The organism is Cupriavidus sp. HE11, from assembly GCF_056097175.1.
The window spans coordinates 2,556,284-2,612,109 of record NZ_CP184464.1 but is presented as its reverse complement, the minus strand read 5'-3'; the positions used below and the strand labels follow the sequence as shown (position 1 = coordinate 2,612,109).

At 66.3% G+C, this 55,826-nt stretch carries 52 protein-coding genes (2 of these 52 running past the window's edge); 26 read left to right on the top strand and 26 right to left on the bottom strand.

Annotated features, from left to right (window positions below):
• The 3 genes from modA to ACOABP_RS12100 form a co-directional block, all read left to right on the top strand.
• A protein-coding gene (gene modA, locus ACOABP_RS12110; RefSeq protein WP_474225252.1) for a molybdate ABC transporter substrate-binding protein crosses the window boundary here: on the top strand, positions 1-709 show its 3' portion. It extends 62 nt beyond the left edge of the window; the window shows 709 of its 771 coding nt (coding positions 63-771); the start codon falls outside the window, past its left edge; the stop codon is at positions 707-709.
• A 65-nt stretch (positions 710-774) separates the two neighbouring features.
• Positions 775-1,491: a molybdate ABC transporter permease subunit gene (modB, locus tag ACOABP_RS12105; protein WP_474225250.1), complete on the top strand. Its 717-nt coding sequence runs from the start codon at positions 775-777 to the stop codon at positions 1,489-1,491.
• 7 nt (positions 1,492-1,498) lie between these two features.
• Positions 1,499-2,221: a sulfate/molybdate ABC transporter ATP-binding protein gene (locus ACOABP_RS12100; protein ID WP_474225248.1), complete on the top strand. Its 723-nt coding sequence runs from the start codon at positions 1,499-1,501 to the stop codon at positions 2,219-2,221.
• 3 nt (positions 2,222-2,224) lie between these two features.
• Here the strand turns inward: ACOABP_RS12100 and ACOABP_RS12095 are convergent, their stop codons facing one another.
• From ACOABP_RS12095 to ACOABP_RS12075, 5 genes are all read right to left on the bottom strand, one after another.
• Positions 2,225-2,743, bottom strand: a complete 519-nt coding sequence (locus ACOABP_RS12095; RefSeq protein ID WP_474225246.1) for a class IV adenylate cyclase — start codon at positions 2,741-2,743, stop codon at positions 2,225-2,227.
• 3 nt (positions 2,744-2,746) lie between these two features.
• Positions 2,747-3,550 (bottom strand): TOBE domain-containing protein, encoded by an 804-nt coding sequence (locus tag ACOABP_RS12090; protein ID WP_474225244.1) that lies wholly within the window; start codon positions 3,548-3,550, stop codon positions 2,747-2,749.
• Positions 3,551-3,630: 80 nt separating this feature from the next.
• The gene (locus ACOABP_RS12085) at positions 3,631-3,873 is read right to left on the bottom strand and encodes an RNA recognition motif domain-containing protein (RefSeq protein ID WP_474225242.1); all 243 of its coding nucleotides are present in this window, start codon (positions 3,871-3,873) and stop codon (positions 3,631-3,633) included.
• Positions 3,874-3,964: 91 nt separating this feature from the next.
• Positions 3,965-4,744: an enoyl-ACP reductase FabI gene (gene fabI / locus ACOABP_RS12080; RefSeq protein WP_474225240.1), complete on the bottom strand. Its 780-nt coding sequence runs from the start codon at positions 4,742-4,744 to the stop codon at positions 3,965-3,967.
• Between the two features lie 86 nt (positions 4,745-4,830).
• The gene (locus tag ACOABP_RS12075) at positions 4,831-7,152 is read right to left on the bottom strand and encodes a DUF3141 domain-containing protein (RefSeq protein WP_474225238.1); all 2,322 of its coding nucleotides are present in this window, start codon (positions 7,150-7,152) and stop codon (positions 4,831-4,833) included.
• A 269-nt stretch (positions 7,153-7,421) separates the two neighbouring features.
• Here ACOABP_RS12075 and ACOABP_RS12070 point away from each other — a divergent pair, with 269 nt between their 5' ends.
• Positions 7,422-8,369 (top strand): bifunctional enoyl-CoA hydratase/phosphate acetyltransferase, encoded by a 948-nt coding sequence (locus ACOABP_RS12070; protein ID WP_474225236.1) that lies wholly within the window; start codon positions 7,422-7,424, stop codon positions 8,367-8,369.
• Positions 8,370-8,381: 12 nt separating this feature from the next.
• A complete protein-coding gene (locus tag ACOABP_RS12065; RefSeq protein WP_474225234.1) occupies positions 8,382-9,605 on the top strand; it encodes an acetate/propionate family kinase in 1,224 nt (407 codons plus the stop codon).
• A gap of 4 nt (positions 9,606-9,609) precedes the next feature.
• Here ACOABP_RS12065 and ACOABP_RS12060 read toward each other — a convergent pair whose 3' ends face one another.
• On the bottom strand, positions 9,610-10,386 hold the full coding sequence (locus tag ACOABP_RS12060) for a tyrosine-protein phosphatase (RefSeq protein ID WP_474225232.1): 777 nt from the start codon (positions 10,384-10,386) through the stop codon (positions 9,610-9,612).
• A gap of 326 nt (positions 10,387-10,712) precedes the next feature.
• On the opposite strand from ACOABP_RS12060, the gene ACOABP_RS12055 reads away from it, so the two are divergent.
• From ACOABP_RS12055 to ACOABP_RS12040, 4 genes are all read left to right on the top strand, one after another.
• Positions 10,713-12,245 (top strand): DASS family sodium-coupled anion symporter, encoded by a 1,533-nt coding sequence (locus ACOABP_RS12055; protein ID WP_474225230.1) that lies wholly within the window; start codon positions 10,713-10,715, stop codon positions 12,243-12,245.
• Positions 12,246-12,292: 47 nt separating this feature from the next.
• Positions 12,293-13,342, top strand: a complete 1,050-nt coding sequence (locus tag ACOABP_RS12050) for an Ldh family oxidoreductase (protein ID WP_474225228.1) — start codon at positions 12,293-12,295, stop codon at positions 13,340-13,342.
• Between the two features lie 85 nt (positions 13,343-13,427).
• On the top strand, positions 13,428-14,123 hold the full coding sequence (locus ACOABP_RS12045; protein WP_474225226.1) for a transglycosylase domain-containing protein: 696 nt from the start codon (positions 13,428-13,430) through the stop codon (positions 14,121-14,123).
• Between the two features lie 87 nt (positions 14,124-14,210).
• Entirely contained in the window at positions 14,211-14,681 is a 471-nt protein-coding gene (locus ACOABP_RS12040) for an MgtC/SapB family protein (protein WP_474225224.1), read from the top strand.
• Between the two features lie 30 nt (positions 14,682-14,711).
• Here the strand turns inward: ACOABP_RS12040 and ACOABP_RS12035 are convergent, their stop codons facing one another.
• The 5 genes from ACOABP_RS12035 to ACOABP_RS12015 form a co-directional block, all read right to left on the bottom strand.
• Positions 14,712-14,954: a formate dehydrogenase subunit delta gene (locus ACOABP_RS12035; protein WP_474225222.1), complete on the bottom strand. Its 243-nt coding sequence runs from the start codon at positions 14,952-14,954 to the stop codon at positions 14,712-14,714.
• Positions 14,955-14,963: 9 nt separating this feature from the next.
• Complete coding sequence (fdhD, locus tag ACOABP_RS12030) at positions 14,964-15,812, bottom strand: formate dehydrogenase accessory sulfurtransferase FdhD (RefSeq protein ID WP_474225220.1); 849 nt, start codon at positions 15,810-15,812, stop codon at positions 14,964-14,966.
• A gap of 13 nt (positions 15,813-15,825) precedes the next feature.
• Positions 15,826-18,645 (bottom strand): formate dehydrogenase subunit alpha, encoded by a 2,820-nt coding sequence (gene fdhF, locus ACOABP_RS12025; RefSeq protein ID WP_474227824.1) that lies wholly within the window; start codon positions 18,643-18,645, stop codon positions 15,826-15,828.
• Positions 18,646-18,770: 125 nt separating this feature from the next.
• Positions 18,771-20,327 carry a formate dehydrogenase beta subunit gene (locus ACOABP_RS12020; protein WP_474225218.1) on the bottom strand — a complete coding sequence of 519 codons (1,557 nt, stop codon included), beginning with the start codon at positions 20,325-20,327 and terminating at the stop codon, positions 18,771-18,773.
• On the bottom strand, positions 20,324-20,842 hold the full coding sequence (locus ACOABP_RS12015) for a formate dehydrogenase subunit gamma (protein WP_066739361.1): 519 nt from the start codon (positions 20,840-20,842) through the stop codon (positions 20,324-20,326). Before ACOABP_RS12015 ends, ACOABP_RS12020 begins: the two co-directional genes overlap by 4 nt.
• 136 nt (positions 20,843-20,978) lie before the next feature.
• On the opposite strand from ACOABP_RS12015, the gene ACOABP_RS12010 reads away from it, so the two are divergent.
• Positions 20,979-22,070, top strand: a complete 1,092-nt coding sequence (locus ACOABP_RS12010; protein ID WP_474225216.1) for a substrate-binding domain-containing protein — start codon at positions 20,979-20,981, stop codon at positions 22,068-22,070.
• An 86-nt stretch (positions 22,071-22,156) separates the two neighbouring features.
• Here the strand turns inward: ACOABP_RS12010 and ACOABP_RS12005 are convergent, their stop codons facing one another.
• The 3 genes from ACOABP_RS12005 to ACOABP_RS11995 all read right to left on the bottom strand — a co-directional run bounded on the left by ACOABP_RS12005 (position 22,157) and on the right by ACOABP_RS11995 (position 26,171).
• A complete protein-coding gene (locus ACOABP_RS12005; RefSeq protein ID WP_474225214.1) occupies positions 22,157-23,872 on the bottom strand; it encodes a M30 family zinc metallopeptidase in 1,716 nt (571 codons plus the stop codon).
• A gap of 193 nt (positions 23,873-24,065) precedes the next feature.
• Entirely contained in the window at positions 24,066-25,016 is a 951-nt protein-coding gene (gene ppk2 / locus ACOABP_RS12000) for a polyphosphate kinase 2 (protein ID WP_066739364.1), read from the bottom strand.
• A gap of 99 nt (positions 25,017-25,115) precedes the next feature.
• Positions 25,116-26,171 (bottom strand): transporter, encoded by a 1,056-nt coding sequence (locus ACOABP_RS11995; RefSeq protein ID WP_474225213.1) that lies wholly within the window; start codon positions 26,169-26,171, stop codon positions 25,116-25,118.
• A 260-nt stretch (positions 26,172-26,431) separates the two neighbouring features.
• Between ACOABP_RS11995 and adh the strand changes: the two genes are divergently transcribed.
• Positions 26,432-27,952, top strand: coding sequence for an aldehyde dehydrogenase (adh, locus tag ACOABP_RS11990; protein WP_474225212.1), 1,521 nt, complete (start codon positions 26,432-26,434; stop codon positions 27,950-27,952).
• A gap of 24 nt (positions 27,953-27,976) precedes the next feature.
• Here the strand turns inward: adh and ACOABP_RS11985 are convergent, their stop codons facing one another.
• Both ACOABP_RS11985 and ACOABP_RS11980 read right to left on the bottom strand, forming a co-directional pair.
• A complete protein-coding gene (locus tag ACOABP_RS11985) occupies positions 27,977-29,878 on the bottom strand; it encodes a sigma-54-dependent Fis family transcriptional regulator (RefSeq protein WP_474225211.1) in 1,902 nt (633 codons plus the stop codon).
• A gap of 71 nt (positions 29,879-29,949) precedes the next feature.
• Positions 29,950-31,461, bottom strand: a complete 1,512-nt coding sequence (locus ACOABP_RS11980; RefSeq protein WP_474225209.1) for a sigma-54 interaction domain-containing protein — start codon at positions 31,459-31,461, stop codon at positions 29,950-29,952.
• A 273-nt stretch (positions 31,462-31,734) separates the two neighbouring features.
• Between ACOABP_RS11980 and ACOABP_RS11975 the strand changes: the two genes are divergently transcribed.
• From ACOABP_RS11975 to ACOABP_RS11965, 3 genes are all read left to right on the top strand, one after another.
• Positions 31,735-33,126, top strand: a complete 1,392-nt coding sequence (locus ACOABP_RS11975; RefSeq protein WP_474225207.1) for a GntP family permease — start codon at positions 31,735-31,737, stop codon at positions 33,124-33,126.
• A gap of 19 nt (positions 33,127-33,145) precedes the next feature.
• Complete coding sequence (locus tag ACOABP_RS11970) at positions 33,146-33,922, top strand: 3-hydroxybutyrate dehydrogenase (protein WP_474225206.1); 777 nt, start codon at positions 33,146-33,148, stop codon at positions 33,920-33,922.
• 191 nt (positions 33,923-34,113) lie between these two features.
• On the top strand, positions 34,114-35,682 hold the full coding sequence (locus tag ACOABP_RS11965) for a sensor domain-containing diguanylate cyclase (protein ID WP_474225205.1): 1,569 nt from the start codon (positions 34,114-34,116) through the stop codon (positions 35,680-35,682).
• Between the two features lie 10 nt (positions 35,683-35,692).
• Here the strand turns inward: ACOABP_RS11965 and ACOABP_RS11960 are convergent, their stop codons facing one another.
• The 6 genes from ACOABP_RS11960 to ACOABP_RS11935 form a co-directional block, all read right to left on the bottom strand.
• Complete coding sequence (locus tag ACOABP_RS11960) at positions 35,693-36,436, bottom strand: response regulator transcription factor (protein ID WP_474227823.1); 744 nt, start codon at positions 36,434-36,436, stop codon at positions 35,693-35,695.
• Between the two features lie 399 nt (positions 36,437-36,835).
• On the bottom strand, positions 36,836-37,243 hold the full coding sequence (locus ACOABP_RS11955; protein ID WP_474225203.1) for a cupin domain-containing protein: 408 nt from the start codon (positions 37,241-37,243) through the stop codon (positions 36,836-36,838).
• A 4-nt stretch (positions 37,244-37,247) separates the two neighbouring features.
• On the bottom strand, positions 37,248-37,727 hold the full coding sequence (locus tag ACOABP_RS11950; protein ID WP_474225201.1) for a carboxymuconolactone decarboxylase family protein: 480 nt from the start codon (positions 37,725-37,727) through the stop codon (positions 37,248-37,250).
• A gap of 214 nt (positions 37,728-37,941) precedes the next feature.
• Entirely contained in the window at positions 37,942-38,442 is a 501-nt protein-coding gene (locus tag ACOABP_RS11945; protein WP_474225200.1) for an Ohr family peroxiredoxin, read from the bottom strand.
• A 13-nt stretch (positions 38,443-38,455) separates the two neighbouring features.
• Positions 38,456-39,208 carry an SDR family oxidoreductase gene (locus ACOABP_RS11940; protein WP_474225199.1) on the bottom strand — a complete coding sequence of 251 codons (753 nt, stop codon included), beginning with the start codon at positions 39,206-39,208 and terminating at the stop codon, positions 38,456-38,458.
• 154 nt (positions 39,209-39,362) lie between these two features.
• Positions 39,363-40,334 (bottom strand): GlxA family transcriptional regulator, encoded by a 972-nt coding sequence (locus tag ACOABP_RS11935; RefSeq protein WP_474225198.1) that lies wholly within the window; start codon positions 40,332-40,334, stop codon positions 39,363-39,365.
• Positions 40,335-40,917: 583 nt separating this feature from the next.
• Here ACOABP_RS11935 and ACOABP_RS11930 point away from each other — a divergent pair.
• Genes ACOABP_RS11930 through ACOABP_RS11920 form a run of 3 tightly spaced genes read left to right on the top strand, consistent with a single transcriptional unit; the run spans position 40,918 to position 43,665 of the window.
• Positions 40,918-41,676, top strand: coding sequence for a sensor histidine kinase (locus ACOABP_RS11930; RefSeq protein WP_474225197.1), 759 nt, complete (start codon positions 40,918-40,920; stop codon positions 41,674-41,676).
• Positions 41,677-41,698: 22 nt separating this feature from the next.
• Positions 41,699-42,745 carry a LysR family transcriptional regulator gene (locus ACOABP_RS11925; protein ID WP_474225196.1) on the top strand — a complete coding sequence of 349 codons (1,047 nt, stop codon included), beginning with the start codon at positions 41,699-41,701 and terminating at the stop codon, positions 42,743-42,745.
• Positions 42,742-43,665 carry a DMT family transporter gene (locus ACOABP_RS11920; protein WP_474225195.1) on the top strand — a complete coding sequence of 308 codons (924 nt, stop codon included), beginning with the start codon at positions 42,742-42,744 and terminating at the stop codon, positions 43,663-43,665. Before ACOABP_RS11925 ends, ACOABP_RS11920 begins: the two co-directional genes overlap by 4 nt.
• A 95-nt stretch (positions 43,666-43,760) precedes the next feature.
• On the opposite strand, the gene sodB is transcribed toward ACOABP_RS11920, so the two are convergent.
• Both sodB and xseA read right to left on the bottom strand, forming a co-directional pair.
• Positions 43,761-44,339 carry a superoxide dismutase [Fe] gene (gene sodB / locus ACOABP_RS11915; protein ID WP_474225194.1) on the bottom strand — a complete coding sequence of 193 codons (579 nt, stop codon included), beginning with the start codon at positions 44,337-44,339 and terminating at the stop codon, positions 43,761-43,763.
• A 182-nt stretch (positions 44,340-44,521) separates the two neighbouring features.
• Positions 44,522-45,907 carry an exodeoxyribonuclease VII large subunit gene (xseA, locus tag ACOABP_RS11910; protein ID WP_474225193.1) on the bottom strand — a complete coding sequence of 462 codons (1,386 nt, stop codon included), beginning with the start codon at positions 45,905-45,907 and terminating at the stop codon, positions 44,522-44,524.
• A gap of 1,020 nt (positions 45,908-46,927) precedes the next feature.
• Here xseA and ACOABP_RS11905 point away from each other — a divergent pair.
• The 7 genes from ACOABP_RS11905 to ACOABP_RS11875 all read left to right on the top strand — a co-directional run bounded on the left by ACOABP_RS11905 (position 46,928) and on the right by ACOABP_RS11875 (position 52,287).
• Positions 46,928-47,548, top strand: a complete 621-nt coding sequence (locus tag ACOABP_RS11905; RefSeq protein ID WP_474225192.1) for a MotA/TolQ/ExbB proton channel family protein — start codon at positions 46,928-46,930, stop codon at positions 47,546-47,548.
• Between the two features lie 18 nt (positions 47,549-47,566).
• Positions 47,567-47,998 carry an ExbD/TolR family protein gene (locus ACOABP_RS11900; protein WP_474225190.1) on the top strand — a complete coding sequence of 144 codons (432 nt, stop codon included), beginning with the start codon at positions 47,567-47,569 and terminating at the stop codon, positions 47,996-47,998.
• A gap of 128 nt (positions 47,999-48,126) precedes the next feature.
• The gene (lpxK, locus tag ACOABP_RS11895) at positions 48,127-49,248 is read left to right on the top strand and encodes a tetraacyldisaccharide 4'-kinase (protein ID WP_474225188.1); all 1,122 of its coding nucleotides are present in this window, start codon (positions 48,127-48,129) and stop codon (positions 49,246-49,248) included.
• Complete coding sequence (locus ACOABP_RS11890) at positions 49,229-49,429, top strand: Trm112 family protein (protein ID WP_092595154.1); 201 nt, start codon at positions 49,229-49,231, stop codon at positions 49,427-49,429. Before lpxK ends, ACOABP_RS11890 begins: the two co-directional genes overlap by 20 nt.
• Positions 49,430-49,473: 44 nt before the next feature.
• Positions 49,474-50,283 (top strand): 3-deoxy-manno-octulosonate cytidylyltransferase, encoded by an 810-nt coding sequence (kdsB, locus tag ACOABP_RS11885; protein WP_474225186.1) that lies wholly within the window; start codon positions 49,474-49,476, stop codon positions 50,281-50,283.
• Positions 50,284-50,682: 399 nt separating this feature from the next.
• On the top strand, positions 50,683-51,348 hold the full coding sequence (gene adk, locus ACOABP_RS11880) for an adenylate kinase (protein WP_474225184.1): 666 nt from the start codon (positions 50,683-50,685) through the stop codon (positions 51,346-51,348).
• A gap of 180 nt (positions 51,349-51,528) precedes the next feature.
• Positions 51,529-52,287 carry a 3-hydroxyacyl-CoA dehydrogenase gene (locus tag ACOABP_RS11875; RefSeq protein WP_474225183.1) on the top strand — a complete coding sequence of 253 codons (759 nt, stop codon included), beginning with the start codon at positions 51,529-51,531 and terminating at the stop codon, positions 52,285-52,287.
• A gap of 12 nt (positions 52,288-52,299) precedes the next feature.
• Here ACOABP_RS11875 and ACOABP_RS11870 read toward each other — a convergent pair whose 3' ends face one another.
• A complete protein-coding gene (locus ACOABP_RS11870; protein WP_474225182.1) occupies positions 52,300-53,094 on the bottom strand; it encodes a helix-turn-helix transcriptional regulator in 795 nt (264 codons plus the stop codon).
• A gap of 133 nt (positions 53,095-53,227) precedes the next feature.
• On the opposite strand from ACOABP_RS11870, the gene ACOABP_RS11865 reads away from it, so the two are divergent.
• Entirely contained in the window at positions 53,228-53,998 is a 771-nt protein-coding gene (locus tag ACOABP_RS11865; RefSeq protein WP_474225181.1) for a class I SAM-dependent methyltransferase, read from the top strand.
• Positions 53,999-54,026: 28 nt separating this feature from the next.
• Here the strand turns inward: ACOABP_RS11865 and ACOABP_RS11860 are convergent, their stop codons facing one another.
• Complete coding sequence (locus ACOABP_RS11860) at positions 54,027-54,932, bottom strand: LysR family transcriptional regulator (protein ID WP_474225179.1); 906 nt, start codon at positions 54,930-54,932, stop codon at positions 54,027-54,029.
• A 94-nt stretch (positions 54,933-55,026) separates the two neighbouring features.
• Between ACOABP_RS11860 and ACOABP_RS11855 the strand changes: the two genes are divergently transcribed.
• Positions 55,027-55,826, top strand: partial view of a bile acid:sodium symporter family protein gene (locus tag ACOABP_RS11855; RefSeq protein ID WP_474225178.1) — the 5' portion only. 226 nt of this gene lie beyond the right edge of the window; only the first 800 of its 1,026 coding nucleotides appear in the window; the start codon lies at positions 55,027-55,029; the stop codon falls past the right edge of the window.

Here is a 55,826-nt window from a genome sequence, read left to right as displayed (position 1 = left end):
GGCCGCGCCGTCGGCCTTTGCCGCCGACCTGGTGGTGTCCGCCGCCGCCAGCCTGACCAACGCGTTCAAGCAGCTGGGCGAGCAGTTCGAGCGCGCCCACCCCGATACCAAGGTGGTGCTGAACTTTGGCGCGTCGGACGTGCTGATGCAGCAGATCGTCAAGGGTGCCCCGGCCGACGTGTTCGCCTCGGCCGACCAGAGCGCCATGGACAAGGCCGAGAGCGAGAAGGTGGTGCAGGCCACCACCCGCAAGGATTTCGCGGCCAACGCGATCGTGCTGATCGTGCCGCATGACAGCAAGCTGAACATCGCGGCGGCCAAGGACCTGACGCGCGGCGACATCAAGCGCATCGCCTACGGCAATCCGTCGTCGGTACCTGTGGGCCGCTACACCAAGGGCGCGCTGGAATCGCAAGGCCTGTGGGGCGCGGTCGAGGCCAAGGGCGTGCCGGCCCAGAACGTGCGCCAGGCGCTGGACTACGTAGCACGTGGCGAAGTCGATGCCGGCTTCGTGTTCGCCACCGACGCCGCCGTGATGCCCGACAAGGTCAAGGTCGCCACGCGCGTGCCGACCACCACGCCGGTGACCTACCCCATCGCCGTCACCACGCAGAGCAAGCAGGCGCCCCAGGCCAACGCGTTCGTGCAGTACGTGCTGTCGCCCGAAGGCCAGGCCACACTGGCCAAGTACGGCTTCCAGAAGCCCTGACGCCGGGATCGCCCGGCCTGCTCTGGTAGCCTTGCACCTCCGAATCACTGTCTGAATTTATCGTCATGGATGCTGTCTGGATTCCGCTGCTGCTGTCGCTCAAGGTGGCGGGATGGGCCACGTTGCTCAATGCCGTGCTGGGCGTGGCCGCGGCCTATGCCATTGCGCGCTGGCGCTCGCGGGCGCGCGATGTGGTCGACGCGATCCTGACGCTGCCGCTGGTGCTGCCCCCTACCGTGCTGGGCTACTACCTGCTGGTGCTGGTGGGACGCCGTGGCGTGTTCGGTGCCTGGCTCGAAAACCTGGGCATCGAACTGGTTTTCACCTGGCAGGGCGCGGTGCTGGCCTCGACCGTGGTGGCCTTCCCGCTGGTGCTGAAGTCGGCACGCGCCGCGTTCGAAGGCGTCGATCACCAGCTCGAGAATGCGGCCCGTGTGCTGGGCATCTCCGAATCGGCCATCTTCTTCCGCGTGACGCTGCCCATGGCGCTGCCCGGCATCGTGGCCGGCGTGCTGCTGGCGTTTGCCCGTGCACTGGGCGAATTCGGCGCCACGCTGATGGTGGCCGGCAACCTGCCCGGCCGCACCCAGACGCTGTCGGTCGCCATCTACGAAGCCGTGCAGGCCGGCAACGACGACACCGCCAACCTGCTGGTGCTGGTGACCTCCGTGACCTGCATCGTGCTGCTTGTGGTGGCGGCCCGACTGGTGCCACCGGCGCAGCGCGGCACCGGCAACGTGTTCGAGCGGCGCAAGTTCCGGCGCGACGCCATCACCGGATGACATTGCCATGAGCATGCAGATCACCGTCCGCAAGCGCATGGCATCGCAAGATCGTCATTTCGCGCTCGATATTTCGTTCGAATCGGATAGCCGGCGCATTGCGCTATTCGGCCCGTCCGGCGCAGGCAAGAGCCTGACGCTGCGGGCCATTGCCGGCCTGATGGCGCCCGACAGCGGGCGCATCGTGCTGAACGGCCGCACGCTGTTCGACAGCGATACCGGCGTCGACGTACGGCCACAGGAGCGCCGCGTGGCCTACCTGTTCCAGGACTACGCGCTGTTCCCGCACCTGACCGTATCGCAGAACATCGCGTTCGGGCTCAGGCAGGGCTGGCGCAACCCTGCACGCCGTGCGCTGCCGCCCGAGGCCGCGCGCTGGGTCGACGCGTTCGGTCTGCGCGAGATCGTCAACCAGTATCCGTCGCAGATTTCAGGCGGACAGAAGCAGCGCGTGGCACTGGCCCGCGCGCTGGTGGCCCGGCCCGATATCCTGCTGCTGGACGAACCGTTCTCGGCACTGGACCCCGCCTTGCGCGTGCGCATGCGAGAGGAACTGCGGGCGCTGCAGGAAAGCCTGGATGTACCGATGCTGATGATCTCGCACGATCCCGAAGACGTCGAGGTACTGGGCGACCACGTGCTGGAAATCCGCGATGGCCGCATCCACGCCAGCGGCCGCGCCGACCGGCATCCGCCGATTTACGCGCCCGTCAGCGCTCACGCCATCTAGCGTTCAGGGGGCCTGCTGGCGCAGCAGGTCCAGATAGGCGCCCTCGATCAATGCATCGGGCGCCACGCCCAGCCACGCCATCAGCGCGTGGGCCTCTGCCACGCCGGCATCAACCGCCTCGCCGTCGCGCAGTACCACTTCCAGTTCCAGGAAATCGCCCAGACCTTCCACGCGGTCCAGATGCACGCGGGTGCGTCCCACCAGGAACAGTGTGCGCACCTTGCGCACCCGGCCGCTGATGCCATGCGCGGCAGTGAGCGCCTCGCGCAGCGTGTCGGGCGACGCCGTGGGCGACAGGATGTAGAAACTCTCCTTCGGCCCCGCCTGGTCCGGCCGCGCGTAGAAGATCAGCTGGCCCGACGTCGCATCGAAGGCGCGCAGCTTGAGGCGCCCGTTCGGGCACGGAAAAAACGTGTCGTCCTGCTCGATCCGTTCCGGGCCCTCGGTGGCGATGGCCGCGGCGCGGGGCACCAGTGCGTCGACGCTGTCGATACGCGCCTTGATTTCCACATTGCGTGCCATGGCTCAGATCATCGTGCCCAGGATGACGCTGGACGCCTTGAAGATAGCCAGCGCGCGCACGCCTTCCTTCAGGTCCAGGTCGGCCAGCGCGCCATTATTGATAATGGCCGCCACGGTACCGCCGCCATCGAGTTCGAGCACCACCTCGGCATTGACGGCACCAGGCACCAGGCGGGCCACCTTGCCAGGCAACTGGTTGCGTGCGGAGAGGCGCACGGCAGGGTCCGGCAGCCCGATCAGCACGGACGACGCCTTGACCAGTGCGAATGCCTCGGCACCCGGGGCCAGGCCCAGCGTCTCCACGCTCTCGTGCGTGATGGTGGACACGATGCGCAGGCCGCCCGGCAGCGTCAGCGTGACTTCGTCGTTGACGGCACCGGTCCGCACGGCTTCCACGCGGCCGAACAGCTTGTTGCGCGCACTGGTCTGGATCATCATGCGTTGGATCAGGTGAATATCCTCGGGATTGGCATCGGACATCGCGCCGGCCCGTTCCAGGTGGGCAATGAACCGCGCGTGCTCGGCTTCCATGGCGCGGTAGGTGGCAATCAGCCGCCCGGCCCGTTCCGTGAGCCGTGTACCGCCGCCGCCCTTTCCGCCGGCGGCGCGTACCACCAGTGGCTCGCCGGCGCTGTTGTTCATGGCGTCGATGGCATCCCATGCGCCCTTGTAGCTGATGCCCACGGCGCGCGCGGCGGCCGTGATCGAGCCATGTTCGCCGATGGCGGCCAGCAGCGCGATGCGGTCGCGGCCGCCCCAATCCTGCTTGCCGGCGCGAAACCAGATCGCGCCCTGGAGTTCGAGCATGCGCTGACTCGTATGTAATGAAGGGAATGCGTATGGTACCGCCAGAAGCACCCGATGCGTGACTGGCGGCGGATCTGGCGTCAGCTCTGGTGGGCGGGGATGTACCAGCGCATGACGCTGCCGGCAAAGTACTGCTTGTCGAGCTGGCGCAGCAGGCGCCAGCAGGTGAACGGGTCGACCGCCAGGTCGACCCACGCCCAGGGGTGGTTGGCGTCGCCATCGCGCACGATCTCGACGGAGTTCACCTTGGCGTAGTCCTTGAGTTTTTCGCGCAGCATTTCCTCGGTTACATCACGATGCAGCCCGCGGATCAACACCTGCATGACAGCCTCTCCCCAGTTGGAAAGTGGTGATGCATGTATTCTAGGCCGCGCTTTGCCGCGTGGCGGCCGGGCGATGCGGCTATCGCACGTTTCAAGCCATGATGTGTACGCCACCGTCCACGTACACGGTATTGCCCGATACGCGACGTGCATAGGGCGTGGCCAGGTACGCGGTGGCGAAACCGACATCCATGATGTCGACCAGTTCGCCCAGCGGCGCCCTGCCGGCCGCCTCGGCCAGCAAGACATCGAAATCCTTGAGCCCGGAGGCCGCACGAGTCTTGAGCGGCCCTGGCGAGATTGCATGCACGCGAATGCCCTTGGGTCCAAGCTCGTAGGCCAGGTAGCGGCAGGTGGCCTCCAGCGCGGCCTTGACCGGCCCCATCAGGTCGTAGTTCGGCACCACGCGGTTGGCGCCGTCATAGCTCATCGCGAACATCGTGCCGCCCTGCCCCATCAGCGGCACGGCCCGGCGCGCCATGCGGATGAACGAATGGCACGACACGTCCATGGCCCGCGCAAAACCGGCGGCCGACGATTGCAGCAGCCCGCCTTGCAGATCCGCCTTCGGCGCAAAGGCCACCGAATGCACGACCGAGTCGAGCCGCCCCCAGACCTCGCCAATGCGCGCGAACAGCGCGTCCATCTGCGCGTCGTCTTCCACATTCAGCGGCATCAGGATCGGTGACGCGATCTGCTCGGCCAGCGGCGCCACATGCGGGTAGGCCTTGTCGTTCAGATAGGTCAGCGCCACCTCGGCACCCATCTCGTGAAACGCACGTGCGCAGCCCCAGGCAATGGAATCCTCGTTGGCAACGCCAACGACGAGCACGCGATTGCCGGACAGCGGGGGACTAGGAACCTGGAGCATGAGCAAACCTCCCGTTGTTTGCCTTTCTGCGGGCCTGCCCTCCGTCCGCGGTTCGCGGCACAGGAGGGAAAGCCAGCGACATACCGCTACGCCTGCGCTTCCTGCGTGGCCTTGCCGTTGCCGTGGTCGGTGCCGAACACCTCGGCCACTTCCCGATAGCGGGCCAGCCATTCCGCATCGAGCGGGCCGCCAACCGTCAGCACGCGATGCGCCAGCACCATGATGCGACGGCGCTCCTTCATCTCGGGCACCAGTGCTGGCAACGCCTGGATGGCCCCTTCGGGGTCCAGGCTGACGATATAGCTCTGCCGCCGCACCGCTTCCTTGAAGTCCGCCAGCGTGATGCGCTGTTCCGGCGGGTTTTCCCGCGCCAGCTTGCGCAGCAGGTTGAACGGGCGCTCCTCGATGGCCGAGCGCCCCTGCGTCACATAGGACAGCACGCGCAGGAAGGCATCGAGCGCAGTGCCGGTGCCGATATCGCGCTCGGCTTCGCGCCGGCGCAACTCGGCCACCTGCTTGCGCAGCGCCGTGATGGCGGGTGACTCCGGCGCCTTCGGCGTGGCCGTCATGCCCAGCATTGCCGGCAGCCACGGCGTGGCGTAGATCGATTCGAACATGCGCTCCTGCCAGGCGTCGCGCGCATCGCGATACTGGTCCAGCGAGCGCACGATCTGGTCGGACACGGCCTGCTGCATCGCCAGGAACGGATTGCCGGGAGACACCGGCTGGCGCGCGTCGCGCACGACCGGTGCCATCGCGGCCACCCACTGCATCCACGGATTGCCATCGGCAAACAGCGAGCGTTCCAGCCGCGACGGGTGGATCGCACGAATGCCCTCGGCCGTGGCCTCGTTCGACATGGCCCGGACGAACGGCGATGCATACGTATCGTAGAGATGCTGGTTGATCTCGGCCACGCGGCGCACGACCTCGAACGGCTGCTCGTCCTCGCGGCCGTCGTCAAGCGCGAGGATATCGTCGATGGTCCGACGTTCGAAGCGCACCAGGTAGCGGCCCTCGATCAGTTCGCTGTGCGGGGAATCAGGCGCAACGTCCTCGATCTTCGCTTCGTACAGCCCCGGGGGCAGCACGTCGATAAGGTCGAGCGCACAGAACAGCTCCGAGTGCTCCTTGTTGGCGACGCTGCCCGACACGAAAATGCCCAGGTGCCCGATGGACGGATGCAGGCAATAGACGATGGTCTGCTGGTTGGCGACCAGTTCGTCCACGTTCGCATAGAGATCGGGAATCCAGTTCAGCGCCTGCTGCGGCGGCGTGATGTTGTCCCCCCAGGAGGCAAACACGATCACCGGCGAGCGCACGTTGCGCAGGTCGATCACGGTCTGGCCGTCGCTGCTGCGCACTTCGCCGGCCGTCAGGTGGTTGCCGACGAACAGGTTCTGCACGATCCAGTCGATCTCGCCGCGGTTCATCAGGAAGTGCCCGCCCCACCAGCGCTCGAACTCCAGGAAGCGCGGCCCTTCCGTATCGACCTTGGCGTAGACGTTGTACAGCTTTTCCCAGAGCGTGTTCGACGGGTTCAGCTTCTCGAAATTCTGCACCAGCCAGGCGCCGTCGAAGCGGCCATTGCCCAGGTCAGCCGCCAGCGACGACAGCCACGTGCCGCCAAGCAGCCCGCCCGAATAGCGCATCGGATTCTTGCCGCGCACGCCCGACCAGTACGCCACCGGCGCACCGGCCAGCAGGATCGGCCCGGTGGCTTCCGGCGACGCGGCCGCCAGGATCAGCAGCGCCCATCCGGCCTGGCAATTGCCGACGACGAAGGGCTTGCCCGGCGCATCGGGATGGCGCTCCGCCACCGCCCGCAGGAACTTGCCCTCTGTACGCGCCACATCCTCGATCGTCTGTCCCGGACACGGGTCGCGGAAGAACGTGATGAAGTAGCACGGATGCCCGGTGCGGATCGCGTTGCCGATTTCACTGTCGGCCTTGAAGCCGCCGATGCCCGGGCCGTGTCCTGCCCGCGGGTCCATCACCACGAACGGACGCTTGGTCATGTCGGTGGGATGCGCGTCAGGCGGCACGATGCGCAACAGTGCGTAGTTGACCGGCCGGGGCAGGTCGCGCCCGTCCATCAGCACTTCGTAGTCGAACACCAGCACGGGCGGCATGCCGCCGCGCTCGTGCTCCTCGGTCTCGTTGCCACGGCGGCGCAGGACATCCAGGAACAGGATGGAGCGCTGCCAGGCGTCGAGCCCGTATTCCCAGGCGGCCTGCGCCACCGGGTTCATCGGCACCGGTGGCAACATCGCAAAGGGGAAGGGGAAACTGGCTGAAGTGGGGGGCGCGGCCGGAGCAGTCGTGTCGGCCGGCTGGCCCGGCGTGGCGGCCTGGGCGGCGGCGTCCTGCCCGGACGTTTGCCCCGGAACAGGTTGGCGTGCATTCATTTCCGTTTCTCCTTGGGGATTGGCGGAGTCAGGTGGCGTGCAGCGTGGCGCAAACAACGCTTGCTGCGATGCAACAGCAAAAATCTACCAGCCTCGGGGCGGCGTGACAACCGTTACCAAAGTCCAATGCGACAGTCGGCCTTGCATATGACAAAAGCAAGTCATCGATACGACGCTCGCGGTGGCCTATACTGGCTCGAAGCTGTTTGCGCAACGCAGCATCCGTGCCTTGCCGGTTGCTGTTCCGATGGATTTCCAGGTACCTGCCCATGCCGACACCATCGTCCGACGACAAGTACGCCCGGTTGCTTGCCCGCTGCGAGGGCCTTCCGCCCATCCCGACCGCCGTGGCCCATCCCTGCGACTATTCGTCGCTCGATGGCGCGCTGGAAGCCGCCCGGCTCGGGCTGATCGTGCCGATCCTGTGCGGCCCGGCCGCACGCATCCGTGCCGTGGCCGAGGAGCATGGCCTCGCCCTGGGCGACACCGCGATCATCGACGCCGCGCACAGCCATGCGTCGGCGGAATGTGCGGTCGAGGCCGTGCGCACCGGCCGCGCCGAACTGCTGATGAAAGGCAGTCTGCACAGCGACGAACTGCTGCACGCGGTGGCGCGCAGCGCCAGCGGCCTGCGCACAGGGCGGCGCCTGTCGCACGTGTTCGCGATGGATGTGCCCAGCTATCACAAGCCGCTGTTCATCACCGATGCGGCGGTCAACATCTTTCCCACGCTGAACGAGAAGGCGGACATCGTGCGCAATGCCATCGACCTGGTGCGCGTGCTCGGAGTCGATCGGCCCAAGGTGGCGATCCTGTCGGCGGTGGAGACCGTAACCGACAAGATCCCGTCGACGATCGACGCCGCCGCCCTCTGCATGATGAGTCTGCGCGGGCAGATCGAAGGCGGCCTGCTCGACGGCCCGCTGGCGTTCGACAACGCGATCAGCAAGGCCGCGGCCGACACCAAGGGCATCAAGTCTGACGTGGCGGGCGATCCCGACATCCTGCTGGTGCCGGACCTGGAGGCCGGCAACATGCTGGCGAAGCAGTTGACGTTCCTGGCCGGCGCGGAAGCCGCGGGCATCGTGCTGGGTGCGCGCGTGCCGGTCATCCTGACCAGCCGTGCCGACAGCGTGCGCGCCCGCATTGGCAGCTGCGCCATCGCGGTGCTGCTGGCGCATGCGCGGCGCACCTCGCAAACCACCGTACCGGCCTGAGGAGACCCCGGCGTGAGCACACCCCATCCCGTCATTCTCGTTGTCAACGCCGGTTCGTCGAGCGTCAAGGTGTCGATCTACGTGGTGCCCGACGCAGCGCACGAGAACGTCGACATCCAGCCGTCGCTGGCCGCGAATGGTCAGATCGAAGGCATCGGCGTGGCGCCGCGCCTGGTGGCCCGCATGGCCGATGGCCGCGAGGTTACCGACCAGAAATTTCCCGTCGAGCAGGTGGCGGACCACGACGCCGCGTTCAGGCTGATCCGCCTGACGCTGAGCGTGGCGCTGCGCGATACGCCACCCGTCGCCATCGGCCATCGCGTGGTACATGGCGGCAGCGACTTTGCCGATGCGGTACGCATCGACGATGAGGTGATTGCCAAGCTGGAAACGCTGGTGCCGCTGGCGCCGCTGCACCAGCCGCACAACCTGACCGCGATCCGCGCCATCCGCGGCGCGGCGCCCGAGCTGCTGCAGGTGGCCTGCTTCGATACGGCGTTCCATGTGGGCCGCGACGAACTGGCGCAGCTGATGGCCCTGCCCTACGAGTACTACGAGCGGGGCGTGCGGCGCTATGGCTTTCACGGCCTGTCGTACGCGTATATCGCGCGCCGCCTCAGGCAGGTGGCGCCCGACCTGGCCGAAGGTCGTGTCATCGTGGCGCACCTGGGCAACGGCGCCAGCCTGTGCGCGATGCACGGCGGCAAGAGCGTGGATTCGACCATGGGCCTGACCGCGCTCGACGGCATGCCGATGGGCACGCGCTGCGGTTCGATCGATCCTGGCGCGGTGCTGTACCTGGCCGCACAGGGCATGAGCGCCGACGCGATCCAGTCGATGCTGTATGGGCAATCGGGGCTGAAGGGTATCTCGGGCATCAGCAGCGACATGCGGGCGCTGCTGGCAAGCGACAGCCCGCGTGCAAAGCTGGCCGTCGATTTCTACGCGTATCGCGCCGCCCAGGAAATCGGCAAGCTGGCGGTCACGCTCGGCGGCCTGGACGCCCTGGTCTTCACGGCCGGCATCGGCGCCAATTCGCCCGACATACGCGCCCGCATCTGCGCGCATCTGACCGACCTGTTCGGCGTCTCGCTGGACCCCACCGCCAACGGCGACAACTGCCGGCGTGTGAGCCGCGATGCGAGCCGCATCCCGGTACTGGTGCTGCCTACCGACGAGGAAGGCATGATCGCGCTGTCGACGGCGCGAATCCTGCGCGACTGCGGCGGGCTATGACGCCCTACGATGCGAGGTAGTGGTCCCGCAGCAATGCGGCGTCCACGCCGAGGTCGTCGGCCAGGAACCGTTCGAGGCTGCCATACGTCGTGGTGATTGCATCCATCGAAGCCTCGATGTATTCGGGGCGTACCTCCAGCAGCGGCAGCATCGCATCGGCCGTCACACCGATCTGACCCACGCCGGCCAGCATCCTTTCATTGAAGCGCTGGTTCCAGTGGTTCGATTCAAGGTAGTTGGCCACGATCTCGTCCTGCGACACCCCAAGCGCACTCAGCAGCAGCAACGACGCAAAGCCGGTGCGGTCCTTGCCCGCCGTGCAGTGGTAGTAGAGCGTCTTGCCCGCTTCGGCATGCCGCATGAACGTACCGAACGCGTCGCGATAGCGCACCGGAAAATCCCGATACACGTCGAGCATGAAGCCGTGCATCTGCGCGGCATTGCTGGCACGCAGCCGCGGCAGCAGCACGTCCATCGACATCGTGCCGTCGAGCACTGGCACTGCCAGCCATTCGAACCGTTCGCCGAAGGCTTCCTCGGCGGGCGACTTCTCGCCTGACGACCGGAAGTCGACCACGATGTCCAGCTGCAATGCGTGCAGCTTGTCGAGATCCGCGGCACAACCGAGTGCGGGATTGGCACTGCGATACAACCTGTTTTGCCGGATGTGACGTCCGGCGTGACCGGCCAGCCCGCCCAGGTCGCGGGCGTTGGCAATGGTCTCCAGGTCCAGGCAAGGCCGCATGGTGGCGACCGCGCAATGTTCAGTCTGGGTCTGCATGGCTTGTTGGCGCATCACACGATACGCATTCGAGATCGTTCAGCATCGGCACCAATTATTTCAGATCGTCCGCGGCGGCGACACCATGGTTACCACCATATCCGTTCAACCGTTGTCGCGCTTGCAACAAGGCATTTCAGTCGACAACGGTTGACACGGCAGAGAGTTGATCCAAGGCAAGCTGGCAAGGGTCATCGCCTTGGCACCGAGTGACGCCTTTCACATAATGACCCTATGTCGAACGCGGCGAACCACGCGTCGCGACGCAAGGCGACACGACAAGGCACGACGCGTTTGACAGGCTGATCCGTTCCAAGGACATCACAATGCCTGATCCGCAAATCTCTCCTGCCGGCGCCGGCGCCACTGCCGCCACCGCCGCCACCGCCGCTGCACCTGCCGCCCCCAAGCTTCGCATTCACTGGGGTCTCTACGCCGCCGTCGTCGTCCTCATCGCGGTGCTGATGGTGCCGATGCCACCCGATCTGCCCGTGGCCGGCCAGCGCATGCTCGCCATCCTGGCCTTCGCCGTGGTGGTGTGGATTACCGAAGCCGTCACCTACGAGACCAGCGCCATCATGATCACGTCGCTGATGGCCGGGCTGATCGGCTTTGCGCCAACCGTCAACGATCCGAACACCATCTACGGCACGTCGCGTGCGCTGGGCATGGCGCTGGCCGGATTCTCGAATACCGCGCTGGCCCTGGTGGCTGCCGCGCTGTTCATCTCGGCGGCCATGACCGTCACCGGACTGGACCGGCGTATCGCACTGGTCACGTTGTCGGCCATCGGCACCAGCACGCGCCGCATCCTGATCGGCACCATCGCGGTCACCATCATCCTGAGCCTGGTGGTGCCCAGCGCCACCGCGCGCAGCGCCTGCACGGTGCCGATCATGATGGGCGTGATTGCCGCGTTCGGCGTCGACAAGAAGTCGAATATCGCAGCCGGCATCATGATCATGGTGGCCTTGGCTACCAGCGTGTGGAACGTTGGCATCCAGACTGCCGCCGCGCAAAACCTGCTGACCGCCGGCTTCATGGACAAGCTGCTGGGCGAGCGCGTGACGTGGCTGCAATGGCTGATTGCAGGTGCGCCCTGGGCCATCATCATGTCGGCGGTGCTGTACTTCCTGGTGCGCTGGCTGCTGCCGCCCGAAACCGATGCCATCGCCGGCGGCAAGGAGGCCGTGCAGCGCGAACTGGCCGCGCTTGGGCCGATGACCGGCCCCCAGAAGCGGCTGGCAGCGGTAGCCATCGGGCTGTTGCTGTTCTGGGCCACCGAAGGCAAGCTGCACGCCTTCGACACCGCCACCATCACGTTCGTGGGCCTGGTAATCCTGATGATGCCGCGCATCGGCGTGATGGACTGGAAGACGATGCAGCAGCGCACCCCGTGGGGCACGCTGATCGTGTTCGGCGTCGGCATCAGCCTGGGCACTGCCCTGCTGACCACGCAGGCCGGCCAATGGCTGGGCAAGTTCGTGGTCACGCATTCGGGCCTGGCCGACCATGGCACGCTGATGGTCTTCGCGGTGCTGGCGGCCTTCCTGATCCTGATCCACCTGGGCTTTGCCAGTGCCACGGCATTGACCGCGGCACTGCTGCCGATCCTGATCTCCGTCCTGCAGACGCTGCCCGGCGACATCAACAAGGTGGGCATGACGATGCTGCTGGGCTTCACGGTCAGCTTTGGCTTCATCCTGCCGATCAATGCCCCGCAGAACATGGTCTGCCTGGGCACCGACACCTTCAACGGCAAGCAGTTCGCCCGTGTCGGCATCCCAGTCACGATCATCGGCTACCTGCTGATGCTGCTGTTCGCCTCGACGTACTGGCGCTGGCTGGGCTGGGTGTGAGGCCAGCCGGGACACAAGCCCGCCAACGAATCTCAAGTCGCCCTGTCATGAAACTGACTACCGAGTCCGCGCGCACCTTCGCGCGCAACATCCTGATCGCACAGAAAGTACCTGCCGATATTGCAGACGATGTGGCCGAGCACCTGGTCGAAGCCGACCGCTGCGGCTACGTGAGCCACGGTATCTCGATCCTGCCGAACTACCGCCGCGCCATCGAAGGCCAGAGCGTCAATGCTGCGGGCCGCGCCGAATGCGTGATTGACCGCGACACGCTGATGGTCTTCGACGGCCACGGCGGCTTTGGTCAGCACGTAGGCAAGACCGTCATGCAGCGCGCTATCGACCGCGTGCGCCAGCACGGCCATTGCATCGTCACGCTGCGCCGTTCGCACCATCTGGGCCGCATGGGCCACTATGGCGAGATGGTGGCGGCGGCCGGCCTGGTGCTGCTCAGCTTCACCAACGTGATCAACCGCCCGCCCGTGGTGGCGCCGTTCGGCGGACGCGTGCCGCGCCTGACCACCAACCCGCTGTGCTTTGCCGGCCCGATGCCGAACGGCCGGCCGCCGCTGGTGGTCGACATCGCCACCAGTGCCATCGCCATCAACAAGGCGCGCGTGCTGGCCGAGAAAGGCGAACCGGCACCCGAGCACAGCATCATCGATGCCGACGGCAATCCCACCACCGATGCCTCGGTGATGTTCGGCGACCGGCCCGGGTCGCTGCTGCCATTCGGCCAGCACAAGGGTTACGCGCTGGGGGTGGTGGCCGAACTGCTGGCCGGCGTGCTCTCGGGCGGTGGCACGATCCAGCCCGACAATCCGCGCGGCGGGGTGGCGACCAACAACCTGTTCGCGGTGCTGCTCAACCCCGAGTTCGACCTCGGCCTGAACTGGGAGCGCGGCGAGGTGGAGGCGTTTGTCCAGTACCTGCACGACACACCGCCGGCGCCGGGCTACGACCAGGTGCAGTATCCGGGCGAGTACGAGGCGGCATGCCGGGCAGCCACCGGCGCTACGCTCGACATCAATCCCAACATCTGGCGCAACCTGGAGGCGCTGGCCCGGGACCTGAAGGTAGACGTGCCGGCCGGCTAGTCCTATTGTCCGCCGGACGTCCCGACCGCCAAGGGCAGTGGGGAGAAAAATCGACATGGTGCCTGGCAATGGCACAATACGCGCCATGCAACGTCTCTGGTCCGTCTTCGTCAAGTTCGTGCTGCTCGCCATGGTGGGCGGCACGCTGCTGATTGCCTTCGCCGTGTTGATGGCCAACCGGCAGTTGCCGTCGCTTGACGCGCTGATGGCCTTCCGTCAGACGCCGGGCTACGTCAGGCTGGGAGATTTCCCCCACACGCTGCCCGAGGCCGTGGTCGCCATCGAGGACGACCGCTTCTACCTGCACGATGGCGTCGACTACGTGGGCGTGATGCGCGCCGGCATTGCCAACCTGTCGGACGAACTGTCGCAGGGTGCGTCCACCATCACCATGCAGGTGGCGCGCAACTTCTTCCTGTCGCGCAAGAAGACCTACACGCGCAAGCTCTACGAGATCCTGCTGGCCTACCGCATCGAGAATGCGCTGGGCAAGGACGAGATCCTGGAGCTTTACCTGAACAAGATCTACCTGGGCCAAGGCGCCTATGGCTTCTCGGAAGCCGCCGACACCTACTTCGGCAAGCCCGTGGAGCAGCTGTCGCTGGCCGAGTGCGCGATGCTGGCCGGGCTGCCCAAGGCGCCTTCGGCCAACAACCCCGTGGCCAATCCGCGCCGGGCGCGTCAGCGGCAGGCCTATATCCTGCTGCGGATGATGGAACTGGGCCGCATCACGCGTGCCCAGTACGACGCTGCGCTGCTGGAGCCGCTGCGGCTGCGCTGACCGCCTTGTCAGCGGGCGCCCGACGGCGCCACCCTGCCCCCGCATGCTAGCCTGCCCCCAGCCAAACAAGCCTGGGTGGAGACTGCCATGGAAGGACTCTGGGGCGATATCTACGGCACGTTGCGCGCGGAATTTGCCGACGTGCCCGACATCAAGGAACTGACACGCATCCTGCTGCGCCTGACGCTGGCCGTGCTGCTGGGTGGGCTGATCGGCTACGAGCGCGAAGCGGCTGGCAAGCCGGCCGGCCTGCGCACGCACATGCTGGTAGCCATGGGGTCGGCGCTGTTCGTGCTGGTGCCGCTTCAGGCGGGCGTGCCGCTGCCGGACATGAGCCGGGTGCTGCAGGGCCTGATGTCCGGCATCGGCTTCCTGGGGGCCGGCGCCATCATCAAGCTGAACAGCGAGGAGGATGTGCGCGGCCTGACCACGGCGGCCAGCATCTGGACCGTGGCGGCCATCGGCGTCGCGTGCGGGCTGGGCCGCGAAGCAACGGCAGTGATCGCCACCCTGTTCGGGCTGACGATCCTGCAGTTGCTCTACCGGCTGAAGACGTAGCAGAAGGCGCGCAGGCGGCGAGCCCCTGGCTCAGGCCGCCTCCCGCAGCACCACTTCGAGCATTTCGGGGTGATGCGCCACCGCTTCCAGGACGATCGGGTGGATCCCTTCGCCGCCGGCCTCGACATGCGCCAGGAACGCCCGCTTCATGCGCGGCTCCCAGAACTTCTTGATATGCGAGGCGATATCGGCCAGCGCCTCTTCACGATCGGGCATGGCCTCGAAAAAGCCGCCGATCTGGTTAGCCATCTTGATCAGGTTCTCGATATGCATGCCGGACCCTTATCCAATATGTAGTCGTTGAGGATGGCTGTAGACCACCATGGTGCCGCCCCGCACAAAGCCGGCCAGCGTGATGCCCGCCGTGTCGGCCAGGCGCACGGCCATGGCCGTCGGCCCGGACACCGCCGCCAGCACGCCGGCGCCAATGGCCGCAGTCTTCTGCACCATCTCGTAGCTCGCGCGGCTGGTCACGATGACCGCGCCACGCGCAATGTCTTCCTGGCCGCCACGGGCCAGCGCGCCGGCCAGCTTGTCCAGCGCGTTGTGGCGGCCCACGTCCTCGCGCACCAGCGCGATTTCGCCATCGGCCCGCATCCACGCCGCGGCGTGCGTGGCGCCGGTATCGCGCAGCAGGGCCTGGCGCCTGTGCAGCACCGCGAACGCATGCTCGAACACGCGCGGATCGAACGCCGCCTGGCTGCACACAGGCTCCGGCATGCGCATGACCTCGTCAAGCGACTCGGTGCCGCAGAGGCCGCAACCGGTACGTCCGGCCATGGCCCGTCGCCGGCCCTTGAGTTCAACGAAGGCGCCGGTGGCAATTTCCACCTTGACCGTGATGCCCTGGGCACTTGCCTCCACGTCGACGCCGTAGATATCGCTGGCAGCATCGACGATGCCTTCGCTGAGGCTGAATCCCAGCGCAAAGTCTTCCAGATCGGCCGGCGTAGCCAGCATCACCGCGTGAGAGATGCCGTTGTACTCCAGCGCTACCGGCACTTCCTCGGCCAGATGGTCGACTTCGGCCGTCAGCACGCCGTGGCGCCAGCGGCTGACCGGGAACGTGCGCTGCGCCGGTACCTCGTCGGTACCGGCCGCGCTGTCCGGGGATGGCACGTCGCGTTTCATCGCCGGTCCCGGGTCAGCCCGCCTGCGCGGTCTCGCTGGCGGCGCGCAGGTGCCCAAGCTGCTCTTCGTTGAACGCCTGGTAGTTGCGCTGCCAGGTGGAAGGCTGCGCCACCGGCATTACCTGCACCGCCGTCACCTTGTACTCGGGGCAGTTCGTGGCCCAGTCGGAGTTGTCGGTGGTAATCACGTTGGCGCCCGACTCCGGGAAGTGGAAGGTCGTGTAGACCACGCCCGGCTGCATGCGCTGGCTGACGATGGCACGCAGCACGGTTTCACCCGCACGGCTCTGCACGCCCACCCAGTCGCCGTCCTTGATGCCGCGATCCTCTGCATCGTGCGGATGGATCTCCAGCCGGTCTTCGTCGTGCCAGTGCACGTTGGCCGTGCGCCGCGTCTGCGCGCCCACGTTGTACTGCGACAGGATGCGGCCCGTGGTCAGCAGCAACGGATACTTCTGCGTCACCTTCTCGTCGGTCGGCACGTACTTGGTGATGATGAACTTGCCCTTGCCGCGCACGAAGCCATCGACGTGCATGGTCGGCGTGCCCTGCGGCGCCCCGTCGTTGCACGGCCACTGCACGCTGCCCAGTTCATCGAGCTTCTCGTAGCTGACGCCCGAGAACGTCGGCGTCAGGCGTGCGATCTCGTCCATGATCTCGGACGGATGCTTGTACTCCATCGGGTAGCCCAGCGCCTTCGACAGCAGCAGGGTCACTTCCCAGTCCGAATAGCCCGCCTGCGCCGGCATCACCTTGCGTACGCGCGAGATACGGCGCTCGGCGTTGGTGAACGTGCCGTCCTTCTCCAGGAACGACGAACCCGGCAGGAACACATGCGCGTACTTGGCGGTCTCGTTCAGGAAGATGTCCTGCACGACGATGCACTCCATCGACGACAGCGCTTCGGCCACGTGCTGCGTGTTCGGGTCCGACTGGACGATGTCCTCGCCCTGGCAGTACAGGCCCTTGAACGAGCCCGTCAGAGCGGCGTCAAACATGTTCGGGATGCGCAGGCCCGGCTCGGGGTTGATGCCCACGCCCCACGCGGCCTCGAAGAGGCTGCGCACGGTGGAATCCGACACGTGGCGATAGCCCGGCAGCTCGTGCGGGAACGATCCCATGTCGCACGAACCCTGCACGTTGTTCTGCCCACGCAGCGGGTTCACGCCCACGCCTTCGCGGCCGACGTTGCCGGTAGCCATGGCCAGATTGGCGATGCCCATCACGGTCGTGGAGCCCTGCGCGTGTTCCGTCACGCCCAGGCCGTAGTAGATGGCCGCATTGCCGCCGGTGGCGTACAGCCGCGCGGCGCCGCGCAGCGTTTCGGCCGGCACGCCGGTGGCGACCTGGAGCGCCTCCGGCGAGTTCTCCGGCAGCGCCACGAAGTCGCGCCATTGCTGGAACGCACGGTCTTCGCAACGCTCGGCGATGAACTCGTCGGCGAGCAGGCCTTCGGTGACGATCACGTGGGCCATCGACGTGACCAGGGCCACGTTGGTGCCAGGGCGCAGTTGCAGGTGATAGTCGGCACGGATGTGCGGCGAGTCCACCAGGTCAATCTGGCGCGGATCCACGACGATCAGCTTGGCGCCGGCGCGCAGGCGGCGCTTCATGCGCGAGCCGAACACCGGATGGCCGTCGGTGGGGTTGGCGCCGATCACCATGATCACATCGGACTTGGCCACCGAGCGGAACGTCTGCGTGCCCGCCGATTCGCCCAGCGTGGTCTTCAGGCCATAGCCGGTCGGCGAATGGCAAACCCGCGCGCAGGTGTCGACGTTGTTGTTGCCGAATGCCGCACGCACCAGCTTCTGCACCAGGTAGCCTTCCTCGTTGGTGCAGCGCGACGACACGATGCCGCCGATCGAATCCGTGCCGTGCTCGGCCTGGATGCGCTTGAACTGCGACGCGGCGTAGCCGATGGCCTCTTCCCACGACACCTCGCGCCACGGATCGGTGATCTTCGCGCGGATCATCGGCTTCAGGATACGGTCCTTGTGCGTGGCGTAGCCCCAGGCGAAGCGGCCCTTCACGCAGGCGTGGCCCTCGTTGGCGGCGCCGTCCTTGTGCGGGACCATGCGCACCACCTCGTTGCCCTTCATCTCGGCCTTGAACGAGCAGCCCACGCCGCAGTACGCGCAAGTGGTCACCACGTTGTGCGACGGCTGGCCCAGCTGGATCACCGAGGTCTCGGTCAGCGTGGCGGTGGGGCAGGCCTGCACGCAGGCGCCGCACGACACGCAGTCCGATTCCATGAACGACTGGCTGGTGCCGGGCGACACGCGCGATTCAAAGCCGCGGCCGCTGATCGTCAGCGCGAACGTGCCCTGGGTTTCCTCGCAGGCGCGCACGCAGCGGTTGCAGACGATGCACTTGGACGGGTCGTACGTGAAGTACGGATTCGACTCGTCCTTCTTCATGTGCGTGTGCGTGGCGATCGGTGCGGCACCGCCGGCGCCGTCCGCGTAGCGCACTTCGCGCAGGCCCACCACGCCGGCCATGTCCTGCAGTTCGCAGTTACCGTTGGTCGGGCAGGTCAGGCAGTCAAGCGGGTGATCGGAGATGTAGAGCTCCATCACGCCGCGGCGCAGTTCGCCGAGCTTGCCGCTCTGCGTGCGCACCTTCATGCCCGGTTCCACGGGGGTGGTACAGGACGCCGGATAGCCGCGCCGGCCTTCGATCTCCACCAGGCACAGGCGGCAGGAGCCGAACGGCTCCAGCGAATCCGTGGCGCAGAGCTTGGGCACGCCAATGCCGGCTTCGGCAGAGGCGCGCATGACAGAGGTGCCAGCCGGCACGGTCACCGATACCCCATCAATTTCCAGCGTGACCATCGTGTCCGAATCAATGGCCGGGGTACCGTAGTCGAAATCGTCGTGAGCGTTCAAGGGACGTCTCCTGCACTGCTTGTGAGGATGCGCGCCCCTGAGAGGCGCGTCATTATGAAAGTTGGCCGCGTTCAGGCAGCCTTGGCCGGCTTGGCCGACAACCCGAAGTCCTCGGGGAATTCGTTGAGCGCGGACAGCACCGGGTACGGCGTCATGCCGCCCATCGCGCACAGCGAACCCGCGAGCATCGTGTCGCAGAGGTCGCGCACCAGCGCCACATGCTTCACGGGCTGGTCGCCGGCGATGATGCGGTCGATGACCTCCACGCCGCGCGTCGAGCCGATCCGGCATGGCGTGCACTTGCCGCACGACTCGATGGCGCAGAACTCCATCGCGTAGCGGGCCATCTTCGCCATGTCCACCGTCTCGTCGAACACGACGATGCCGCCGTGGCCCACCACCGCGCCAAACGCGGCATAGGCCTCGTAGTCAAGCGGCGTATCGAAGCGCGACTCGGGCAGGTAGGCGCCGAGCGGCCCACCCACCTGCACTGCGCGGATGGTGCGGCCGCTGCGCGTGCCGCCGCCGAAATCGAACATCAGCTCGCGCAGCGTCACGCCGAACGCCTTTTCCACCAGGCCGCCCTGCCTGATATTGCCGGCCAGCTGGAACGGCAGCGTGCCGCGCGAGCGGCCCATGCCGAAGTCCTGGTAGAACTTGGCGCCCCGCGCCAGGATCACCGGCACCGTTGCCAGCGAGATCACGTTGTTGATGACGGTAGGCTGGCCGAACAGGCCCTTCAGCGCCGGCAGCGGCGGCTTGGCGCGCACCACGCCGCGCTTGCCTTCCAGGCTTTCCAGCAGCGCGGTTTCCTCGCCGCACACGTAGGCGCCCGCGCCCTTGCGCACTTCCAGCGTGAAGCGCTTGCCGCTGCCCCGGATGTTGTCGCCCAGCCAGCCTGCCTGCGTGGCGATGGCGATGGCGGCCTCGGTGGCGGCAATCGCATGCGGGTATTCGGAGCGCGTGTAGATGTAGCCGGACTCCGCGCCCACGGCCAGGCCGGCAATCGTCATGCCCTCGATCAGCATGAACGGGTCGTCTTCCATGACCATGCGGTCCGAGAACGTGCCCGAGTCGCCTTCGTCGGCGTTGCAGACGATGTACTTGACCGGCGATTGCGCGGCCAGCACCGTCTTCCACTTGATACCGGTGGGGAACGCAGCGCCGCCCCGGCCACGCAGGCCGGAGTCGAGCACTTCCTGCACGATCTGCTCCGGCGCCATCGCCAGCGCACGCGTCAGGCCGGCAAAGCCTTCGTGGGCGATGTAGTCCTCGAGCGACAGCGGATCGGTGATGCCCACGCGGGCAAACGTCAGGCGCTCCTGCTGCTTCAGGAACGGGATCTCGTCGGTCAGGCCGTGCGCCAGCGCATGCTCGCTGCCCTTCAGGAAGCCGGCGTCGAACAAGGCGGCGACGTCGTCTTCGGTCACCGGGCCATAGGCCACGCGGCCCGCATCGGTCTGAACCTCGACCAGCGGCTCCAGCCAGAACATGCCGCGCGAGCCGTTGCGCACGATGCGCACATCGGCGCCGCGCCGTGCGGCTTCGGCGGCGATGGCCTGCGCCACCTCGTCGGCACCGAGCGCCAGCGCGGTGGAGTCGCGCGGAACGAAGATGGTGGTGGTCATGCGCGGGCCTCCTCGTCTTCACGTACGGCATCGACGAGCTTGTCGAAGCGCCGGGCATCGACGCGTCCGTGGACGCGGTCGCCAATCATCATCGACGGGCCGGTGGCACACTGCCCCAGGCAGTAGACCGGCTCCAGCGTGTACTGGCCATCGGCCGTGGTCTCGTGGAAATCGCAGCCGAGCTTGCGGCATGCGTGTTCGGCCAGCGCGTCGGCACCCACCGACTGGCAGGCTTCGGCCCGGCACACCTGCACGACATGGCGCCCGGCCGGCTGCTGCCGGAAATGGTGGTAAAACGTGATTACGCCATGCACTTCCGCACGCGACAGGTTCAGGGCCTTGGCGATGACCGGCACGGCATCGGCCGGGATATAGCCCTGGGTGTCCTGGATCTCGTGCAGGATCGGCAGCAACGCGCCAGGCATGTCACGTCTGGCCGCGACGATGCGCGCGATATCGGCTGAATCCGCCCGGCCATTGCCGGTTGGCGCCGTGGGGATGGCGGTGTCTGGCATGCTGTCTCCATTCTGTTCTGTCGGTCCCGAAATCGGCTTTTTTATTCATATTCGGGAACATCACAACGGGCTTTTCGGCCTCTTTGTGCGACTATAGGACCGTGTTTTGCACCGATCAATATGCTATTTTCCGCATATGCTACGCATTTCGATCCTTCCGCACCTTCAGATCCGCGACGACACCACCCCGGGACCCGCGCCAGCACTGGATGTATCGCGCCTGGTGGCCCTGCTGGGGCTGATCGAATCCACCGGAAACATCGCCCAGTCGGCCGAGGCCATGGCGTTGTCATATCGCTACGCCTGGGGCATCCTGCGCGACGCCGAGACACTTTTCGGGGGCGCGCTCATCGCCAAGACGCGTGGCCGGGGGTCCACACTGACGCCGCTGGCGCAACAGCTGGTGTGGGCTAGCAAGCGCATTGCCGCGCGGCTGTCGCCCACGCTCGACAGCCTGGCTTCCGAACTGGAGATCGAACTCAAGAAGCTGATGGCGGCCAGCGATCCGGCCGTTCGCATCCACGCCAGTCACGGCTTTGCCGTGGCCGCGCTGCGCGACTTCCTGGACGAGCAGAAGGTGCGCCACGACCTCAAGTACTGCGGCAGCCTGGAGGCCGCTGCGGCGCTGTCCGAAGGCGCTTGTGACGTGGCCGGCTTCCACGTGCCCATTGGCGAGTTCGAGGAAGAAACGCTGCGCGGCTTCTCGCGCTGGCTGCACCCCGAAAAGCATTGCCTGATCCACCTGGCAACGCGCCAGCAGGGGCTGTTCGTCCGGCCAGGCAACCCACTGAACATCCACTCGCTGGAAGACCTGACCCGCACCGACGTGCGCTTCGTCAATCGCCAGCTGGGCTCCGGCACGCGCCTGCTGCTGGACCTGATGCTGGCGCGGCGCGGCATCGACAGCAACCTCATCGAAGGCTTCAGCAACGGCGAATTCACGCACGCGGCCGTGGCCGCCTATATCGGCAGCGGCATGGCAGACGTGGGTTTCGGCGTCGAAACGGCAGCCCGGCGCTTCAACCTGGAATTCGTGCCCGTGCTCAAGGAACGCTACTTCTTCGCGCTGGAATCGGAAGCCCTGCACAGCCCTGCGCTGCAAGGCGCGGTATCCGCGATGAAGAGCGGCAGCTTCCGCGAACGCGTCAACGCACTGCCCGGCTACGACGGCGAACAGACCGGCACGGTGCAGACGTTCGCCGAGGCGTTTCCGGGGGTGGTTTTGTAGGCGGTCGCGTTTCGACGCGGGCAGACACCAGCAAAAAAAGGGCCCCGCATGCGGGGCCCTTCTGCATGGAGCGGATCAGCCCCAGATCAATACACCACCACCGACAGCGCCACGCCGGGCGGTACGCGCACCTTGTCGCTGTACACGCCGTCGCTGGCGCCGCGCGGTGCGATGTAGCTGCCGTAGGCCTGCAGCATCGACGGCGCGGTGGCCGGCAGCTTGCGCAGCGTGGTATACGTGGCGCCGGACGGATCGATTGCCGGCAGCGTGTACGTGCCATCGGTCCACTGCGGGTAGCCAAATCCGTTCGGCGTGCGGGCCAAAGGCATGTTGCTGTTCGTGGTGGCACGCCAGTTCACCAGGGCCTTGTCGAAAGTCAGGCCCGTGCCGGCGCCCTCGATCGCGGCGCTGAGCACGGCCTTGGAACCCACCGTCTGGCGGGTCAGCAGGTCGCGCAAGAAGCCGACGCCGAGCTGGCGGTTCAGGAAGCCGCCGAAGCTGCCGGACACCGCGTAGCTCTCGCACGACACGCCGAAGCCCGTGAACGCGGTCAGGTTGCAGTTGTAGTCGCTGTAGCGGTAGTAGTCCGGCAGGCGGACATCGCGGATCGGGTTGTAGTTCGAGACGATGGCGCCGCTCAGGAAGTCTTCCATCTGCATCGCGGTCATTTCCTCGAGCCACGTGTCGTAGGCGTATTCGGCCCCCATGCGCACCTGGCGGCGATAGAAGTTCTGCATGTGCGTGCCTTCGTGCGCCATCGTGGTCTTTACCGACCGCAGTCCGTCAGCGCCGCCCAACGACAGGGTTTCGCTGTCCAGGTACAGCGAAATCGATTCGTTGCTGTTCGCTTCCTTGGACTTCAGGAAGTTGTGCAGGCCCCAGAAATAGCCCACGGTGCCGTAGGGCTTGCCGTCGCGATTGAAGTTGAGGACGACGATATCCACCGGCACCCCAGCCGGCAGCATCGATGTGCCGAACGAATTGGCGCCCCAGACCGGGCCGCCCACGTTGAGCAGCCGATCGTAGACCATGCCACTGCCGGCAAAGGCCGTGATCAGCTCGGTAACTGTCGCATCCGGCACATTCGTGGCTTCGGCGGTCTCCACCCAGACGTTGACCACGGTGCCGTCGCTGGCGGTCATCTGCTTGCGCAGCGTGGCCGGACGCTGGGTGCCGTCCGTGTGATACCAGTTGCGGGTGGCGGTTTCGGCCAGGCCCGCCGTGCCGATCGACACGGCCAGCGGCGCGGGCACGCCCAGCGTGCTGAGCATCGGGTCGCCCGATGTGCGCGTGGCATCGACCCAGCCCTTGCGGTTGTATTCGCCGATGGCGCGCTGCGTGGTTTCGTCGGTGGAGGCCTGGCTCAACGCCTGCGGCGCGATCATTTCCGCCGCGATCTGCGACGACAGCCCGCTCGGCATCGCCACAGCGGCATCGCCCTGATTGGACAGCTGCAGCCAGATCGACTTGCCGGCCACGCCCGAGATCGCGTACTGCACGTCGACCGCCGCGGCGTTGGGGTTCTGGTAGCCCCAGATCCCGGCATCGGTGCCCGCGTAGCTGCTGCCGGTAGAGGCGCCACAGGCGCTGCACGACTGCGTCAGGCCATCGATCTGAAGGGGCTGCGTGGCGGTGGTCGTCGTGGCGGCCTGCGCCGATGCGGCGCTGTCGCCGCCATCACCGCCCCCGCCGCCGCAGGCGGCCAGGGACAAGGCGGTCAAGGGCGCGGCCAAGGCCGCAAGACCGGTCAGACCGGTGGGAAAACGATGCCGCGTGCCGGCACGCGAGGTCATGCGACGCATGGGTGACTCCGAAGATAAGCGGTCTCCGGGGCCGGGCGCGCAACGCGCCCGATCGGAGTGGTCACCCAATAACGACGCGGAAAGCACCAGATTTAGCGCCGTTACATCGCTTTTTGGCGATGGTTCGCGCCAACGGCTGTTTCAATCTGTGGTGATACGCACGCAAGCCAGCCGCGTGCGCCGGCGCCTTTCCTTAGTAGATTTCCGGAATGACCATGTTGTCCGGCACGGGCTGGCGGACATAGTCGGCATGCCGTTCGCGCTCCGGCAGCACGATGGACGTCTGCTGCGGCTCGACATACGGCATCTGTTGGAGCAGGTGGTGGATGCAGTTCAGCCGGGCGCGCTTCTTGTCCACGGCCTGCACCACCCACCAGGGCGCCTCGGTGATATGCGTGCGCTCCAGCATGATCTCCTTGGCGCGCGTGTAGTCTTCCCAGCGGCGGCGCGACTCCAGGTCCATCGGGCTCAGCTTCCACTGCTTGAGCGGGTCGTGAATACGGCTCAGGAAGCGCATGTGCTGCTCTTCGTCGGTGATCGAGAACCAGTACTTGATCACCTGGATGCCCGAGCGCACCAGCATCCGCTCGAACTCCGGCACGGAGCGGAAGAATTCCTCGTACTGCTCGTCGGTGCAGAACCCCATCACATGTTCCACGCCGGCGCGGTTGTACCAGCTGCGGTCGAACAGCACCATTTCGCCGGCGGCAGGCAGATGCGACACATAGCGCTGGAAATACCACTGGGTGCGCTCGCGGTCGTTCGGCGCGGGCAGCGCGGCCACGCGGCAGACGCGCGGATTCAGCCGTTGCGTGATGCGCTTGATGACACCGCCCTTGCCGGCCGCGTCGCGCCCCTCGAACAGGATCACCACCTTGTGGCCCGTCGCCACCACCCAGCTCTGCAGCTTCACCAGTTCGCCCTGCAGGCGGAACAGTTCGCGGAAATACAGATGACGCTCGGCGCGCTCGGCTTCGTCGCCGTTCAGGTTGCTGTTGTCGCCGGGGCCGCCCGCTTCGCCGGCCAGCACCCGCTGCACCAGCAGCGGATCGCGGTCTTCCAGCTCCAGTTCGAGCTCTTCGTCGTAGTAGTCCGCCACCTCGCGGTGAATGCGCCGGATCAGGGCTTCGTCGTTGTAGTCCATGGCTTTCCTCCATTGCGCCGCCGACCGGCGTGCGCCTTGGTGCACTATCGTACGCCCGCCTTATGACAATTCCATGAATTGTCATAGAGGCATCATGCATCACATCATGCCGTTTTCCTGCTTGCGGAATGCCCAGCGCCCGGCCAGCACCGTGAAGCTGGCTACCAGCACCACCAGCACCCAGAAACCGTGCGGATGCTCGGCCAGCGGTATCCCGCCCACGTTCATGCCGAAGAAGCCGGCCACGATATTGATCGGCAGCGCCAGCACCGTGACCAGCGTCAGGGTGAACAGCGTGCGGTTGGTCTGTTCGTTGAGCTTGGCGGCAATCTCTTCCTGCAGCAGCTTGATGCGTTCCACCAGCGCGGCCAGGTCGTTGAGCACCAGCGAGAATTCTTCGGTCGATTCGCGCAATTCCTGCAAATCGGTTTCCAGCAGCCATGCGGGCGGCCGGTTCAGCAGCCGGAACAGCGCGCCTGGCTCGGGGGCCAGCAGGCGCTGCAGGCGCACCAGGCCCCGCCGCATGGCGCCCAGGTCGGCCCGGTTCGACTGCAGCCGCTGCGACAGCAGCTGATCCTCGATCTGGTCCACGCTGACACCGGTTTCGCGCACGATCTGTACCAGCACGTCGGCCTGGTCCTGCAGCAGGTGAACCACCAGGTTCAGCGGCGACCGGAACATCTCGCCGCGCCGCACCGCGGCCCGCAGGCGATCCACCGACCGCAGCGGGCGGGCACGCGCGGTCACCACCAGCCGGTGGTCGGCATGCGCCCACAGCGTGGAAATATCGGTCGAGGCGACGCCGAAGTTGTAGATCACGTCGTTGACCACGGCCAGCAGCGCGGCGTCCTGGCGCTCGATGCGTGTCGAATGGGAACCCTGCCGCAGCGCCTCGAAGAAATCGTCGGGCAAGCCCAGCTGACCGCGCATCCAGCGCTCGCAGGCGCTGTGCGACAGATTGAAGTGCAGCCAGACAAACGGGCGCTCGGTCTGCCCCACCGCGTCGTCCGGCCCCGCTGCCGGATGCTCGCGAAGCCAGCTGGCGGCGGCGCCGGAATCGATCTCGCGCCCCGGCCGCCCCGGTTCGAACAGGAAACCGCTGACCAGACCGACCGGGTCGGAACCATAGCCGGCTTCGACAATGCCCGATTGCATGCAAACTCCATTCACGTTGCCTCGCGTGACGTTATCACGCCGCCATGAAGATCGGTGCGGCGGCCGCACCGGTTGTACCCGCCCGCAACACCTGTCCCATTCTGGAACACCTCGCCCCACCCGGCACTGGCCGGCATGGCCCGCCATCCCGCATGGCTGCGTCGCGCCGGGCCCCGGCACGGCGCTTGCAGTCTGTCCCCGCGTGCCGATGGCACGACCAACGAATCCAACAAGCATCCGATCGACAAGTGGAGCGAGACATGAACATGGCTGAAATTGCCCAGCTGGGCGTGCCCTACCCGTTCAAGGAGCAGTACGACAACTACATCGGCGGTGCCTGGGTGCCGCCGGCCGACGGTCAGTACTTCGAGGCCGTCACGCCGCTCACCGGCAAGCCGTTCACGCGCGTGCCGCGTTCGAACGAAAAGGACGTGGAAGCAGCACTCGACGCCGCCCACCGCGCCCGCGCGGCGTGGGGCCGCACGTCAACCGCCGAGCGCGCCAACCTGCTGAACCGCATCGCCGACCGCATCGAGGCCAACCTTACGCTGCTGGCCGTGGCCGAGACCATCGACAACGGCAAGCCCGTGCGCGAGACCTCTGCTGCCGACCTGCCGCTGGCCGTCGACCACTTCCGCTACTTCGCGGGCTGCATCCGCGCCCAGGAAGGCACCATCTCGGAAATCGACCACGACACCATTGCCTATCACTTCCACGAGCCGCTCGGCGTGGTGGGCCAGATCATTCCGTGGAACTTCCCGCTGCTGATGGCCGTATGGAAGCTGGCCCCGGCGCTGGCCGCCGGCAACTGCGTGGTGCTCAAGCCGGCCGAACAGACCCCGGCTTCGATCCTGGTGCTGATGGAACTGCTGCACGACCTGCTGCCCCCGGGCGTGATCAACGTCGTCAACGGCTTTGGCGTGGAGGCGGGCAAGCCGCTGGCGTCAAGCCCGCGCATCGCCAAGGTGGCCTTTACTGGCGAAACCACTACGGGCCGGTTGATCATGCAGTACGCGTCGCAGAACCTGATCCCGGTGACGCTGGAACTGGGCGGCAAGTCGCCGAACATCTTCTTCGAGGATGTGATGGCTGCCGACGACGCCTATTTCGACAAGGCGCTCGAAGGCTTTGCGATGTTTGCGCTGAACCAGGGTGAAGTCTGCACCTGCCCGTCGCGCGTGCTGATCCAGGAATCGATCTACAAGGCGTTCATGGAGCGCGCGGTCAAGCGCGTGGAAGCGATCCGCCAGGGGCACCCGCTGGACAAGTCGACGATGATCGGCGCACAGGCGTCCGAGGAACAGTTGCAGAAGATCCTGTCGTATATCGACATCGGCAAGCAGGAAGGCGCCCGCGTGCTGACCGGCGGCGAACGCAACGCGCTGGGCGGCGACCTGGCGGGCGGCTACTACGTCAAGCCTACGATCTTCGAGGGCCACAACAAGATGCGCATCTTCCAGGAGGAAATCTTCGGCCCGGTGGTCTCGGTCACCACCTTCAAGGACGAGGAAGAGGCGCTGGCAATTGCCAACGATACGCTCTACGGGCTGGGTGCCGGGGTGTGGACGCGCGACGGCGCGCGCACGTTCCGCATGGGCCGGGGCATCGAGGCGGGCCGCGTGTGGATCAACTGCTACCACGCCTATCCGGCCCATGCCGCGTTCGGCGGCTACAAGCAGTCTGGCGTGGGCCGCGAGAACCATCGCATGATGCTGGACCACTACCAGCAGACCAAGAACCTGCTGGTCAGCTACAACCCGAATCCGCTCGGATTCTTCTGACGCAGCCGCCCTGGCAGCAGCGCGCTAGGACTGGCGCTGCCGCCGGTAGATCGTATTGCGCGACACGCCAAGCTCGCGCGCCGCGGCACTGACGTTACCGCCGTGGCGCGCCAGCGCTTCGCGAATGCGTGCGGCTTCCCAGTCGCGCATGCAGCCGGCAGGGGCATCTGCTTCCCCCATGCCTTGCATGGTTGGCACGGCCTGCACAGGTGCCGGCGCGGCAAATTCGTCCGGCAGGTGCTCGACATCGATCCGCGCCTCGCCTTCGGCCATCAACGCGGCGGTACGCAACACGCTGGCCAGCTCGCGCAGGTTACCGGGCCATGCGTGCCGGCGCAGTATCGCCATGGCCTGCGCCGAGATCGCCTGCGGCCCGTGTTCGCATTCGTCTTCCAGAATGCGCGACACCAGCGCGTCGAAATCGCTGCGCCCGGCCAGCGGTGGCAAGGTCACCGCCAGCCCATGGATGCGGTAATAGAGATCCTCGCGGAACGTGCCATCGGCCATCTGCGCGCGCAGGTCGCGGTGCGTGGCGCAGACGATGCGGATGTCGACCGGCGTGCTGTGCGAGCCCCCCAGCGCGGTAACCGCGCGTTCCTGCAGCACGCGCACCAGCCTGACCTGCTGCGCCAGCGGCATGTCGCCAATCTCGTCGAGGAACAGCGTGCCACCGTGCGCCTGCGCAATCCTGCCGGCGTGGCCACGCCGCCGGGCGCCCGTGAACGCGCCCTCTTCATAGCCGAACAGCTCGGCTTCGATCAGGGTCTCCGGAATGGCCGCACAGTTGACGGCCACGAACGGACCGCTGGCCCGTGGCGAGTCGGCATGCACGGCGCGCGCCAGCCATTCCTTGCCGGAGCCGGTACGCCCCAGGATCAGCAACGGGATATCGCGCCCACGCAGGCGCGCCACGCGCTGCAGTACGGCGGCCATGCGGGCATCGCCGGTGTCCAGGCGGGCCAGCGCGGCCGACGGCTGCACCACCGGCTGCGGCACATTCACCGGGGCTGCCACTTCCGCGCGATGCGACAACCGCGCGTAGATCCGCACGCCACTGGGCAGCGCCAGGTCGCGCAGCAGCGTATCGGCAGTGCCGGACGGCGGCATCGGCAGTGCGAACAGTTCCGTGAAGGTGGCGCCGGCCAGCACATCGGCGCTCATGCCAAGCTGGAACCACCCGCTGCGATTGGCCGCCAGGAACGTGCCATCGGCGCCAAACGCGGCCATGCCCTCGAACAGCGTGCCGACCAGTTCGGGGCGGCCGTGGAAACGCACCACGAGCGCGTCGGGAAACTGGGCCGCGAACAGCTGGTTCTCGATGGTCTGCGCGGACATGCGCACCAGCGCCATCGTGTGCGGATGAAAGCCGCGCGGATCGCCGCTGACATCGAGCGCGCCCAGCCAGTCGCCCATCGGGCTGGCAATCGGGGTGCAGGAACAGGTGAGCTGGCGGTTGGCGTGCAGGAAGTGCTCGTCGCCATGGATGATCGCGGAGCGCCCTTCCGCCAGGGCGGTGCCGATGGCATTGGTGCCCTTGCTGGCCTCGGACCACGACACGCCGGGCGCCAGCGCCACGTCGCGCGCCCGCGCGGCAAAGCCGCTGCCATCACCGTCGCCCACGCTGTGCAGGATCACCCCGGCGCTGTCGCTGAGCAGCACCAGGCTATCGGTGCCCGCCACCTGCCGGTACAGGCCTTCCATCACGGGCAGCGCCAGGCGGTACAACGCGCGATTGCCGTCGACGCGTTCGCCCAGCGCGCGGCGGCTCAGCGGGTGATAGTCGGGAACTTGCGCGGCATCGAGCCCGAATCCGGCAGAGCGTCCGTGCGCGCGGCGCAGCAGTTCGCTGCGGTCGGCCACGTCATCGTGTCCGGCGGCAAGCACATCGGCCTGAAGGGCATCCTGGAATGTCAGGGCATTGCGCATCGGCGGGTCTCCTGGCTGGCGCTCTCGCCACCGTCAACACCCGGGGCGGAGCATCTCTGCCGGCGACCTTATCACAGCCCGCCGCGCGTGGCCGCCAACTTCTTGTAGAACGCGGCCCGGCTGATGCCGATGCGCGCGGCAGCCTCTGCGACGCGTCCGCCACATGCATCCAGCGCCTGCGCCAGAAACGCGGCCTCGAACTGGGCCATGGCAGCCGCATAGGTCTGCGCGGGCGCCTCCGGCACCGGCAGGGGCGCGGCGGCCGCAGGCCGGGGCTCGGCGGCGGGAGCAGATGGCTCGCCCGGAGACGTCACCGGCTCGACCACCGGCGCAGGGCTGGCGCGACGCGCGCCGAGCAGAGGCGCCAGCGTGGCCGCGTCCACCGAATCCTCGTCGCACAGCATGACCACGCGCTCCAGCACATTGCGCAGTTCGCGCACATTGCCTGGCCAGTCATAGTCGCCCAGCAGTTGCAGCGCATCGTCGCGCAGGCCCATCGGGTGGCGTTCGGCCTTGATGCTCAGTTCTTCGACGATGGCGTAGACCAGCGGCAGCAGGTCGGCCCGGCGTTCGCGCAGCGGCGGCAGGTCGATCGACAGCACATTGAGCCGGTAATAGAGATCGGCGCGGAAGCGGCCTTGAGCCACCAGCGCAGGCAGGTCGGCAGAGGTGGCCGCAATGATCCGCACATCGCTGCGCACGATGCGGTTCGACCCCAGCGGTTCGAATTCGCGATCCTGCAGCGCGCGCAGCAGCTTGCTTTGCAGCGCCAGCGGCATATCGCCGATTTCGTCCAGGAACAGCGTGCCGCCATCGGCCAGTTCGAACTTGCCGACCCGCCCCTTGCGATCCACGCCCGTATAGGCACCCGGCGCGGCACCGAAGAACTCCACTTCCAGCAGCGTATCGGGGATGGCCGCCACGTTGACGGTAACCAGCGGCCTTTCGGCACGTGCCGACCCCGCATGGATGCCGTGCGCCAGCAGTTCCTTGCCGGTGCCGGTTTCGCCCAGCAGCAGCACCGGCGACTCCACCAGCGCGGCGCGCCGGGCCTGGCGCTTGACCTCCTGGGCCGCCGGGCTGGCGCCGACGAAACTGGCAAACGTGTACTTGGCCCGGCGCGCGTGGTCCAGCGAACGGCGCGCCGCCGCCAATTCGGCCTGGGCCCGCGAGTAATGGGCAAAGATCGGCGTCAGCGCCTTGAGTTCATCGAACAGCGCGAACCCCACCCCGCCGATGGTGCGGCCGTTGTCGTCCTTGATCGGCAGGCGCGTGACGATCATCGGCTCGCGGTCGGTTTCCAGCAGGTCCAGCAGGATTGGCTTGCCTGTGGTGACCACCTCGCGCATCAGGCTGTTCGGGATCACCTGCTCGCAATCGAGCCCGATCGCGTCCTGCGGGTTGGTGAACCCGAAGCGTGCCGCGTAGCGCTTGTTGATCCAGACCACGCGCGCGTGCTCGTCCACCACGAAGGTGCCTTCGCTGAAGTTTTCAAAAGTGCGGAACAGCGACTCCATGCCGCGTCGCGCCACATAGTCGTAGTCGAACAGCAGGGCGCCACCTGGGTCGGCGATCTTGTGCATGGCTGCGGGTCCGGGGATGTTGTCTCGATTTGTAGACGCGAAGTGTCTCATAACGAAGACTTCAACGCCGCGCACATCGCTTGTCTTGTCTCAATGAGGAGACAATGCCCCGCAGGCTACACTATTTGCGCCTTATTCTTAACTTTTGAATGTGGCACGGAGCCTGCTAATGAAGCGGTCCCTTGTCATCTGCGCGAGGGACCATCGCATTACACGGCACCGGGGCAACCTGCCACGGCTCGACCGCATTCAAGAACAAGCAATGGAGACCCCATGTCTTTTGTCATAGTGCTCGCCGCACTGGCCTTCCTCATGTTCGCCGCCTATCGCGGCTACAGCGTGATCCTGTTCGCGCCGCTGGCCGCGCTGGGCGCGGTACTGCTGACCGACCCGTCGGCGGTGGCACCGGTGTTTTCCGGCATCTTCATGGAGAAGATGGTCGGCTTTGTAAAGCTTTACTTCCCGGTGTTCATGCTCGGCGCCGTGTTCGGCAAGGTCATCGAACTGTCGGGCTTCTCCGAGTCCATCGTGGCCGCGGCCATCCGCTACATCGGCCGCTCGCGCGCCAATGCCGTGATCGTGGCGGTCTGCGCGTTGCTGACGTACGGCGGCGTGTCGCTGTTCGTGGTGGTGTTCGCGGTCTACCCGTTTGCCGCCGAACTCTACCGCCAGAGCAATATCCCCAAGCGCCTGATGCCGGGCGCCATCGCACTGGGCGCGTTCTCGTTCACGATGGACTCGCTGCCGGGCACGCCGCAGATCCAGAACATCATCCCCACCACGTTCTTCAAGACCACGTCGTGGGCGGCTCCGGCGCTGGGCGTGGCGGGCTCGCTGTTCATCATCATCGTGGGCCTGTCGTACCTGGAATGGCGCCGCCGCGCGGCCCAGGCGCGTGGCGAGGGCTATGGCACGAACCTGCTGAACGAACCGCAGCGCGTGGAAGGCGGCAAGCTGCCGCCGCCGCTGCTGGCAATCCTGCCGCTGGTGGTGGTGGGCGTGTCCAACTTCTGGCTGACGCGCATGATTCCGCTCTGGTACGGCCAGGCCAACAGCGTGTCGCTGCCGGGCCTGCCCAAGCCGGTGGAAACCAAGATTGCCAGCGTGACGGCCATCTGGGCCGTGGAAGGCGCGCTGCTGCTGGGCATCGTCATCGTGCTGGTCACCGCGTTCGGCGCCGTGAAGTCGCGCTTTGCCGAAGGCACCAAGAGCGCCGTGTCGGGTGCGCTGCTGGCGTCGATGAACACCGCTTCGGAATATGGCTTTGGCGGCGTGATCGCGGCGCTGCCGGGCTTCCTGGTGGTGAGCGATGCGCTGCGCAGCATTCCGAATCCGCTGGTCAACGCCGCCGTGTCCGTCAGCACGCTGGCCGGCATTACCGGCTCCGCATCGGGCGGCATGAGCATCGCGCTGGCCGCCATGTCCGACGTGTTCATCCAGGGCGCGCAGGCCGCACAGATTCCGCTGGAAGTGCTGCACCGGGTGGTCTCGATGGCCAGTGGCGGCATGGACACGCTGCCGCACAACGGCGCCGTGATCACGTTGCTGGCCGTGACCGGCCTGACGCACCGCGAGTCGTATCGCGACATCTTCGCCATCACGATGATCAAGACGCTGGCCGTGTTCTTCGTGATCTTCGTGTTCTACACCACCGGTCTGGTCTGACCGCACCCAGGGACGCATCATGGTCAATCTGCATGGCAAGACTGCCCTGGTCACCGGATCCACGAGCGGGATCGGCCTGGGTATCGCCCAGGCGCTGGCACAGGCCGGCGCCAACATCGTGCTCAACGGCTTTGGCGACGTCGAGGCCGCCCTGGCAAGCATCCGCACCCTGGGTGCCGAGGTGATCCACCACGGCGCCGACATGCGGCGCCCCGACGAGATCGAAGCGATGTTCGCGCTGGTGGCGGAGCGCTTCGGCGGCGTCGATGTGCTGGTCAACAATGCCGGCATCCAGCATGTCTCGCCCGTGGAAGATTTCCCGGTGCAGAAATGGGACGACATCCTGGCAATCAACCTGACGTCGGCCTTTCATACGTCGCGCCTGGCGCTGCCGGGCATGCGCGCCGCCAACTGGGGCCGCATCGTCAATATCGCCTCGGTGCACGGGCTGGTCGGCTCGGCCGGCAAGTCGGCCTATGTGGCCGCCAAGCACGGGCTGGTGGGGCTGACCAAGGTGACCGCGCTGGAAACGGCCGCCACCGGCATCACCTGCAACGCGATCTGCCCCGGCTTCGTGCTGACGCCGCTGGTGGCCGCCCAGATCGACGCCATCGCCCAGCGCGAAGCCATCACCCCCGACGCCGCGCAGGCCCGCCTGCTGTCGGACAAGCAGCCTTCCGGCCAATTTGTCACACCCGAGCAACTGGGCAACCTGGTGCTGATGCTGTGCTCGCCGTTCGGCGACCAGGTGCGCGGCGCGGCCTGGGCGATGGATGGGGGCTGGACCGCGCAGTAGCCCGCAGTAGCCTCCCGGCGGCGCCACCGCTCCGCTACTCGCCAGATCGCTGGCCCCGGCAATCACCGGGGCCATTTTTTTCGCATATTCGGCGGCCAGCTTGTATGCTTTTGGCGTCAGTCTCACTGTCGGCCCCAGCCCGCGCAGGCTGCGGCAAACGCTTTCCGGCCCGAATGCAACCCCGCACCCTCATGGCACGCCAAAAGATAGACCTGCGAACCCTGATTTTGGGCCTGACCCTGACGGCATGCGTGGTCACGCTGGCAAATTGCCTCTATGCCGCGTACCGGATCGAGCGAGAGACGCTGATCGAGCGATCGCTGGAGGCCAACCGGGCCTACAGCGCCCGCGTGGCATCCTCGATCGACGGGTTCCTGCGCCAGGCACAGTTCCGGCTCAAGCTTGCCGGCGAACGGCTTGCCGAACGCTTCGACGATCCCGCGGCCCGCCGCGACGCGATCGAACGCCTGGCGTCGCTGAGCGGGGATTTCGACGCCGTCGCCATCGTCAATGCCGATGGCCGCATCGCCGACGTCCTGCCCGAGGCACTGCAACTCGAAGGCCGCACGGTGGAGGCACCGGAACAGATCAGCGCCGTACAGGAGCACAAGCCGATAGTCAGCAATGCGTATCGGTCGATGGCCGGCAACCTCGTGATCTTTGTCTCGATGCCGATCTTCGACCACCACGGCACCTACCTGGGATTGATCGGCGGGTCGATTCACCTGCAGAAGGACGGCAGGCTCCATGAACTGATGAGCAACCATTTCTTCGTCTCCGATTCCGAAGTCTACGTGGTCGATGGCCGGCACCAGTTGCTGTTCCATCCGCTGAATGCGCGGATCGGCACCGTCACCGCGACCAATCCGGCCATGGATCATGCGCTGGTCGCCAGGGACGGCAGCATCGCGATGGTGGACGCCGATGGCCGCGCCATGCTGGCGGGCTTTGCGAACATCCCCACGGCGCACTGGGCCATCGTGAGCCAGCAGCCAGTGGTCTCCGTACTGGCCCCGCTCGACGCGCTGATGAAGCGGATTGTTGTCGCGATCGCGCCGGTCGCCGTGATCGGCTTCGTGCTGCTCTGGGTCCTGGCGCGATACATCGCCAGGCCACTGCGGCAACTGGCCGACAGCACCACGTCCACCGGCCTGATCGAAAGCACCGGCTCCGTGGCGCAGGTCAATGCCTGGTACTTCGAGGCCAGCCACCTGAAGCAGGCGCTGCTGCGCGGCATCGACCTTGCCAGGACCCAGGTGAGCGGGCTTGAAATCGCCTCGCAGACCGACCCCCTCACCGGCCTGCTCAACCGACGTGCGCTGGAAGCCAGCATGGCCGCCATGGAGACCGGCGGCCGCCAGGTGGCCGTGATCGCACTCGACATCGACCACTTCAAGCGGGTCAACGACACCTACGGCCACGATGTTGGCGACGTGGTGCTGCAGCGGCTGGCGGACATGATGCGCCACGCATCGCGCAGCACCGACCTGGCGTTCCGCGTCGGTGGCGAGGAATTCCTGATGCTGCTGCCCGACATGGATAGCCGCACGGCAGGCGGCACCGCGGAGCGCCTGCGGCGCCTTGTCGAACAAACGGCCATCGAGCCGGTGGGCCACATCACGATATCGCTCGGCGTCACCACCTGGCCGCACGATGCCGCTACGCTGACTGAAGCGCTGAAGGACGCCGACACACTCATGTACCAGGCCAAGCAGGCCGGGCGCAACCGTTCGGTCGTCGTGGGGCAGCCGACGGCCTAGCGCTGCGTCTTCAGTGGGCAACCATCGGTTGCGCCGACGCTCCCAGGCCAGGGCGCGTGGTCAGGACCGTCGGCGGCGCTGACAGCGACGCCGCCACAAAGGCCGTCTCGGGGTCCAGCTGCAGATCGAGATCAATCGCCATCTTCACCAGATCCGCAAACGTGCGCGCGGCCATCTTGCGCATGGCGCGGCTGCGGTGGATCTTGATCGTGACCTCGCTGATGCCGATCTTGCCGGCGATCTGCTTGTTCATCAGGCCCGACACGGCCAGGGCCATCACCTCGCGTTCCCGGCCGCTCAGCGTCGCAAAGCGTGCACGCAGGTCGTCGCCGCATTGCAGCGCGTGACGGTTGCACCGATCGACGGCAATCGCCTCGGTCACGGCATCAAGAAAGTCCTGGTCACGGAATGGCTTGGGCAGGAAATCGAGCGCACCGGCTTTCATGGCGCGCACCGTCATCTCGATATCGCCGTGACCGGTGATGAACACTACCGGCAGGCAGAGGCCGCGCCGGATCATCTCGCGCTGGACTTCCAGGCCATTGGCGCCACGCAGCCGCACGTCCATCACCACGCAGCCGGGCGCCGGCTCGACAGGTGTCGCCAGAAACGCATCGGCGGACAGGAACGAACGCGCCTGCAAGCCCACCGAACCCAGCAGGTCGGCCAGCGCGTCGTTCATGTCCACATCATCATCGACGATGTAGACCACGGGTTCGACGGCCTCCCGGCCGTGGCTGGGCTTCGATGTCATGGCGTTCACGATGGACTCCGGTAACTCTGCAGGAATGGCCTGGCGGCACCGCGCGCCGGGCCGGTGCGACGGTATGGCCGGAAGTCTAGACAGACTGGCAAGGCGCAACAAGACGCCAACGGTGGAAGCCCCGTTTCCGCGCACGCACCAATCTACAGTCCATGAAGGCAACAAAAAAGCCGACGCCTCCGGAGGTGGAAGGCATCGGCAAACGGGACCGAACAACGATCGATACGCGCTACATGTCGCTGATCTGGGGATCGCCGGCGGCCAGTGCCTGGGCACGCAGATGCGGTGGACAGATCCACCCGGTGTGGATCTGGACCCTTGCGTTGCGTCGCGCCGGTCACGTGCAGGTCGCCCGCCATTTCAAGGCGCCTGCCGGCCCGACGGAACGGGCTACTTCACGGGCGTCAGGATCGGCGCACCCTGGTTCTTGAGCAGGAACACGATGAACCGCGCCGGTTTGGTACTGCTGGCGTTGCGCCCGACGGTATGAATGTCGTTGGGGCCTTCATGAAAGGTCTCCCCCGGCTTGAGCGTGACTTCCTTGCCACCCTTCACACCCATGATGATGGTGCCCTCGAGCACGTAGATGAAACCGTGCGCATCGTGGCGATGCACGGGGTCGTAGCCACCCGGCGGGTACTCCACCATGATCATCTGCACTTCCTTGCCTGGATACTCGGGCAGTGGCTCGGTGGTCAGCGGCGTGACCTTTGCCTCGGGCGCCGCGGCAAAGGCAGGCGGTGCCAGCAGGGCGCAAGAAACGGCCAGCATGGCCGCGATGGAGAGGACACGTCTCATGGCCTTACTCCAGCCCGGCCTTGTCGAGGCCGAACATCTTGTCGGCTGATCCGGGCACCATCTGGAATGCCACGTTGAGCCGGTTCCACGCATTGATGGCCCCAACCTGGAAGGTCAGGTCAGACAGTTCCTTCTCGGAAAACTGGGTGCGCACGCGTTCGAACACATCGTCGGGCACGCCATGGGCCGGCAGTTGGGTCAGCACCTCGGTCCAGGCCAGTGCGGCGCGCTCTCGCGGCGAGAACAGCGTCGACTCGCGCCAGATCGCCACGTGATGCAGGCGCAGCTCGCGCTCGCCGTGGATCCTGGCCTGCTTGACATGCATGTCGACGCAGAACGCGCAGCCGTTGAGCTGCGAGGCGCGGACCTCGACCAGCTCGCGGATGTGCTGCTCGATCGTGGTCTTCTGGAACAGCGCACCGAGTTCGACGAGCTTCTTGGTCAGTTCGGGCGATTGCTGAAAGTAGTTCAAACGTTGTGACATGTGTCTCTCCTGCGATCCAAGGGGGTACGTTCGCCGGCCCCGCTGCATTGCGTCGCGCCACGGGAGCGGCTTGGTATTCATCGTAGGAGGCGGCCCGCCGCGCCGGTAGTACCGCCAAGGTGTCCATACTGTTGTCGCGCCAGCACCAATCGTGCAGGCCGGCTCGGCGGCTGCAGTGCATCGGCACATCGACTCATGAGCGTCATGAACGCGATCAGTCGATCACCCTCACCACGCTGTGAATGCCGTCGCGGGCCATCTTTGCGTACGGGCACAGCCGTTCGGTGTTGCGCACCAGTTCCTCGACCACGTGCCGCGCCACACCGGGCATGCGGATGCGGACATCGGCAATCAGCGCGTAACCGCCGTCAACGGGATCGCGGCCGAACGATACTTCGGCCGCGACGGTGGCCTGCGCCATGTCCACCTGTGCACGCCGGGCCATAAGGCTCAGGGCGCCATGAAAGCAGGCGGCAAAGCCTGCGGCGAACAATTGCTCGGGATTGGTGCCACGGCCAGGACCGCCCATGGCCGCAGGCAGCCGCAGGTCGAGGATCAGGTTGCCATCGTCCGATCTGGCGACGCCGGACGCGCGGCCGTGCCCAGCCTGCCCACCGGTCACCGTAACGGTTGTCGTGTATAGCGCGGTGAATCCCTGGCCCCGGTATCGGTCGAGCAGTGTCAATGGCGGAGGCAGCAGCCTCTCGTTATCCATGTCGTCTCCTGGATCATCCTTTCAGCTGTTGACGAATCCAGTCTTCGAAATGAATGTGTCCCAGGCGCGCTTCGCCTTCGGGCACGAGCGTGCCTTCCTGCAGATCGGCGCCAAAGTAGCTTGCGGCCGGATCGGCCACGACGGTGCGCGCATCGCCGGTGGCCTGCAGGTAGCGTTGCACGAGGTCGCTCATGCGGAAGCGTTCGGGGCCGGCAATGTCGGTCATGCCGTTGATGGGGGCGGCCAGCGCGGCGTCGGCCACCGCATGCGCCACGTCGTCCGAGGCGATGGGCTGGATCAGCGCCGGGGTGATGCGGATCGTGTCCGCCTGCCCGGCCGATTGGGCGATGCCGCCCAGGAATTCCAGGAACTGGGTCGAGCGCACGATCGTGTAGGGAATGCCGGCCTGGCGGATCAGCGCTTCCTGCGCGATCTTGGCGCGGAAGTAGCCGCTTTGCGCAAGCTTGTCGGTGCCCACCACCGACAGCGCCACGTGGTGCGCCACGCCGGCGTCCTTTTCGGCCTGCGCCAGGTTGCGGCCCGAGGTCTCGAAGAAGTGCAGCACAGCCTGATCCTCGAACGAAGGCGAATTGGCGACGTCCACCACCACATGTGCACCGGCCAGCGCCTGCGCCAGGCCTTCGCCCGTCAACGCATTGACGCCCGTGGCCGGCGACGCCGCCAGGACCTCATGCCCCTGCGCAGCCAGCCGCGCTACCACCTTCTTGCCAATCAGGCCGGTACCACCTACGACAACGATCTTCATGACGCATCTCCATGCTTGGGAGTGGAACGAACGTTCCACTTGCCCTGCATGCTAGGTGCGGCCCGGACCGCGCACCAGACCGGCGCCAGGCGCACGGTGTTTCCTGATTTGCACCAATCGGATCGACAACAGAACTACGGAACCGCGTGGCACCCTAGCGATTGACCTTGAGCCGGTACTCGCTGGGCGAGAGCCCGAAATGGCGCTGGAACGTCACGCGCATCCGTTCCTCGCTGCCGAAACCACATTCGTGGGCGATCACGTCGATGGGCCGCCCCGGGTCCTGCAACTGCCGCCGCGCCGCTTCAAGCCTGAAGTGCTCCACGCCCTTGGCGGGCGTGCGGCCGGTCTTTTCCTTGTAGACGCGCGCGAAGTTGCGCGGGCTCATGCCGACATACTCGGCCAGCTTTTCGACCGACAGTTCCTGTGTCGCCAGGTTCTGCACGATCCACAGGTGCAGCGATTCGAAGACCGGCACCTGCCGGCTCTGGGAAATCAGGATTTCGCTCAACTGCGGCTGCGCGCCGGGCCGCTTCATGTAGACCGCCAGTTCCTTGGCGGCATTGAGGGCCACCTCGTGACCATAGTCGGCTTCCACCATGGCAAGCGCCAGGTCGATGCCGGTGGTGACGCCGGCCGACGTCCAGAGATTCTGCTGCCGGACGAAGATCGCGTCGGGGTCCAGGTCCACCGTGGGAAACAGTTCCCGGAAGCGATCGAGCATGGCCCAGTGCGTGGTCGCGCGCTTGCCGTCGAGCAGGCCCGCGAACGCCAGCAGGAACGCGCCGCTGCACACCGATGCCATGCGGCGGACCTTGCCCGACGCGTTGGTCAGCCAGTCGAGCAACGCGGTCTCGGTCTTCGCCACCTCAAGGATGGTGGGCGACCCGGGCACGATCACCGTATCGATGATCCGCAGGTCGAACGACGCCAGCGACACCGAATCCATCGTGGTGCCCTCCACCGTCGCGACCATCCCGCCGGTGAAGCTGGTGGTATGGCAGCGATACCCCGCCAACCCGCGCGCACGCGCGTAGTTGGAGGCGGCCCAGAACACGGTCTGGGGCCCGGCAAGATCGAGCAGGCTCACATCGGGATACGCCACGAACAGGATGTTGCGCGGCATGTCTTCAATGTTTCCAGGGGCGGGGGGCGGCTGATTCTGACTCATGAACGGTATGGCTGTGGACGAGCGATGCTATGCCAATGAGGCGATCCCTTGCAAGCTTGTGCCCCGGACGCAGCGCGGCGCGCGGGTGGCACCAGGGTTGCACGGCCGGCACACCCCGCAGGCGGCGCACGGGCGTTGGCAAGGCGGTCATCGTTCGGCTCCCGTAGGTCACGTGTCCGGTGTCACACGCCGGGTGTCACGGGGTCCGGTGTCACGTCTTGTGGCGTCGCACGACGTCGGGCACAGGCGGCATCCGCGCAGCGGATCGGGCCGGTGGGTGTCGTGGCGACAAGGCAGGTTGGCCGCGAGTCTAGTGACTGGCCTGGCCCGTCACAAGTCAGCGCTGCGGGCAGTGCTGTTTCCACTTTTGCACCAATCGCGGATGACGTTCTCGTGACGTGCCGGGATCGGCTGGCAGTCTGGCAGAAAAAACGGGAACGCTGTCATTTACGGTCTATTAAGCGGTTATTAACATCAACGCGAGGTCGGCCAGGGGGTGGGCAGCAGTGCCGGCGGTCAAATCGACAGCGAGAAGACAATGATTGATGCCGAAAGCGGGCCCGGGCATCCCGACCCGATGCACGCCAACCGGCTGGCCCTGCTGGGCCGTTGCGTGACCATGATCGTCCACGACGCCGCGCAGCCTGTGGCCTCGGTGGCGACGCGCGGCCAGTCGGCGCTGCGCTGGCTGCGGCACGACCCGCCCGATGTCGGTGCGGCCATCGCATCGCTTGAACGACTGGTGGCCGACGCACAACGCGCGGGCGCGCTGCTGGCCGACATCAGGGTGCTGGCGTCGCCCGTGCCGCGGCCACGGCAGCCGGTGCCGCTCGGCGCCGTGCTGCGCGACACGCTGCACTGGCTCGACGACGACCTGCGGCGCCACAGCGTCGACGTGAACGCAGACCTGCGCCGGGAAGACATCGTGGTCCTGGCCGAGCCTGCTGCGCTGCGGCAGCTTGTTGCGAACCTGATCGTCAATGCGATGGAGGCAATGGCCGACACGCCATCGCAGGCGCGGCGTCTGATCGTGCACCTGTCGGCCGAGGGCGCCGACGCCGTGGTGGCCATCAGCGACCGTGGCTGCGGTATCGCCGCCGACGCCCTGCCCCGCCTGTTCGACGCGTTCCACACCACAAAGGTCGACGGAGTAGGTGTCGGGCTCGCGATCTGCCACCGCATCGTGACAGACCACGCCGGCAGCATCCGCGCGGAAAACCGGCGCGACGGCGGCGCACGTTTCGAAGTACGCCTGCCCCGGCAGGATCAAGCGGCATCCCGCGCCACGGCCAGATAGCGCGGGCGCCTTGGGGGAAAGAATGGAATCGACACAAACGGGCGATCCGTCCGATCGCAATTTCAGGCTCAGCCTGCCGAACCGCGCCGACGCGCTGTCGACAAGCTTTGCCGCAAGCTACGCCGGCATCATGGCGTTCATGGCCGTTGCCAGCGAAGGCAGCTTCGCCAAGGCCGGCGAGCGTCTGGGCATCGGCCGCTCGGCCGTGAGCCGCAACGTGCAGAAGCTGGAGGCCCAGCTCAGCACGCGACTGTTCCTGCGCACCACGCGTACCACGCAACTGACGCGCGAAGGCCAGCGCTTCTTCGACAACTGCCATCAGGGCGTGACGCATATCGTCGAAGCGATGAACGACATGCTGGAACTGCGCCAGGGCCCGCCGCGCGGCCTGGTGCGTATCAGCGCCACGGTGGGCTTTGGCCGCAAGATCGTGGCACCGCTGCTCGACAGGTTCGTCAAGGCCTACCCGGATATCGCCATCGACCTGCTGCTGGACGATCGCCCGACCGACTTTGCATCGGAACAGATCGACGTCGCATTCCGCAACGGGCGGATCGAGGACTCCAGCATCATCGCCAAGCAGCTCATTCCGATGCAGATGGCGCTGTGCGCCGCGCCGTCGTATGTGGCAAGGCTCGGGCTGCCGCAGACGCTGGACGATCTGCCGCAGCACGAATGCATCAACTTCCGCTTCGCCAGCGGGCGCATTTTCGAATGGGAGTTCAAGGCCGATGGCGTGGTGCGCAAGTTCCAGCCCCGCGCCCGCATGACATTCAACGACGCCGACCTGGTGCTGCACGCCGTGCTGGAGGGCTGGGGCATTGCGCAGATGTCCGGCTACCAGATCTGCAACCACCTCGCCAGCGGCGAGCTGGTGGTGGCCCTGGCGCGGCATGCGCCCGACGATCGCGGCCATTACATCTGCTACCTGAGCCGCCAGCATCTGCCCACGCGCATCCGCGTCTTCATCGATTTCATGACCGAGCAGATCCGGGCCATGGACCTGAACTGCATGACGGACTTCAACGCGGCCAACGATTGCGAGGGCGCCCTGGAGGTGCCGGCATGAGGCTGACCGCATGGCTCGCCGCCGCTGGGGCCATCGTGCTCTGGGCATCGTTCGCGACGCTGGTATCCCATGCGCCCGACGTGCCGCCGCTGCTGCTGACCGGCATGGCGCTGTGCATTGGCAGCGCAACCTGCCTGCACCGCGTGCGCGAGTGGCGCGTCCCGCCGCGCGTGCTGGCATTCGGCGTGACGTGCCTGTTCGTGTACAACGCCGGCCTGGTCCTGGCATTCCGGCTCGCACCGATTGCCGAAGCCAACCTGATCAACTACCTGTGGCCCCTGATCCTGGTGCTGCTGGGCACCACGGTCTGGCGCGGTATCGAATGCACGGCCAAGGTCGCCGGCGCGCTGCTGGGCTTTGGCGGCTGCATCGTCGCCATTACCGCAGGATCGGGGGCGGTGGCATTTGGCGCCGACCCTGGCGCCGATGCTGGTGGCCTTCCCGGCGGCATTTCCGCAGGCAGGCATATGGCCGGCTACGCCCTGGCGCTGCTGGCCGCCATCGTCTGGGCCATCTACTCGGTCGGCGCGCGCTGGCTGCCACCGTTCTCGTCATGGGCCGTCGGCGGCTTCTGCCTGGGGGCCGGGCTGCTGGCCATTGCCAGCCACCTTGCGATCGAGCCGCGCTTCGTGCCGTCGGGCAGCGACCTGGCGTGGGTGGCAGCGATCGGCCTGGGGCCACTGGGCATTTCGTTCGTGCTGTGGGACTACGCCATGCGGCATGGCAATGCCGCGCAGATCGGCATACTCGGCTACAGCACGCCCGTCCTGTCGATGCTGTGCCTGGCACTGGCGGGCAAGGTCACCGGACGCGACTGGTCGATGATCTTCCTGGCCTGCACGTTGATCGTGGCCGGCGTGGCGCTGGCGTCGATGGGGCCATTGTTGTGGCGGCGGGCGGGCTGGGCGCGCAAGCCGTAGCGCTGCCTGCGGTCCGCAAGAGAACGGCCCAAAAAGAAAAAGCCCCGGAATTTCCGGGGCTTCTTGCTGGGGCCTTATGCGCCGAACGTATTCGCTCAGGCGAAGTTCTTCGAAGCGAAGTCCCAGTTCACGACGTTCCAGAATGCCTCGACGTACTTCGGACGGGCATTGCGGTAGTCGATGTAGTAGGCGTGTTCCCACACGTCGCAGGTCAGCAGCGGCTTGGCGTCGGTGGTCAGCGGCGTGGCGGCGTTCGAGGTGGACACCAGGTCCAGCGAGCCGTCGGTCTTCTTGACCAGCCAGGCCCAGCCCGAACCGAAGGTGCCAACGGCCGTCTTCGTGAATTCTTCCTTGAACTTGTCGAACGAACCGAACTTGGCGTTGATCGCGTCAGCCAGGGCACCGGTCGGCTGGCCGCCGCCGTTCGGCTTCATCGATTCCCAGTAGAACGTGTGGTTCCAAACCTGGGCAGCGTTGTTGAAGATGCCGCCCGACGACTTCTTGACGATATCTTCCAGCGAAGCGTTCTCGAACTCGGTGCCCTTGATCAGGTTGTTCAGGTTCGTGACGTAGGTCTGGTGATGCTTGTCATGATGGAACTCCAGGGTCTCCTTGGAGATGTGCGGAGCCAGGGCGTCATGCGCGTACGGGAGAGGAGGGAGCGTGTGTTCCATTGTTCTGTCTCTACGGTTTTGGTGGGGAGAATGGCCGATTGTAGGTGACTTGCCAGACCCGCGCAAACGGCTCTGGAAAGCCCCCTGACCTCATGTTAGTTTCCCCTGCGGCCGCTCAGGGGAGCATTTCCATCGACTGAGAATCAGTCGCAACCAGGCCGGCGCCAGCGCCCTGGAATGTCTCAGAAAGTGGCCAGTTTCGACTGTACGCCGGCAATTTCGATGTCCGCCGTGCCGTCCGCCAGATGCGCCTCGACAATGCTGCCGGCGCGCAAGTCACTGGGCGACCGCAGGGCCCGTCCGCGATTGTCGAGCAGCACGGCGTAACCGCGTTCCAGCGTGCGCTGCGGGGCCAGCAGTTCCAGTGCCCCCGCCGCGCGGGCCAGCCGTTGTGTTTCACGTTCGTGACGTCGGTCAAGCGCGGCATCCATGCGCGCGGCCATGCGGTCCAGCGTCGCCTGCGCCGCGCCGGTATCGGGCTGGCAGGCCCGCCAGCGCATGGTCAGCACGTCATGCCGATGCCGCTGGGCAGACACCGTATCCCGCAGTGCCGCACGCAAGTGTCGGGCCAGATTGTCGACTTGCGCACGCCGTTCCTGCAGTTGCGCCTGCGGACTGCGCAACTGCCGCGCCAGCCACTGCAGATGCTGCCCGCGCCGTTCGAGCTGGCGATCCATGCATTGCGTCAGCGATTCGCGCGCCCGGCGGGCGGCCTGCAGCAGATGCGCCCGATCGGGACTGACCAGTTCGGCCGCGCCGGTTGGCGTGGGAGCCCGTACATCGGCCACGAAATCGGCAATCGTGAAATCGGTTTCATGGCCCACGCCGGACACCACCGGCACGCGGCTGCGCGCAATGGCCTGGGCTACCACTTCTTCGTTGAACGACCACAGGTCTTCGATGCTGCCGCCACCACGGCACAGGATCAGCACATCGCATTCATCGCGTGCGCTGGCCGTCTCCAGCATCGCCGCAATCTTCTCCGCAGCGCCTGCCCCCTGCACGGGTACCGGGTATACGACCACGTTGACGTGCGGTGCACGCCGTTGCAGCGTGGTCAGCACGTCGCGCATCGCCGCAGCCTGCAGCGAGGTGATCACGCCAATCGTGCGCGGATGCGCCGGGATGGGACGCTTGCGTGCGGGATCGAACAGACCCGCCTGTGCAAGTTTTTCCTTGAGGCGCAGGAACGCTTCGTAGAGATTGCCCAGGCCCGCGCGCCGCATGGCTTCCACGCCAAGTTGCAGCTCGCCGCGCGCTTCGTACATCGACACCACGGCACGTACTTCCACCGCCTCGCCTTCGCGCGGCGTGAAATCCACGTGCTGGTTGCGTCCGCGAAACATCACGCAGCGGATCTGCGCGCGTGCGTCCTTGAGCGAGAAATACCAGTGGCCGCTGGCCGCGCGGGTGAAATTCGAAATTTCGCCCCTGACCCAGGCCAGCGGAAAGCTGCGTTCCAGGACGCCGGCAATGGCGTGGTTGAGTTCGCTGACCGGAATCACCTCGCGCGTGCGCGAAGGCGGCTGAGACGGCGCAAAACGCGAAAGGTTCTCGTTCTCTGGCATGGTGCACGACCGCGCAGGCGGCGTGAGATGGACATGTCCACAGCATAACCGCTATGTCAAGAGGCGTTGGGCAGCGCACACGCATTCGCCCGCAATCCGCATGAGTCGGTACAAGCTATTGATTCATTTGATTTTTCTGACCGGACCAAAAAACAGGCAATGTAAGAGAAAACCTTACGCGTCAACGACTTACCAAAACGTCCCGGCGCTTGTTCACAAAGTTATCCACAGAAGCTTTGGATAATGGATTTGTCAAGGGCCTGGGCTGTGGACAACGTATACCTTGCGCATCGATCCCCGCTGTGGCAACACTCGCGCCCTGTCGAAGTCGACCGCGCCGCACGGCACGCTCCAACGCCCCGATTGCCCAATTTTTAGGCAGATACGTATACCTCCATAAGGATCAAGGGGTTAGCCGTCTTCTCCCGGGCTTATCCACAACCGGTCCACAATCCTGTCCTGTGCCGATGTGGAAAGCGGACGACCTGGTCAAGCCGGCAAGTGGCCCCTGCAGCGCCACCGCATTGCCCATTTTTTAAGCAGAAGAATACTTTTCCTTTTAAATCAACAACTTGGCGAAAGTCTTCGACAACTTTCCACAGCCGATCCACAACACTGTCCCGCCAGAATGTGGAAAGTCCTGCCTGAAGCAGCCGGAGCGGCTCCGCTGACCGCTGGCGCACCGGCCAAACCCGTCTATCCGGTGTGCTTTCCCCGTCTTGCACAAGAAACAGGCAATTGGTGGACAGTCCTTGCCAATCAATGACTTAGGGTGTTTTTCCGAAGGCTTTCCACAACTGGTCCACAATCCTGTCCCGCTTCAGTGTGGAAAGCCGCAGACAGCGCCAACGTGCGTGGCTTGCCGCGCTGGCCGGGGGCGGGTTAGAGTGGCGCCTGCAATTTTTCGAGCATCGCCGGTGCGCACGCGAAAACCAGCGCGCGCATCAAAGGCTGCCGCGCAGTTGTCATTCAGGCTGTTCCATTTCGGGTCTGTCGCTTCGTAGAAATTCGGGGGTCCACGTGTTTTCCATCATTCAAGCGGCCGGCTGGCCGATCTGGCCGCTGCTGCTCGCCTCGGTCATTGCGCTTGCGCTGATCGTCGAACGTTTCGTTTCCCTCAAGCGCAGCAAGATCCTGCCGCCGAAGCTGTACGAGGAGGCGCTCTCCGCCGCCCAGCAGCGCAAGGCCACGCCTGAGGTTGTCAACAATCTCGAGAAGAATTCCCCGCTCGGCCGCGTGCTGGCCGCCGGCCTGCGCCACGTGGTGCTGCAGCCGCAGACGTCGCGCGATGCCGCCAAGGACGTGGTGGAAGAAGCCGGCCGTGCGGTGGCGCACGACCTGGAGCGCTACCTGAACGCGCTTGGCACGATTGCCTCGGTGGCGCCGCTGATGGGCCTGCTGGGCACCGTGATCGGCATGATCGAGATCTTCGGGCACCAGGGCGGCACCGGCGCCAACCCCGAGCAGCTGGCGCACGGCATCTCGGTGGCGCTGTACAACACGGCCTTCGGCCTGATCGTGGCGATTCCGGCGCTGATCTTCTGGCGCTACTTCCGCCGCCTGGTGGACGACTACGTGGCCGAGCTGGAATTCCGCGCCACCGCGTTCCTGGACGCCATCCTGCCGCAGCGCAGGGCCTGACGCGGCCGGGAGCACGCCATGCGTTTCCGTTCCCGCCAGCGGCGCGAGGAGCCAGAGATCAACCTGATCCCGCTCATCGACGTGCTGCTCGTGATCCTGATCTTCCTGATGATCACGACCACGTACTCGCGCTTTACCGAACTGCAGATCCAGCTGCCCACCGCCGATGCCGATCGCGCGCAGCAACATCCGACCGAAATCGTCGTATCGGTGTCGGCACGCGGGGTCTATTCCGTCAACAAGCAGGTGCTGGAGCAGAAGGACGTGACCAGCCTGGCCGACCAGCTGCGCAGCGCCGCCGGACCGGCCGGCAGCGGCCCGCAGCCCGTGGTGATCGTCAATGCCGACGCCCAGGCCACGCACCAGGCTGTGATCAACGTGATGGAAGCGGCCCGCGTGGCCGGCCTGTCGCGCCTGACCTTCGCCACGCAAAGCACGCAGCAGCGCTGACGCCCGCACCGGGCGCGCAGGGCCGGATGGGCGGCAAACTTGCCGCATGCGCTGCGCAATGCCCATAATGTCTGCATCGGGCCGATGCCACCTCCGGGTGGCATCGCCCTTTTCCATCCATCCCGCTCATGCCCGCTCCCCGACACGCCCTTGCCGACTTCGTCACCGCCCAGTGGCAACGCCGCGGCTGGTTCGCCTGGCTGATGTGGCCGCTGTCGCTGCTGTTCGGCCTGATCGCACGCATCCGTCGCCACGGCTACCGCCAGGGCTGGTTCAAGTCGACCCGCCTGCCCATGCCGGTGATCGTGGTCGGCAACGTCACCGTGGGCGGCACCGGCAAGACGCCGGCCGTGATCGCGCTGGCCCAGGCGCTGTGCGAGGCCGGACTGCGTCCGGGCGTGGTATCGCGTGGCTACGGTGTGACACTGAAGCATCCGCGCCGGGTCAAGCCGACCTCGAAAGCCTCGGACGTTGGCGACGAGCCGCTGCTGATTGCGCGTGCCACCGACGTACCGGTATGGGTGTTCCCCGACCGCGCGCTGTGCGCGCAGACGATGCTGGTATCGCATCCGGGCGTCAATGTGCTGCTGCTCGACGACGGCCTGCAGCATTACCGCCTGCAGCGCGATTTCGAGATCGTCATGTTCGACACCCGCATGGGCGGCAACGGCATGCTGCTGCCGGCCGGACCGCTGCGCGAGCCGCTGAGCCGGCCGCGCGATGCCACGCTGATCAACGATCCGAACTTCAAGGCCACGCCCGACAAACCCAATGTCTACGGCATGCGCCTGGAGCTCGACGACGCCTGGCAGCTCAACGACCCGACCATGGCACGCCCGGTGGCGCAGTTCGCCGGCAAGCGCGTGCTGGCCGCCGCCGGTATCGGCAACCCGGAACGATTCTTTGCCAGCCTGCGCCGCGCCGGCCTGGCACCCACGGCAACGATGCCGCTGCCGGACCATTACGACTTCGCCGACGACCCGTTCGCCGGCAATGACGATGCACTCAATGCGGACGTGATCCTGATCACCGAGAAGGATGCCGTAAAATGCGAGCGCTTCGACGACCCGAGGATCTGGGTCGTCCCCACCACGCCCGTGATCGACGCGGGCCTGATCGACAAAATCCGCCGCGTCGTACTGGCGCGCAACCCGGCCGTCGCCACACCCGTCACCACGGGGCAATCCTCCGCCACGGGCGCGGCGACCGGTCTCGACAAGGAACACCAGGATGGACAACCGGCTGCTTGAAATCCTCGTCTGCCCGCTGTGCAAGGGCAAGCTGGAATACGACCGCGCCGCCCAGGAACTGATCTGCCACGCCGACAAGCTGGCGTACCCGATTCGCGACGGCATCCCGGTCATGCTGGCCGATGAAGCGCGCCAGTCGGTGCCCGGCCGCGTGGTGCCCGTGGAACCGTCCGACAACTGATCGGACGCCCGCGCCGCCGGCGTCGGCGCAGTCAGGCAATCATCATGAGCATTCCCGCATTTACCGTCGTCATTCCGGCGCGCCTGGCCTCGACCCGGCTGCCGAACAAGCCGCTGGCCGATATCGGCGGCCACCCGATGATCGTGCGCGTGGCCGAACGCGCGCATGCGTCGTCCGCGCAGCGCACCGTGGTAGCCACCGATGCGCCCGAAGTGGCAGCCGCCTGCGCCGCGCGCGGCGTGGAGGCCGTGATCACGCGTGCCGACCACCCTTCGGGCACCGACCGCCTGTCGGAAGTGGCCGCCCAGCTTGGCCTGGCTGACGACGCCATCGTGGTCAACGTGCAGGGCGACGAGCCGCTGATCGATCCGAACCTGATCGACGAGGTGGCGCTGCACCTGGCCGCGCATCCCGATTGCGCCATCGCCACGGCCGCTCATCCGCTGGACGATCCGGCCGAAGTCTTCAATCCCAATGTGGTGAAGGTGGTGTGCGACAACGCGGGGCGCGCGCTGTATTTCTCGCGCGCACCGATTCCCTGGGCTCGCGACGCATGGGCCGCCGTGCCCACGCAGCCGGCAGCTACCGCACAGGTGCCGATGCCGGCCATGCCCGTGCTGCGCCATATCGGCATCTACGCCTATCGCGCCGGCTTTCTGCGGCGATTCCCGACGCTGGCGATCTCGCCGGTCGAACAGGTCGAAGCGCTGGAACAACTGCGCGCCATGTGGCATGGCGAGCGCATTGGGGTGATGGTGACGGCGGCGGCGCCGGCACCGGGCGTGGACACGCCGGCCGATCTGGAGCGCGTGCGCGCACTCTGGGCACAGGGCATGGCGCAAGACGGCCCCTGAGAATCCGCACGGCGGGGCGACGTAGACCCCAGTTTCCCGCTGGAGTTCATACTGCTGCAACCTGGACGAAGGCCGAACCGGCATTGCCCATGGCATAATGCCTGCCGATACAGAGCCCGCATGCGTGTACTGCACGTCTGCAAAGGCTCGGTGGGGAGATAGAGATCGAGCCGCCCGGATGCGCGCCGCTGGCCCGTCGCCGCGAATGCAGGACCTTCGCACGACCGCCAGGCGACGCCGCGCTTCGGGCGCCGCGCATGAGCGGACGCCGGCATATGCCTTGCCCTTCACGTGGGGACGTAGAGGCATGGCCGGGCGTAAGTCCCGCGTCAAGTTGCAGCGGTACCCTCCTTCCATAGATCCCGCCAGACCGAATTCAAATACCTTGAGGACCCGTAAATGCGTTTGATCCTGTTGGGCGCGCCTGGCGCCGGCAAAGGCACGCAAGCCAAGTTCATCTGCGAGAAGTTCGGCATTCCGCAAATCTCCACGGGCGACATGCTGCGCGCCGCGGTGAAGGCCGGTACGCCGCTGGGCATCGAAGCCAAGAAAGTGATGGACGCGGGCGGACTGGTGTCGGATGACATCATTATCGGCCTGGTGAAGGACCGCCTTAAGCAGCCTGACTGCGAAAAGGGCTATCTGTTCGACGGTTTCCCGCGCACGATTCCGCAGGCCGAGGCCATGAAGGAAGCCGGCGTGGCCATCGACTACGTGCTGGAAATCGACGTGCCGTTCGACGCCATCATCGAGCGCATGAGCGGTCGCCGTGTCCACGTGGCATCGGGTCGTACGTACCACGTGCGCTACAACCCGCCGAAGGTGGAAAACACCGACGACGAAACCGGCGAAGCGCTCATCCAGCGCGACGACGACAAGGAAGACACGGTGCGCAAGCGCCTGGACGTGTACTCGCAGCAGACGCGTCCGCTGGTGGACTACTACTCCGACTGGGCCAGCAAGGGCGACGCGTCGGCCAAGGTGGCACCGCCGCAATATCGCAAGATCTCGGGCGTAGGCGACGTGGACAAGATCACGGCCAGCGTCTTTGAAGCGCTGAAGTAATCGGCGCTGCCCAGCAGTACACCGGAAACGGCCCAGGTTCCCCTGGGCCGTTTTTGTTTTTGGGGCTGACCCAGGCTTACGCGGGGCAATGATTTACGTTAACGTAAACGGCAGGCCAATCGCGGCAGACCAAGCGCGGCATCCAGATCCGCGGCACGCAAATACAAAGGAGACAGACCGATGGACATCCAGGGCAACGTATTCATCGTCACCGGCGGCGCGTCGGGGTTGGGCGCAGGCACCGCGCGCATGCTGGCGCAGGCGGGCGGCAAGGTCGTGATCGCCGACCTCAACGAGGCGGCCGGCACCGCGCTGGCCCAGGAACTGGGCGGCCAGTACGTGAAGTGCGACGTCACCGCCGAGGCCGATGGTCAGGCCGTGGTCGATGCCGCCCGGAAGCTCGGCCGACTGTCGGGCCTGGTCAACTGTGCCGGCATTGCCGTGGCCGCCAAGACCGTGGGCAAGAACGGCCCGCATCCGCTCGATGCCTTCGAGAAGACCATCCGGGTGAACCTGATCGGCACGTTCAACATGATCCGGCTGGCGGCGGCGGCCATGGTGGAAAACACGCCCGATGCCGAAGGCGAGCGCGGGGTGATCATCAATACGGCGTCGGTGGCGGCCTTCGACGGCCAGATCGGCCAGGCCGCCTATGCGGCGTCCAAGGGCGGTGTGGTCGGCATGACACTGGCGATCGCCCGCGACCTGGCGCGCGACGGCGTGCGCTGCATGACCATCGCGCCGGGCCTGTTCGAGACGCCGATGCTGCTGGGCATGCCGCCCGAAGTGCAGGACGCGCTGGGCAAGATGGTGCCGTTCCCGCCGCGCCTGGGCCGCCCGACCGAATTCGCGAAGCTGGCGCAGGCCATTATCGGCAACACGATGATGAACGGCGAAGTGATCCGCCTGGATGGCGCGATCCGCATGCAGCCGAAATAACCTGCCGCTGGCCTACGCCGCCGGCAGCAGCATTGCCAGCATCAGGCCTGGCACGGCCGGCGGCACCAGCGTCAGTTGCTCCAGATAGACCAAGCCGTGCGTTGGATGATGAAAGCCGCGCCGGCCACCCTGCCGTTCCTCCACATCCTGCGACCGCCAGGCATTGGCAAATGCCGGGCTGTCCGCCATCAACTGCTCGACCAGGGCGCGCGTGGGCGGATCTTCCGCATGGCGCAGGCTGTGTACGCGAAACTCCGCCACCAGCCGCGCCGCCCTGTGCGGCCAGTCTTCCACCAGCGCCTGCAGGCCGGGCGACAGGAACATGGCCCGCAGCAGGTTGCGCTCGGTGCTGGCGTCGTCGAGCCATCCCACGAACAGATCGGCCGCCGCCGCGTTCCAGGCCAGCGCCGTCCACTGGCGATCCAGCAGGTAAGCAGGCGCCGCAATCGCCTGCACGCTGGCAAGCAAGGCCTGTGGCACGTCCGGTTCCGCATCCGCCCTGGGCTCCGGCTTGCCGGCAAGCGCGAACAGATAGGCCCGTTCGGCACGCGACAGGCGCAGGGCCTGCGCCAGGCTCGCCAGCGCGCGCACCGACATCGCCACGGGGCGCCCTTGCTCCAGCCACGTTACCCAGGTTGCGCTAAGTCCGGCCAGTTGGGCCACTTCCTCGCGCCGCAGCCCGGGCGTGCGACGCCGCCGGCCCGGCGGCAGGCCGACATCGGCCGGACTGAGCCGCTCGCGATGATTACGCAGGAACGCCCCAAGTTCGGATTCGCGCGATGCAGGAGGAAGTGGCTCGACGGACATGACTGGTGGCGCTTATACCAGGATAAAAGAGTGACTTGTACCGGGAAAACACGGCGTCTACAGTACGTGAACCCCCGGGCCCGGGCAATCCCCCTTCTCTTTTCACCCGTCTAAAATGAACGAGGCACCCCTCATGCAACAGCAGGAACTCGTCGCCGCCCAGTTCGGCGCCACCGCCAACGCATATCTCACCAGCGCCGTCCACGCACAGGGCGCTGACCTGGAACAGCTCAGGCAGGCACTGGCGCACCTGAAGCCGGTGGCGCACAGCCGCGTGCTCGACCTGGGCTGCGGCGCCGGCCATGCCAGCTTTGCCGCCGCAACGGTTGCCAACGAAGTGGTGGCTTACGACCTGTCGGCCGAAATGCTCGATGTCGTGGCCGGTGCGTCCAGGGACCGCGGCCTGTCCAATATCTCCACCCGGCAGGGCGCGGCCGAACGCCTGCCCTTTGACGATGCCAGCTTCTGCGCCGTCGTTTCCCGCATGAGCGCCCATCACTGGCGCGACGTACCGGCCGCCCTGCGCGAAATCCGCCGCGTGCTGAAGCCCAACGGCAAAGTGGTGCTGATCGACATCGTCGGCGCGGAAGACCCGCTCTGCGACACATGGTTGCAGTCGGTCGAACTGCTGCGCGATCCATCGCATATCCGCGACTACACGCCGGTGGCCTGGGCGCGGATGTTCGGGCAGGCGGGATTCGAGGTGGAGGTGTCGCCGGTCTGGCGGATCGAGATCGAATTCCAGAGCTGGGTGACGCGCATGCGCACGCCGGAGGTGGCCCAGGCGGCAATCCGTCATCTGTGGGACAAGGCACCCGCCGAAGTACGCGACCGCTACCGCGTGCAGGCCGACGGCAGCTTTGCGCTGGAAGCCGCATTGGTGACGGCGGTGCCGGCGGGCTGATGCCCGGCAGCTTGACGGCCGTGGTGACTTAGTCAGTCACCACTTCGGCCGGAATCGGCATGGTCTGGACCATTTCCCAGACCGCGGCGGCGGCCGGCGACAGCGACCGGTCTTCGCGCCGCACCATGACGATGCTGCGTTCCTCGCGCGGCGTCAGCGGTTTCGACACCAGCGGCGACGCCGCCGGCAACGGCAGCGAGAACGAAGGCAGCACCGACGCGCCGATCCCTGCCTCCACCATCCCGAACACGCTGGCCGAGTGGCCCAGCTCCTGCACCACCTGCGGCGCCACGCCGTGACGCGCCATGATGCGGTCGATCAGAGGCCGGCTGCCCGACGCAAAGTCCAGCAGCACCAGGCGCTCGCCATGCAACGCGCTCCAGGGCACCGACTCGGCGCCGGCAAGCGGGTGGTCTCTTCGACACACAAAACAGAACGGATCAGTCGCCAACGGGGCGATGGTCAACCCTTCCCGTGCCAGCGGATCGATCAGCACGCCGAAATCCACGGCGCCGGCGCGAATCTGCTCCAGCCCGTCGGCCTGGACGTTGTCGCGCACAAACAACCGGATCTCGGGGTACTGGCTGGCGCACGCCGCCACGTACATCGGCATCAGCCGCGCCGAGATGGTCGGGGCGCTGGCTATCACTACCCTTCCGCGATAGCGCTCGCCCAGCTGCCGGGTTTCTTCGAGCGTGTCATCGAGCTGGCCCAACAGTCGCTCCAGTGCCGGGACCAGCGCGGTGCCGGCATCCGTCAGCACCACTTCACGCGTGGTGCGGTCCAGCAGACGCACGCCAAGCGCCTCTTCCAGCTCGGCCACACCGCGGCTGACGGCGGGCTGGGTGAGGCCAACGGCGTCCGCCGCCCGGCTGAAACTGCCGTGCGCCGCCACCGCAAGAAAGACCCGCAACTGCCGCAGTGTGTAATTCATGCAACTAAAAAATGAATAAATGAAATAAATGAATTTGCATTCTAAGCAAGACAAGCGTCCAATACCAAGCGGAAACCCTTACGCACTATCCCCAATGTCTACCCTTCTCGCCCCCTTCAAGAAGATTTACGACCTGATCGACGGGTTCGTTCTCATCATGCTGTGCGCCATCGGCATCGCGCTGGTCGCGCCGGAAATTGGCGCCGGCGATGGTCCGCTGCATCTCGGCATCGTGACCAGCCTTGGTGTCGCGCTCGTGTTTTTCCTGCACGGCGCCGCATTGTCGCGCGACAAGCTCGTGGCCGGGGCCAAGCACTGGCGCCTGCACGTCTTCGTGCAGTCGTTCACCTACGTCGTGTTTCCGATCGTCGGTGTACTGCTGATGCTGTCGCTGCGCAACACGCTGCCGGCCGAACTGCTGCTTGGCGTGTTCTACCTGTGTGCGCTGCCGTCCACGGTATCGTCGTCGGTCGCCATGACGTCGATGGCGCGCGGCAACGTGCCGGGCGCCATCTTCAACGCCACCATTTCGGGCCTGATCGGCATGGCGCTGACCCCGCTGCTGATGGGCCTGGTGATCAGCGCCAGCGGCGCCTCGATGCCGCTGGGCCGCGCGCTGACTGGCGTGGCGCTGCAACTGCTGCTGCCGTTTGCGCTGGGCCAGGCATTCCGCCCGCTGATCGGCAACTGGCTTGCCAAGAAGAAGCAGATCACCAACAAGATCGACCGTGGCGTGATCGTGCTGATCGTATATTCGTCGTTTTGCGATGCTACCGCCGCCGGCCTGTGGCACCAGTACTCGTGGCAGACCATCGGCGCAGTGATGGGCATTGCCGCCGTGATGCTGTTCGTGATCCTGGGCACCACCACGTTCACGGCGCGGCGCCTGGGCTT

Excerpts from the sequence above, each read along its gene's own strand:
- ACOABP_RS12020 (WP_474225218.1), bottom strand. The coding sequence starts at position 20,327 with ATGACCACCACCATCTTCGTTCCGCGCGACTCCACCGCGCTGGCGCTC.
- ACOABP_RS11890 (WP_092595154.1), top strand. The coding sequence starts at position 49,229 with ATGGACAACCGGCTGCTTGAAATCCTCGTCTGCCCGCTGTGCAAGGGC.
- ACOABP_RS12055 (WP_474225230.1), top strand. The coding sequence starts at position 10,713 with ATGCCTGATCCGCAAATCTCTCCTGCCGGCGCCGGCGCCACTGCCGCC.
- ACOABP_RS12040 (WP_474225224.1), top strand. The coding sequence starts at position 14,211 with ATGGAAGGACTCTGGGGCGATATCTACGGCACGTTGCGCGCGGAATTT.
- sodB (WP_474225194.1), bottom strand. The coding sequence starts at position 44,339 with ATGGAACACACGCTCCCTCCTCTCCCGTACGCGCATGACGCCCTGGCT.
- xseA (WP_474225193.1), bottom strand. The coding sequence starts at position 45,907 with ATGCCAGAGAACGAGAACCTTTCGCGTTTTGCGCCGTCTCAGCCGCCT.
- ACOABP_RS12005 (WP_474225214.1), bottom strand. The coding sequence starts at position 23,872 with ATGCGTCGCATGACCTCGCGTGCCGGCACGCGGCATCGTTTTCCCACC.
- ACOABP_RS11970 (WP_474225206.1), top strand. The coding sequence starts at position 33,146 with ATGGTCAATCTGCATGGCAAGACTGCCCTGGTCACCGGATCCACGAGC.
- ACOABP_RS12060 (WP_474225232.1), bottom strand. The coding sequence starts at position 10,386 with ATGCAGACCCAGACTGAACATTGCGCGGTCGCCACCATGCGGCCTTGC.
- kdsB (WP_474225186.1), top strand. The coding sequence starts at position 49,474 with ATGAGCATTCCCGCATTTACCGTCGTCATTCCGGCGCGCCTGGCCTCG.
- ACOABP_RS11935 (WP_474225198.1), bottom strand. The coding sequence starts at position 40,334 with ATGCCGCGCAACATCCTGTTCGTGGCGTATCCCGATGTGAGCCTGCTC.
- adh (WP_474225212.1), top strand. The coding sequence starts at position 26,432 with ATGAACATGGCTGAAATTGCCCAGCTGGGCGTGCCCTACCCGTTCAAG.
- ACOABP_RS11940 (WP_474225199.1), bottom strand. The coding sequence starts at position 39,208 with ATGAAGATCGTTGTCGTAGGTGGTACCGGCCTGATTGGCAAGAAGGTG.
- ACOABP_RS11900 (WP_474225190.1), top strand. The coding sequence starts at position 47,567 with ATGCGTTTCCGTTCCCGCCAGCGGCGCGAGGAGCCAGAGATCAACCTG.
- ACOABP_RS12015 (WP_066739361.1), bottom strand. The coding sequence starts at position 20,842 with ATGCCAGACACCGCCATCCCCACGGCGCCAACCGGCAATGGCCGGGCG.
- ACOABP_RS11865 (WP_474225181.1), top strand. The coding sequence starts at position 53,228 with ATGCAACAGCAGGAACTCGTCGCCGCCCAGTTCGGCGCCACCGCCAAC.
- ppk2 (WP_066739364.1), bottom strand. The coding sequence starts at position 25,016 with ATGGACTACAACGACGAAGCCCTGATCCGGCGCATTCACCGCGAGGTG.
- ACOABP_RS11860 (WP_474225179.1), bottom strand. The coding sequence starts at position 54,932 with ATGAATTACACACTGCGGCAGTTGCGGGTCTTTCTTGCGGTGGCGGCG.
- ACOABP_RS11925 (WP_474225196.1), top strand. The coding sequence starts at position 41,699 with ATGGAATCGACACAAACGGGCGATCCGTCCGATCGCAATTTCAGGCTC.
- ACOABP_RS12085 (WP_474225242.1), bottom strand. The coding sequence starts at position 3,873 with ATGCAGGTGTTGATCCGCGGGCTGCATCGTGATGTAACCGAGGAAATG.
- ACOABP_RS12010 (WP_474225216.1), top strand. The coding sequence starts at position 20,979 with ATGCTACGCATTTCGATCCTTCCGCACCTTCAGATCCGCGACGACACC.
- ACOABP_RS11995 (WP_474225213.1), bottom strand. The coding sequence starts at position 26,171 with ATGCAATCGGGCATTGTCGAAGCCGGCTATGGTTCCGACCCGGTCGGT.
- fdhD (WP_474225220.1), bottom strand. The coding sequence starts at position 15,812 with ATGAAACGCGACGTGCCATCCCCGGACAGCGCGGCCGGTACCGACGAG.
- ACOABP_RS11955 (WP_474225203.1), bottom strand. The coding sequence starts at position 37,243 with ATGAGACGTGTCCTCTCCATCGCGGCCATGCTGGCCGTTTCTTGCGCC.
- ACOABP_RS12070 (WP_474225236.1), top strand. The coding sequence starts at position 7,422 with ATGCCGACACCATCGTCCGACGACAAGTACGCCCGGTTGCTTGCCCGC.
- fabI (WP_474225240.1), bottom strand. The coding sequence starts at position 4,744 with ATGCTCCAGGTTCCTAGTCCCCCGCTGTCCGGCAATCGCGTGCTCGTC.
- modB (WP_474225250.1), top strand. The coding sequence starts at position 775 with ATGGATGCTGTCTGGATTCCGCTGCTGCTGTCGCTCAAGGTGGCGGGA.
- ACOABP_RS11875 (WP_474225183.1), top strand. The coding sequence starts at position 51,529 with ATGGACATCCAGGGCAACGTATTCATCGTCACCGGCGGCGCGTCGGGG.
- ACOABP_RS11960 (WP_474227823.1), bottom strand. The coding sequence starts at position 36,436 with ATGACATCGAAGCCCAGCCACGGCCGGGAGGCCGTCGAACCCGTGGTC.
- ACOABP_RS11975 (WP_474225207.1), top strand. The coding sequence starts at position 31,735 with ATGTCTTTTGTCATAGTGCTCGCCGCACTGGCCTTCCTCATGTTCGCC.
- ACOABP_RS11950 (WP_474225201.1), bottom strand. The coding sequence starts at position 37,727 with ATGTCACAACGTTTGAACTACTTTCAGCAATCGCCCGAACTGACCAAG.
- ACOABP_RS11985 (WP_474225211.1), bottom strand. The coding sequence starts at position 29,878 with ATGCGCAATGCCCTGACATTCCAGGATGCCCTTCAGGCCGATGTGCTT.
- fdhF (WP_474227824.1), bottom strand. The coding sequence starts at position 18,645 with ATGGTCACGCTGGAAATTGATGGGGTATCGGTGACCGTGCCGGCTGGC.
- ACOABP_RS11920 (WP_474225195.1), top strand. The coding sequence starts at position 42,742 with ATGAGGCTGACCGCATGGCTCGCCGCCGCTGGGGCCATCGTGCTCTGG.
- ACOABP_RS11965 (WP_474225205.1), top strand. The coding sequence starts at position 34,114 with ATGGCACGCCAAAAGATAGACCTGCGAACCCTGATTTTGGGCCTGACC.
- ACOABP_RS11870 (WP_474225182.1), bottom strand. The coding sequence starts at position 53,094 with ATGTCCGTCGAGCCACTTCCTCCTGCATCGCGCGAATCCGAACTTGGG.
- ACOABP_RS12045 (WP_474225226.1), top strand. The coding sequence starts at position 13,428 with ATGCAACGTCTCTGGTCCGTCTTCGTCAAGTTCGTGCTGCTCGCCATG.
- ACOABP_RS12050 (WP_474225228.1), top strand. The coding sequence starts at position 12,293 with ATGAAACTGACTACCGAGTCCGCGCGCACCTTCGCGCGCAACATCCTG.
- lpxK (WP_474225188.1), top strand. The coding sequence starts at position 48,127 with ATGCCCGCTCCCCGACACGCCCTTGCCGACTTCGTCACCGCCCAGTGG.
- ACOABP_RS11930 (WP_474225197.1), top strand. The coding sequence starts at position 40,918 with ATGATTGATGCCGAAAGCGGGCCCGGGCATCCCGACCCGATGCACGCC.
- ACOABP_RS12075 (WP_474225238.1), bottom strand. The coding sequence starts at position 7,152 with ATGAATGCACGCCAACCTGTTCCGGGGCAAACGTCCGGGCAGGACGCC.
- ACOABP_RS12100 (WP_474225248.1), top strand. The coding sequence starts at position 1,499 with ATGAGCATGCAGATCACCGTCCGCAAGCGCATGGCATCGCAAGATCGT.
- ACOABP_RS11945 (WP_474225200.1), bottom strand. The coding sequence starts at position 38,442 with ATGGATAACGAGAGGCTGCTGCCTCCGCCATTGACACTGCTCGACCGA.
- ACOABP_RS11980 (WP_474225209.1), bottom strand. The coding sequence starts at position 31,461 with ATGCACAAGATCGCCGACCCAGGTGGCGCCCTGCTGTTCGACTACGAC.
- ACOABP_RS12090 (WP_474225244.1), bottom strand. The coding sequence starts at position 3,550 with ATGCTCGAACTCCAGGGCGCGATCTGGTTTCGCGCCGGCAAGCAGGAT.
- ACOABP_RS12035 (WP_474225222.1), bottom strand. The coding sequence starts at position 14,954 with ATGCATATCGAGAACCTGATCAAGATGGCTAACCAGATCGGCGGCTTT.
- adk (WP_474225184.1), top strand. The coding sequence starts at position 50,683 with ATGCGTTTGATCCTGTTGGGCGCGCCTGGCGCCGGCAAAGGCACGCAA.
- ACOABP_RS12095 (WP_474225246.1), bottom strand. The coding sequence starts at position 2,743 with ATGGCACGCAATGTGGAAATCAAGGCGCGTATCGACAGCGTCGACGCA.